Origin of the sequence: Streptomyces sp. NPDC048255 (assembly GCF_040652415.1) — a bacterium.
Taxonomy (GTDB): Bacteria; Actinomycetota; Actinomycetes; order Streptomycetales; family Streptomycetaceae; genus Streptomyces.
On sequence record NZ_JBEZMA010000026.1, the window covers coordinates 56571 to 99732 of the forward strand.

A 43162-nucleotide genomic window follows, 5' to 3' on the forward strand; every position below is an offset into this window, starting at 1 on the left:
GGGAAGGCGGTCCTGTTCCCGCGGTGCCGTAGGGAACCAGGTGATGACGCATGTGCCGATGGCTCGCGTATTCGGGTACGCCCATGCTGCTCGACACCATCCTGTACAAACCGGCCCACTCGCTGATCGACCAGAGCCTGCACTCCAAGCTCGGGGTGGAGACCACGAACGGCGACGGGTTCGGTATCGGCTGGTACACGGGCGACAACGACACTCCGGCGCTCCTCAGGGACGTCGGTCCCGCCTGGAACAACCGCAACCTGCGGGAGATGGCGGACCACGTCCGCTCCCCGCTGTTCTTCGCGCACATCCGGGCGTCGACCGGCACGGCGGTGCAGCAGTCGAACTGCCACCCGTTCCGGCACGGCCGCTGGATGTTCATGCACAACGGCGCCATCGCCGGTTTCCACCTGATGCGCCGTGACCTCACCCTGCTCGTGGACCCCGCGCTGTACGCCGACATCGAAGGGACGACGGACTCCGAGGTGATGTTCTACCTGGCCCTCACCTTCGGCCTGGACCAGGACCCGCCCGCCGCCGTCGCGAGGATGGCGGGAGTGGTGGAGCGCGCCGGCCGTGAGCACGGTGTGGAGTTCCCCCTCCAGATGACGCTGGCCATCACCGACGGCGGACACGTCTGGGCCTTCCGCTACTCCAGCCAGCGCGCGTCCCGGTCGCTGTTCTACAGCAGCCGGGTGGACGCGCTGCGGCGCCTGCACCCCGATGTGGCCTTCCTGCGGGACCTCTCCGAGGAGACCCGCCTCATCGTCTCCGAACCCCTCGGCGACCTGCCCGGCGCCTGGAACGAGGTGCCGGAGGGCACCTACGGCGTCGTACGGCCCGGGGCGGACGAGATGCATCCCTTCGCCCCGGTGCCGGCGTGACGTACGTGTGACCGCAGGCGCCGGTCGGCGAGTGGCGGGGCCTTCCCGCATCCGGCTACCGGTCGACCAGCGCGTACAGGCCGGATACCGTGGCGCCGCGCCGCCGCTTGGCCTCGATCGTGGTCATGCCCGCGTGCAGGGCGGTCGAGCCGTGGGCGTAGGCGTCTTCGGCCGGCAGGTAGTACATGAGGTTGAAGTACAGGTGGGGTGCCGGATGCTGCCGGTCGACGGCGACCGCCCGGATCCACGTCGTGGCCCCGTAGTGGTAGTACAGGCAGAACCCGGTCATCCGCCGCCGGTCGTACGCGGCCACCACACGCGCTGCGCTGCCCATCGCCGCCGCCTGCCGCTTCAGCAGCCCGGTCATCGCGTCGATGCCGTCCCGGTCGTGCCCGTGATCCTGCTGGTGGCCGGCGAGCAGCACACCGGCTTCCTCGAAACAGTCCGCGAGCGCCTGGTGGCGTACGTCGAGTCCGGCGGCGGCGAAGGCACGGCGTTCGCGGCGTATGCCGACGCGGCGCTGCGAGGGCAGGGAAGCGATGTAGTCGTCGATGTCCGCGCCGGGCAGCGGGATGAGGGCGTCGTCCTCCAAGTGGAGGGGGTGTCCGGGGTAGAAGCGGGCGAGCTGGGTGGCGGCCGGGGTGGTGAGGTAGGGCCACCAGTGCGTCGTGCCGTTCCGGTCGGCGAAGTGGCGTGCGGCGTCCCGCAGGAGGACGAGGCAGGCGTCCCGCCGTACGGCGTCCAGGCCGGGGGCGGTGAGCGGGGTGTTGTGGTAGCCGCGCCGCGCCCCGGCGATCACGCGGGGCCGCAGGTGCGAGGGCAGCACGGTGCCCGGCTCGTAGGAGTCGTTCGGTTCGTCCCGCACCAGGTAGAGGGGCGCGGCGGCGAGCAGGTCGCCCGTGCGGTCCCGCACGAGCGCGTACGCGCACGTGGCGGTGGGATCCTGCTCCTCGCCGGCGAGCCACTGGTGGGAGAGGTAGAGGCCGGCCGGCCGGGCGAGCCGCTCCCACTCGGCGGCGGGTACGGCGTGGAGGGAGTCGACGACGCTCGTGATCAACGGGTTTTCCTTCGGCATCAGCGGGGTTTCCTCCGGCGGTGGCGGTTGGGGGTCTTCAGGGCGGGCGCGGCGACCATGGCGATCAGGCAGGCGGCGCCTTCGACACCCCAGGGCACGAGGGGCCCGGCTTCCAGCAGCAGGGTGAACAGGGCGGGAGCGGCGACCATGCCGATGGCCCAGGAGAACTGGTAGAGGCCCTGGGTGAAGCCCCCGGCCGCCTCGGGGGTGAGGCTCACGGACAGTTCGCTCAACGCCGGGCCGAGGAGGATCTCCGCCACGCTGAACAGCACGATCGCGACGACGAGGGCCGCCCAGACGGTGAAGGCGAGCTGGGACGGCGCGGGCAGGGCGGGCAGGGCGGGCAGGGCGAACGCCCCCATCCCCACAGCCATGATCAGGTATCCGGCCGCGACGGCGCGGCGGGGCACCTTCGGCGCCAGGTGCGCGGTGACGGCTGTCGAACATGCGGAGACGATGACGGTGTTGATGACGAACAGCACGCTCGCCGCCGACGCGGGAAGTCCCAGGGCGCGGGTGGTGTAGAGGGCGACGAGCACGGCGAGGATGGCCTGGGCGAGGACGTAGGGGATGTTCACGGCCACGAGCAGCAGGTAGCGGCGCGCATGGTCCGCCCGGGTCACCAGCGCACCCGGCGGCGTGGCCTGCGCCGGCGGCGGAGTGGTGGTGAGGGCGGCGAAGCAGGCGGCGGCCAGCAGGTAGGTCGCGGCATCGACCGCGATCAGCCACCACAGCGAGCCCTTGCCGAACACCGTCAGGGCTCCTGCCGCGGCGGCGGACCCCGCGGCGAGCCCGATGTTGCGCAGGGAGCCGGTGAACGCGAACCACGTCCGGCGCTCCCCCGGTTCGGTGACGTGCGTGATCAGGGTGCGCTGCGCGGTGAAGTACATGTTGATCCCGGCCTGCACCAGCACGTGCACGCCGACGACGTGCCACAGCTCGCCCGCGAACAGGAACAGGGTGAACCCGGCGGCGGAGAGGATGTTCGCCCACACCACGACCGGTTTCGGCCCCACCCGGTCCATGAGGCGTCCGGCGAGGAAGGTGACCGGCAGCGCCATGGCCTGCCCCACCGTCATCGCCACGCCCACCTGCGTCAGCGGCAGACCCCGTACGTCGGTGAAGTACAGGAGCCCCAGCGGCAGGAGCATGCCGTTGCCGACGGAGTCGATCAGGTTGCCGGTGATGAAGAGGGCGTGCCCCCGCAGTACGGGCATGCCCAGGCGGTCCGCGGTGCGGGGGCGGCGCCCGGTGTCCGTGGCCACGCTCACGGGCTCAGCAGGGAACGGATCTTGCCCAGGACGTCGGCCGCGGGGAAGCCGGTCGCCCCGTGGAGTTCCGTCAGGGCCTTCACGGTCTTGTCCTCCTCGCCTTCCGCGAGGGTGACCACGACGATGTCACCGTAGGAGGCGCCGTCGATGACCAGCTCGTGCGCGGTGACCACCGCGACGCGGTTCCGGAGCTCGGCCACCGCCTGCGGCGGGATGCGCCCTCCGGCGAGGAACTCGATCGCCCACCCGGCCCGTTGTACCGCGCCGTCGGCCGGAGGAAGGCCGCGGGCCATGCGGGCGAGGGAGGTGAAGGTGTTCGTGCCCGACGCGGCGCACGACAGGGTGGTGGCGCCGCCGATGCGCGGGTTGATCTCCAGGATCACGAACTGGCCGCCGGAATGGACCATATCGACGTTGACCGACCCGCACACTCCCAGCTCCCCGCACAGGGTGACCAGGGTGCGGGCCACTTCGACGAACGCGGCGTCCGCCGTACTGCGGGGCCCGCACCAGCGCAGGTCGGCGAAGGTGAACACCGGCTCCGCCCCGGCGCGTCCCGTCCAGCACAACGGCAGGACCTGGTAGGAGCCGGGCCGTCCCACGATGTCCACGCTGCACAGGTCGCCTTCGACGACCTGTTCCACCACCGCCGACACCTCGGGCGGGGACGCGAGGTAGGCGTCCAGATCGGCGGGGGAACGCAGGGTTCGGATGCCCATGCTGGTCGAGTCCCACACGGGTTTCGACATCAGCGGGTAGCCGGTCTGTCCCGCCCGCACGCGCAGCGCGTCCCGGTAGCCGGGCGCCGGCAGGCCCCGCCCCGCCAGCAGGTCGGAGTCGGCACGGAACCCGTCGGGCACCTTCAGCCCGGCCTGCCTGCAGAGCTGTTTGGTCTCCCACTTGTCCACCAGCAGCATCGTCGCCGCGAGCGGCGTCATGATCGTCGGGATGCCCGCGGCGTCCAGGAAGGTCTTGGCCGCGGCATCGCGCAGCGCGTTCTCGCACGGCAGCGAGATCGACACCGCCGCATCCGCCCCCCAGCCGGCGACCGCGTCCGCGAGCTCCCGCGGCGTCACCCGCCGGTCGAGCCGTTGCCGGTACCCGGGGAAGTCGTCGTCACCAGGACTGCCGCTGGTGTGGAACAGCCCGGCCTCGATCCCCTCGGCCGCGAGGCCCCGTACGGCTTCCTGGATGTAGGGATCGGCGCGCTGGATGCCCACCGACCGCAAGAACGCCATCTTCCGCACCTGTTTCAGCTCACTTCCACTCGGGACCTGGCGGCCACCTGATCTGCCAGGTCGCGTGCTCGGTCAACCGTTTCCGCGCAGGCCACCACGTGCCCGATCCGGCAGGCCGAATCCGCCGGCTCCGGCACCGCGTCCCCGGGCCGCAGGTGCAACTCGCTGTGCGTGCCGGGTGTTTGCGGGATGAACACCTGCCGCAGCACCCCGCCGCGCCGGGGCAGCAGGAACCGGATCGCCGCGGCGCCCGTGGCGGAAGGGGCGGTGTCGGGGACCCGGCCGAGCACGGCCTGGAGATAGGCCACCGCTTCACTGACGCCCGTCGCGGCCTCGATGATCTCGCACAGGTTGTCCCCCGGCAGGCGGGCGCCGGTCTCGATCACGTACGGCGTCCGCGTGCCCGGGGGGATCTTCACCTCCGTGTGCGCGATCCCGTTGCGCACGCCGACGGCGAGCGCTGCCCGCGCCGCGGTGTGCTGCACCCGCCTGGCGAGCGGCGGAGCCAGACCCGAGGGGCAGGTGTGCCCGGTCTCGATCCGGTACCGGCCCTCGGTGGTGTCCTTCCTGACGACCGGCAGGGGGTAGGCCACCCCGTCCGCGACCACCGTTTCGCACGAGTACTCCTCCCCGGGGATGTACTCCTGCACCAGAGCCCGCGAGTCCAGCTTCAGGCCGTGCGGGTAGGCGTACGTGTACTGCTGGGCCGCGGCCACCGCGGAGGCGAGCCGGTCCGGGCCGTCCACCACGGACACGCCCCACGAGCCGCCCTGCTCCGCGGGCTTCACCACCAGCGGCCAGCCCAGCTCGTGCGACCGCGCCACCTGGTGCGCCCCGGCCACGTCGTGCACGACCGCCCAGCGGGGGGCGGGGATCCCGGCCGCCGCGAACGCCTCACCCATCAGGATCTTGTTCCTGGCCGCCCCCGCGAGCAGAGGATCGTTGCCGGGCAGGCCGAGCCGCTGGGCGAGCAGCGCGGCGAGCGGGGTGAAGAGCTCGAAGCAGGCGGCGACACCCGCGACTGCGTGATGCCGGCAGAAGGCGTCCATGTCCTCCAGGGCCCTGGAGGTGTCCGCGAGATCCGTCGCGCACACCCCCGCGAGCGCCGATCGCAACCAGCCCGGGTAGCCGTCGTGGACGTCCTCGTGAGTGGCCGCGTACAAGCGCAACCCCAGCCGGTCAGCGGCCTCCACGAGGAAACGCCCGGCGTTCCCCATCGGCTCGATCACCAGCACTCCCGGCCCGCGCGGGCCCGCACCGATTGTCATTCGACCAGCAAAGCCGCGGGGGGAGGGTAGCGGCTATGGGCCTGACAGACGAAAACAACTCGCCTCACAGCATGCCGATTTGGAGCAAAGCCCAGTCAACTGGTCAGTAACCCCTTGCCATTTGGTGCGCACAGCCCATGGAACCGGACAAGCCTCCCGTGGTCGGATCGCCACGCCAGGTAAACCGCACCGCGACCCGAACGGGGAACGAGCACACCGTGACCAGCCTGCGCCAGCAGCTCGCCGACCACATCGACCAGGGCGTCATCCCGCCCTACCAGTACTCCTACCCGCCCCGCTCCACCTACCGCCCCCTCCCGGAGGGCAAGTGGACCGTCCCCGAGGTGTGGGCCGCGGACCTCGCGAACTACCAGGTCCCCGAACTCAACCTCTACCTGCACGTCCCCTTCTGCGACCGCAAATGCGGCTTCTGCAACCTCTACACCGTCATCAGCACCGACGAGGACGTCTTCGACGCCTACACCGACGCCCTGTGTACCCAGATCCAGGATCAGGCCGAGATCATCCAGGCCCGGCGCCTGCGCACCGTCTACATCGGCGGCGGCACCCCCGCCCTCCTCAAGCCCCGCCACTTCGAGCAGATCTTCAGCACCATCGGCGCCGTCTACCCCAACTGGCGCTCCACCGTCGAAGAAGTCGCCGTCGAGGCCACCCCGTCCTCCATCGCCGACGAACCCGGGGAGTTCAAGGCCCTCATCGACATGGGCCTCACCCGCGCCAACGTCGGCATCCAGTCCCTGGTCCCCCGCGAGATCCGCGAAGCCGGCCGCGGCGGCGAGGACGAGGGCGTCATCCGCCGCGCGATCCGCACCGCACAGGAACTCGGCCTGCCGGACCTGTCCACCGACCTGATCATGGGCTTCGCCGGACAGACCCCCGAGACCTGGCGCCACAGCGTGAACGAACTGGCCGCGCTCCAGCCCACCACCATCAGCACCTACTTCCTCACCGTGCGGCCGGACGCCTGGTTCTCCAAGACCGGCTCCTACCAGTACATGTGGCAGCCGGAGCTGTACGACCGCTACGACTACGCCCGCCAGGTCTTCCTCGACCACGGCTACGTCCAGGAAGGCTCCGTCCGCTACAAGAAGCCCGGCCGCGGCGGCTACGTCCAGAAGGTCCTCACCTTCCACGGCGTCCCCCTGCTCGGCCTCGGCGTCGGCGCCCGCTCCTACACCAGCGTGCTCGACTACATGACCGGCAGCGTGAAGCCCTCGATCGCCGAGGTCGCCGACTACATCAAGAAGGCCAGGAACCACGAGATCGCCCCCGTCACCGGCATCGAACTGACCGGCGAGGAGATCGTCCGCAAGCGCCTCGTCCTCGACTCCTTCGACCTCGACCTCACGGAGCTCGACCGCTTCGGCTACCAGAAGCACGCCGCCGAGTTCGAACCCGTCCTCGACGCGGCCGAGGCCAACGGGCTGATCCACCGCATCGGCCGCCGCATCCAGCTCACCCCCAAGGGCTTCAAGTACCGGGACGTCCTGTCGTGGATGTTCTACTCCGAGCCCGTCAAGGGCCTCGACCGCGAGTACTACGAGAACCTCCACGCGGCGAACGCCCGCGCCCAGCGGAACATGGGAGCAACCCCCGTCCGCATCACCGGCATCGACCTGCGCGAGGGCGCCGCATGACCGACCTGTACGTCGCGGCGGGCGGCGGAGGGGACCCCATCGGCACCCTCGTCGCCGCCCGCACCATCACCCTCGACCCGGCGCCGCCGCTGATCGCCACCTACGCATGGGAACGCCCCGAGGTCGACCCCACCGCCAGACCCCTCGGGAAACGGGACTTCGCCGGGCTGGCCCGCGGAGCCGGCGGCGCCGCGGCGTTCACGCCCGCCACCCGCGCCCGCCTCCCGGCCGGATCCACCCTCCCCGGCCTCGCCAGGGACCTGCCCGCCCGGCTGCTGCTGCTCGACCCCGCCCAGGGGCTCTCCTCCCTGGCCCACCAGATCGCATCCATGGCCGAGGCCGCAGGCGGCCGGATCCGCATCGTCGACATCGGCGGCGACATCCTCACCCACGGCGACGAGCCCACCCTGCGCAGCCCGTTCGGGGATGCCTTCACCCTCGCCGCCTGCCACCTCACCGGCATTCCCACCACGGTCTACGTCGCAGGCCCCGGCCTCGACGGGGAGATCGGCGAACAGCCCCTCCTCGAACGCCTCACCGGACGCCACCCCCTCACCCCCGGCCGGGGTGCGGCCTCGGCGGCCGCCGCCGCGCTGGCCTGGCACCCCTCCGAGGCATCCGCGCTGTGGGCCGCCGCCGTCCACGGCGCCCGCGGCACCGTCCGCACCGTCAACGGCACCCTCCACCTCACCGAGGTCTCCCCCCAGCTGCACCACCTGCCGCTTCAGGAGGCCATCGGCCACAACCCGGTCGCACAGGCCCTCCTCGACGAGCGCCCGGCAACCCTGGACGCGGCGGCCGCCCTCTCCCACCGGATCACCGGCATCCACGGGCTGGAGCCCGAACGCGACCGGAGCCCCCGACAAGGCCCGACCGCCTGCGGGACCGCCTGCGGGACCGCCTTCCTCGGCCAGGACGAGGTCATGAAGACCCTCCGCGAAGCGGCCGACGGAGCCGACCACGTCACCCTCCGGTACGCCGCCCGCACCCTCGGCCTCACCTGGACGGACATCCCGGCCCTCCGGCACGTCCTCGACACCGACACCCCCCTGCTCCAGCTGACCTGACCCGCACGTCGAAGGGCCCGGCCCACGTCCGGTACGCCGGGCCCTCCCCTCGTACGCAGCATGGCCGCACCGAAATCGGAGTGCCGGGGCGCAACCGCCTTGCCATACTGCTCCGATGATCAACTTGCCTGCCGCCGCGCTGGACTCGCTGTCCGGGCTCGCCTTCGGTGATGCCTTCGGTGACTGCTGGTTCGGCATCCTGCGCCGCGAAGGCCCGACAGCGCTGGAGGCACGGACGCTGCCCCCGGAGCCGCTGTGGAGGTGGAGCGACGACACCGCCCAGGCGCTCGTCCTCGTCCGGGAACTCGCCGAGGGCGGCGGCACCGTCGACCAGGACCGCCTCGCCCTGCGCCTCGCCGAGGCCTACGCCGACGACACTCACCGCGGCTACGGAGCCTCGATGCACGACGTGCTCCGCCGGATCGGCGCGGGCGAGCCCTGGCGTGAAGTGGTCAGTGAACAGTTCGGCGGGCAGGGCTCCTGGGGCAACGGCGCGGCCATGCGCGTCGCCCCGCTCGGCGCCTGGCACGCCGCCGACCTCGACGTGGTCGCCTCGCAGGCCGCCGGGCAGAGCGCGGTCTCGCACCACCACCCGGAGGCGGCCACCGCGGCGGTGGCGGTCGCCGTGGCCGCAGCGCTGGCCACGCGCAGCCGGGGCGGGCCCGCCCCGGCGCGGCCGGACTTCCTCCGGGCCGTCGCCGAACGGCTACCCGTCGGCGACGTCCGGTCCGGGGTGCGGATCGCGGCCCGGATGCCGGAGCACACCTCGGTCCGGCACGCCGCGGAGGTCCTGGGCTCCGGCTACCGCATGTCCGGGCCCGACACCGTCCCCTACGCCCTCTGGTGCGCGGCGGGACACCTGGACGACCTGCACGAGGGTTTGTGGTCCACCGTCGCCGGGCGCGGCGACATCGACACCACGTGCGCCATCGTGGGCGGGGTCATCGCCGCCCGCACGGGCGTCGCCGCCCTTCCGCCCGCCTGGCACGCGGCCCGTGAACCGCTTCCGCCGTCCATGTCGGAGTAGGTGAAGAACCTTCGCGTTCGCCTTCCTCGGACGGGCGTCCGAGTCCGGCGGCTCACAACGGGCTAGCGGCGGACTCGCGGCATGCCCAGGCCGATCCAGGAGATGATCTCGCGCTGGACCTCGTTGTTGCCGCCGCCGAAGGTGAAGATCACGGCGCTGCGGTAGCCGCGTTCCAGTTCGCCGTGCAGGACCGCACCGGCGGAGCCGTCCTTGAGGGAGCCGGCCGCGCCGACGACCTCCATCAGCCAGGCGTACGCGTCCCTGCGGGCCTCGGAGCCGTAGACCTTGACGGCGGAGGCGTCCTGCGGGGTGAGGGTGCCGTCCTGGACCGCGTTGACCATCTGCCAGTTGAGCAGCTTCATCGCGTCGAGCCGGGCGTGGGTGCGGGCGAGGCGCCCGCGGACCCAGGAGAGGTCGATGACCCGGCGGCCGTCGGCGAGCTTGGTCCCGGCGGCCCAGCGCTGGACGTCGTGCAGGGCGCGGATGGCCATCGTGCCGTGGGCGGCGAGGGTGACGCGCTCGTGGTTGAGCTGGTTGGTGATCAGGCGCCAGCCCTTGTTCTCCTGGCCGACGCGGTGGCTCGCGGGGACGCGGATGTTCTCGTAGTAGCTGGCGGTGGTGTCGTGCGAGGCGAGGGTGTTGATGAGGGTGCAGGAGTAGCCGGGGTCGGAGGTCGGCACGAGGAGCATGGTGATGCCCTTGTGCGCGGGCGCGTCCGGGTCCGTGCGCACGGCGAGCCAGACCCAGTCGGCGGTGTCGCCGTTGGTGGTCCAGATCTTCTGGCCGTTGACGACGTAGGTGCCGCTCTCCTCGTCGCCCTCGCGGACGGCCTTGCACTTGAGCGCGGCGAGGTCGGTGCCCGCGTCGGGCTCGCTGTAGCCGATCGCGAAGTCGATCTCGCCCGAGAGGATCTTCGGCAGGAAGTACGCCTTCTGCTCGTCGCTGCCGAACTGCATGATGGTCGGACCGACGGTGTTGAGGGCCATCAGGGGCAGTGGTACGACGGCCTGCGCGGCCTCGTCGAAGAAGATGAACTGGTCCATCGGGGACATGCCGCGGCCCCCGTACTCCTTGGGCCAGCCGACGCCGAGCCAGCCGTCGGCGCCGAGCCGGCGGATGGTCTCCCGGTAGAAGCGCTTCTGGGCGGCCGGGTCCTCGTAGCGGGCGTAGACGTCCTCGGGCACCAACTCGGCGAAGTAGGCGCGCAGTTCGGCGCGCAACTGCTGCTGCTCTGGCGTGTATTCGAGGTGCACGGCCCCTCCGGGAGTCTCGCAGTCCAGCCGGTCGCTGTGGCGGCGGGGGCAGACTAGAACCTGTTCCAAGAATCCGGAAGGGGTGCACGGCGCCGAACTGACGGCGCGGCCTGTGGTGCGGCCGCGCGTCCTCAGATGCCCACGGCCCCGTCGATCCGTTCCCGGAGCAGGTCCGCGTGGCCGTTGTGGCGGGCGTACTCCTCGACCATGTGGACGAGGACCCAGCGCAGGGAGACCCTCCCGCGCCACGCGTCTTCGCCCTCGACGTCGAGGTCGGGAGCCTCGGCGACGAAGCGATCGGCGAAGGCCACTTCGGCCCGCCACGCGGCCCAGGCCTCCCTGACGGCGCCCGGGCCGGAGTGCGCGGTGTCGAAGGCCCCGTCGGGGTCCGCCGCCGAGGAGAAGCGCGGCACGGCGTCCTGCCCCGCCAGGACCGTCCTGAACCAGCGGCGTTCCACGTCGGCGAGGTGGCGCACCAGGCCGAGCAGGGAGAGCGTGGACGGTTCCACGGCCTGCCGGGACAACTCCTCCCCCATGCCCGAGCACTTGAGCTCCAGGGTCGCGCGCTGGTCGGCCAGGAAGGCGACCAGCACGCGTCGTTCGTCGCCGGTCGCCGGGCCGGTGAAGCGGTGGTCCGGTGCGGCGTCGACCGTGAATATCTCAGCTCTGCGGCTTCCGTTCGTCATACCGGCGATTATGCGCGGTGGGACGGGAGGCGGAACGAGCGGACGGGCGGGCGGAGTTGAGCGGAGCGCGGCGTGCGCGGACGCGGACGCGGACGCGGACGCGGACGCGCGGCGAAGGCACCCGCTGCGCGCCCGTGATCGTCCCCTGCGCCGGTCAGTCGAGGGCTCTGATCATGGCCTCGGCGGTCACCGCCATCGCCGCGCGGGCCGCCGTCAGGTAGGGCCGGGGGTCCGCCGGGGTCAGGTGGGTGCGGATGGCCTCGGTCATGGCCACGTTCAGCGCCGTACCGATGTTGACCTTGCGGATGCCTCCCGAGACGGCCGCCGCGAGCTCCGCGTCCGGCAGCCCCGAGGAACCGTGCAACACCAGCGGCACGTCCACCGACTTGGCCAGCCTGGCCAGCAGCGCGTGGTCCAGGGCGGCGGTGCGGCTGGTCATCGCGTGGCTGCTGCCGATGGCGACGGCCAGCGCGTCGACCCCCGAGTCGGCGACGAACCGCCGCGCCTCGTCGGGGTCCGTACGCGCCCCGGGCGCGTGCGGGTCCAGTGGGGCGGCCCCGTTCTTGCCGCCCACCTCCCCCAGCTCCGCTTCGATCCACAACCCGTTGGCGTGGGCCCAGTCGGCGGCGGAGCGGGTGGTTTCCAGGTTCTCGCCGTACGGCAGGTGCGCGGCGTCGTACATCACGGAGCTGAATCCGGCGTCGCAGGCCTGCCGCAGCAGGTCCGGGCTCTTGACGTGGTCCAGGTGCAGGCCGACCGGGACCGCGGCCGCGTCCGCGCAGGCGGCGGCCGCGCGGGAGATGGGCAGGAGCTGCCCGCCGCGGAACTTCACGGCGTTCTCGCTCAGTTGCAGGATGACGGGCAGCCCGGCCGCTTCGGCCCCGGCCACCACGGCCTCGGCGTGCTCCAGCGTGATGATGTTGAACGCGGCGACGGCGCGGCCCACGGCGGCCGCCTCCAGGACGAGCGGACCGGCGGGAACGAGGCTCATCGGACCGCCTCCTCGCCCGCGGTGAGGATCACCGAGCGGGTCAGGTTGCGCGGTGCGTCCGGGTCCAGCCCCTGATGGGCGGCCACGGCGAGCGCCAGCCGGTGCACCCGGACCAGCTCGGCCAGCGGGTCGAGCCGGCCGGCCACCCACTGGGAGCCGGTGTCGCGGACCTGCTCGGCGAGCCCGTCGGGGGCCTCGTCGAGCGACCAGGTGACGGTGCCGGGCCCCGAGATGCTGATCGGGCCGTGCCGGTACTCCATCGCCGGGTAGGACTCCGCCCAGGACAGCGAGGCCTCGCGCATCTTCAGCGCCGCCTCGTGCGCGAGGCCCACGCTCCAGCCGCGGCCGAGGAAGGTGAACTGCCCCCGGCCCTCCAGCTCCGCGGGCAGCGGCTCGGCCAGTGCCGTCCGGGCGTCGGCCACGACGCCCGCGCCGTGCAGGCCGAGGTGGGCGCGCAGCAGGGTCAGGGCCGTGGTCGCGAAGCGGGTCTGCACGACCGACCGTTCGTCGGCGAAGTCGAGGACGACCAGCTCGTCGGCGACCGTCATCACCGGGGTCGCCGGATCGCCGATGACCGCGGTCGTGGGGACGCCGGCGTCGCGCAGCCGGGCCAGCAGGTCCAGCACCTCGGTCGTGGTCCCCGACCGGGTGAGGGCGACGACGCGGTCGTAGCGCCGGTGGCGGGGGAACTCCGAGGCGGGGAAGGCGTCGGTCTCCCCCTCCCCCGCCTCCTCGCGCAACGCCGCGGCAGCCTGGGCCATGTAATACGAGGTCCCGCAGCCGACGATCGCGGTACGCTCCCCCCGCTGCGGCAGCACCGCCCGCCGGGCCGGGGCCAGTTCGGCGGCCCGCTCCCAGCATTCGGGCTGCGTGCCCAACTCGTACGCGACGTGACTCATGCAGGCTCCCTGATACGGCGAATGGGTCTGGATGGTGCTTTGTCCGGACGGCACCCAGGCGCGGATGCGTTTTCCTGCAAGGTAGCTGCCATTTTCGCGCAACTTCAAGCATCTACGGGGTGATCGCCCTGAGTTAATGTCGGCGGTAGGCCAATGGAGCCGATGGAGAACACCGAAGGGGGCGGCCGATGACCCGCAAGGAGCGCTGGCAGGCACTGCTGGACCTGCTGGTGGACCGGGGTGAGCTGGAGGTGGAGCCGGCGGCGGAGACCCTCGGCGTGTCCGCCGCGACCATCCGCCGCGACCTCGACCAGCTCGCCGAACAGCAGCTCCTGGTCCGCACGCGCGGCGGGGCGGTGCTGCACGGGGTCTCGTACGAACTCCCCCTGCGCTACCGCACCTCGCGCCGCGCCGCCGAGAAGCGCCGGATCAGCGAGGCGGTGGCAGCCCTGATCACCCCGGGCGAGGTGATCGGGCTGACGGGCGGCACCACGACCACCGAGGTGGCCCGCGCGCTGGCCGGACGCCCGGACCTGGCCACGGGCACGCCGGCGCTCACCGTGGTCACCAACGCCCTCAACATCGCCGGCGAGCTGGTGATCCGCCCGCAGTTCAAGATCGTGCTGACCGGGGGCGTCGCCCGCCCCCAGTCGTACGAACTCACGGGCCCCCTCGCCGAGGCGGTCCTCGGGCAGCTCAGCGTGGACACGGCCGTCCTCGGTGTGGACGGCTTCGACCCGGCGGAGGGCGCGGCGACCCGGCACGAGGACGAGGCGTCGATCAACCGCCTGCTGTGCGAACGGGCCCACCGGGTGGTGATCGCGGCGGACTCCAGCAAACTCGGCGCGCGCGCCTTCGCCCGCATCTGCGCGACCTCGTCGGTGGACGTCCTGGTGACGGACACGGGCCTGACCCCCGGTGACACGGCGGCGTTCGAGGCGGCGGGGGTGGAGGTGCTGAGGGTATGAACCAGGTCCCGCACCCCACCCGGCCCCCGGGCCCGATCGGCGATCCCCTCCGGCCCGAACCCCTCCGCCCCGATCCGCTCCGCCTCGACCCCCTCCGCCTGACCGTCCTCGGCAGTGCCACGCCGTATCCGACTGCGGGCAACCCCTGTTCCGGCTACCTGGTGTCCGGGGGCGGCACGCGCGTCTGGATGGACGCCGGCAGCGGCACTCTGGGCCCGCTCCAGCGGTACACCGGGCTGGGCGAGCTGGACGCGGTCTGGATCTCGCACCTGCACGCCGACCACAGCGCGGACCTGCTGACCGCGTACTACGGCCTGCTCTTCGCCGACGTCCGGCGGGCGGCGCCGCTGCCGCTGTACGGCCCGCCGGGCATCGCCGACCGGCTCGCCGGGTTCCTCACCAACGGCCCCGCGCGCAGCCCGGTCGAGTCCGCCTTCGCCGTCCACGAGCTGTCCGACGGACACCGGGCGCAGGTCGGGGCGCTCACCCTCACCAGCCGCGCCGTGACGCACGGAATGCCCGCCTTCGCCGTCCGCGTCGAGGCCGGCGGCCGGGCGCTGGTCTATTCCGGGGACACGGCTCCGTGCGCCGCTCTGACGGACCTCGCCGAGGGGTGCGATCTGCTGCTGTGCGAGGCCGAGAGCGCCCGGCGGCCGGCGCGGGACGAGGGCGAACACCTCCACCACACGCCCGAGGAGGCCGGTACGACGGCGGCCGCCGCGGGCGCCGCACAGCTGGTCGTCACACACGTGGGCCGGGACCTGACCCCCGACGAGGCGGTGGCCCGCGCCTCGGCGCACTACGCCCGGCCCGTCGCACACGCCGCGCCCGGAGCCGTCTTCACGCTCGGCTGAGTACCCGGAATCCGGAGGCAGTCGGGGGTCCGGTCCGACCGGCCCCGGTCAGTGCGCCGGGAGGCGTTCCGACTCGCGGACCAGAGCCGCCAGGACCGGGGCGATGAGCGGGTGGGTCTCGCCGCCGCGGCGGGTGGCCGCGAAGACCCGGCGGGTCGCGGACGCGCCGGTGACCGGGCGGACCTGGACCTCCTTGAGGTCCATGCCGCGGAGCGCCGAGCGCGGTACGAGGGCCACCCCGGCCCCCGCGCCCACCAGGGCCGTCACCGCGCGGAAGTCGTCGGAGGAGTGGCGGAACCGGGGCTGGAAGCCAGCGAGTTCGCAGGCCAGCAGCGTCACGTCGTGGCAGGGGTTGCCCGGGTACTGGCCCACCCAGTCCGAGTCGGAGAGGTCCGCCAGCGACACCGCGGGCAGCTGGGCCAGCGGGTGCCCGGCGGGCAGGACCGCGTCGAAGGGCTCCGCGTACAGCGGCAGGACCGAGAGCCGCGCGTCGTCCGCGCCCGGGCCGCCCCGGTACTCGACCGCCAGGGCGAGGTCCGCCTCGCCGTCCAGGAGCATCGGCAGGCTCTGGTCGCCCTCGGCGTCCCGGACCCGCAGCCGGATGCCCGGGTGCTCCCGCGCGAGGCGGGCGATCGCCGGGGCCAGGACCTCGGCGATGCCCGTGGCGAAGGCCGCCACCGTGACCTCGCCCGCCGAGCCGCCCGCGTACGCCGCGAGTTCGGCCTCCGCCCGCTCCAGCTGGGCCAGCACCTCGTTGGCGTGCCCGACCAGGATCTCCCCGGCCGCGGTGAGCCGTACGCCCCGGCCGCTGCGGGTGAGCAGCGCGTGGCCGGTCTCCTGCTCCAGCGCCGCGAGCTGCTGGGAGACGGCGGAGGGGGTGAGGTACAGGGCTGCGGCCGCGGCGGTCACCGTACGGTGGTCCGCCACGGCACGCAGGATGCGCAGCCGGCGGGGGTCGATCACCCCACCATTGTCTCAGGCCGCCTGGGCCGCCCAGGCCGCCCGGGCCCCGCGCGGAACGCGGGCCCCAGCCGCCCCACCAGCCCTGCCGGCCCGTCAGGCCTTCGTGGCCGCCAGTGCCGCTCGGGCGTCGACGAAGGCCGCCACCGCACGCTCCACGTCCGCCGTGGAGTGGGCGGCCGAGAGCTGCACGCGGATGCGGGCCGCGCCGAGCGGGACCACCGGGTAGGAGAAGCCGATCACGTAGACCCCGCGCTCCAGCAGCAGCTCCGCCATCTTGGCCGCCTCCGCCGCGTCGCCGATCATCACCGGGGCGATGGCGTGGTCGCCGGGCAGGATCTCGAAGCCGGCCTCGGTCATCTTCGTGCGGAAGAGCGCGGTGTTGGCGGCGAGGTGCTCGCGCAGGTCGCCGGCCGACTCCAGCAGGTCGAGGACCTTGAGGGAGGCCGCCGCGATGACCGGGGCGAGGGAGTTGGAGAAGAGGTACGGGCGCGAGCGCTGGCGCAGCAGCTCGACGATCTCGGCGCGGGCCGCGACGTAGCCGCCGGAGGCTCCGCCGAGGGCCTTGCCGAGGGTGCCGGTGATGATGTCGACGCGGTCCATGACCCCGTGCAGTTCCGGGGTGCCGCGGCCGCCGGGGCCGACGAAGCCGACGGCGTGGGAGTCGTCGACCATGACCATGGCGTCGTAGCGCTCCGCCAGGTCGCAGATCTCCGCGAGCGGGGCGACGTACCCGTCCATCGAGAACACGCCGTCGGTGACGATCAGCTTGCGGCGGGCGCCCGCTTCGGTGGCCTCCTTGAGCCGGGTCTCGAGCTCGGCGAGGTCACGGTTGGCGTACCGGTAGCGGCGGGCCTTCGACAGCCGGATGCCGTCGATGATCGAAGCGTGGTTGAGGGCGTCGGAGATGACCGCGTCCTCGGCGCCGAGGAGGGTTTCGAAGACGCCGCCGTTGGCGTCGAAGCAGGAGGAGTAGAGGATGGTGTCCTCCTGGCCGAGGAAGGCCGACAGCCGTGCCTCCAGCTCCTTGTGCACCTCCTGCGTGCCGCAGATGAAGCGGACCGAGGCCATGCCGTAGCCCCAGCGGTCCAGTGCGTCCTTCGCGGCGGCGACGACCTCGGGGTGGTCGGCCAGACCGAGGTAGTTGTTGGCGCAGAAGTTGAGGACCTCGCCGGGGGCGCCGCCCGAGGTGACGGCGACGGCCGCGTTCTGCGGGGTGCCGATGACGCGCTCGGGCTTGTGCAGGCCGGCGGCGCGGATCTCGTCGAGGGTGGAGCGCAGGTCCTCGCGGACGGACTCGAACATGTGCGGTTCTCCTAGGGGGTGTCCGGTGGATCAGGGTCGGAAAGCCCGGGTCGGCTGGTGCCGTGGATTGCAAGGCGGAGGAGGGAGTCACTGCGGAGCATTGACGACCGACGACAACGCGGCAAGCCGCGGTGCCGGGCGGGCCGGGCCCGGCCATGATCCACCGGGCACCCCCCTGGTACGGCGGAGTCAGAAGAGGGGGGGCCGGACCCCGCGGAGGGGGGAGGGTGTGCGGGGCCCGGCCGGAGGGAGATGGTCTACGGGGCGGTCGGCGCCTAGGGGATGTCTCGCCGGTCAGGCCGGATCAGCCCGGGGCGGCCGGCGCCGTGGATCGCGAGGCCGAGGAGGGAGTCGACGCGGAGCGTCGGCGACCGACGAGAACACGGCGGGGCGCGGTGCCGGCCGCCCCGGGCCCGGCCTGACCGGCGGGACACCCCCTACGCCGTCCAGTCCAGGATGATCTTGCCGCTGCGGGCGGTGGACGCCTCGTCGAAGGCGGCCTCGAAGTCGCGGTGCGAGTAGCGGCCGGTGATGACCGGGCTGAGGTCGAGCCCGCCTTCGAGCAGCACCGTCATCGCGTACCAGGTCTCGAACATCTCGCGGCCGTAGATGCCCTTGATGGTGATCATCGAGGTGACGACCTTCGCCCAGTCCACCGGGAACTCCTGCGCGGGCAGGCCCAGCATGGCGATGCGGCCGCCGTGCGTCATGTTGTCGATCATGTCGCGCATCGCCTCGGGGCGGCCGGACATCTCCAGGCCGATGTCGAAGCCCTCGCGCAGGCCGAGCGTCCGCTGGGCGTCGGCGATGGAGGACTCGGCGACGTTCACGGCGAGCGTGGCGCCCGCCTTGCGGGCGATCTCCAGGCGCTCGGGGCTGATGTCGGTGATGACCACGCTGCGGGCGCCGGCGTGCCGGGCGACGGCCGCCGCCATGATCCCGATCGGGCCGGCGCCGGTGATCAGTACGTCCTCTCCGACCAGCGGGAAGGACAGCGCGGTGTGCACGGCGTTGCCGAAGGGGTCGAAGATCGCGGCCACGTCCAGGTCGACCGCGGTGCGGTGCACCCACACGTTCTGGGCGGGCAGCACGACGTACTCGGCGAAGGCGCCGTCGCGGCCCACGCCGAGCCCGACGGTGCTGCGGCACAGGTGGCGGCGGCCGGCCAGGCAGTTGCGGCACTTGCCGCACACCAGGTGACCCTCGCCGCTGACGAGCGCGCCGGTCTCGATGTCGCGGACGTCCGCGCCGATCGCGGCGACCTCGCCGACGAACTCGTGGCCGAGGACGAGCGGGGTCTTGACCGCGCCCTGCGCCCAGCCGTCCCAGGCGCGGATGTGCAGGTCGGTTCCGCAGATGCCGGTGCGCAGCACCTTGATCAGCACGTCGCCGGGGCCGTACTCGGGCTCGGGGACGTCCATGAGCCACAGGCCGGGCTCGGCCTTGTGCTTGACGAGTGCCTTCATGGGGGTGGCTCCAGGCATGCGGAAGGGGGCGCCGCGGGGCGCGGGGCGCGGACGGCGTCGGTGACGGGCACCAATCTGCCGAGATGCGTGGTGATCAGTCCATCGAGACTTTCTTAAGCGGGTCGACAGCCCAGCTTCACACCTATGCTCCTCAGGTGACGGGGCAGGGCCCGGGCCGGTGACGGCCGGGGGAAAAGGGGAGGTGAGGGGCGTGCCGAGTCTGCGCAGCAGGGCGCTGTCGGCGGCGCTGATCGCGGCGGGACGGCGAAGACGGTTCGCGAGCGCCGAGGCGGTACGGACCCGGGTGGCGCAGTCCGCCCGCCGACCGGCGTCCCATCTGCCGCCGCGGTCGCTGGGGCGGGTGGCGGAGATATCGCGGACGTTCGTCGGGGCCTGGCCGGTGTACGACGTCTCCCCGCGGGAGGCGGAGCCGGCGGCGCAGGTGCTGTACGTGCACGGCGGCGGCTACGTCAACGAGCTGGTCCGCCCGCACTGGGCGTTGATCCGGACCCTGGTCACGCGGGCCCGGGCGCGGGTGGTCGTACCGGCGTACATCCTCGCGCCGCGCGGTACCGCCGACCGGACGGTCCCGGTGGCCGCCGATCTGCTCAGCGGCCTGATCGCGGCCGGCGGCGCGGGCGGGACGGTGCTCATCGGGGACTCCGCCGGTGCCGGGCTGGCGCTGGCCGCGGCGCAGCGGCTGCGTGACCGGACGGGGGCGCAGCCCTCCCGGATCGTGCTGATCTCGCCGTGGCTCGACCTCACCATGAGCCATCCGGACCAGGCGGCGATCGAGGCGGGCGATCCGATGCTGGCCCGCCCGGGGCTGCGGGAGGCGGGAAGGCTGTACGCGGGGACCCTGGACGCGGACGATCCCCGGGTGAGCCCGTTGCGCGGGTCCTTCGAGGGGCTGGCGCCGCTGACGGTGTTCACGGGGACGCGGGACCTGCTGACCACGGACAGCAGGGAGCTGGTGCGCCGTGCCCGCGCGGACGGGACGGACGTGGAGTTCCACGAGGAGGCCGGGCTGCCGCACGGGTACCCGCTGATGCCGGTGCCGGAGGGGCGGACGGCGCGCGACCGGATCGTGCAGCTGACCCGGTCGGCGGGCCAGGGGTGACCGGCCCGCCGACACCGCTCGCCGACACCGCTCGCCGACACCGCTCGCCGACACCGCTCGCCGACACCCCTCGCCGACACCCCTCGCCGACACCCACACCGTAGCTAAGCCGTGCAGGTCATCAGTGAGCTGATCGGCCAGGCGCGGTACGCCGTCCAGTAGGCCTCGTCGCGGACGTGGTCGGCGGGCGGGGTGCGGTTCGGCTGCCAGCCGATCGTGCTGAAGCCCGCCTCGACGGCCGCTTCGGCGAGGTCGGCGTGGGCCCACTCGTGGAACTCGAAGGGAACCGGCGGGTCGATCAGGAAGTGCGCCTTGAGCAGGGGCGCGTCTCCGGCGTGGATCCGGTCGAGGATGCGGACCCCGTACGGCGACCAGTCCACGCGGGGGAACGCCCCGGCGTTGGGCACGATGGCGAGGAGCCGTCCGCCCGGGCGCAGGCTGGCGCGGACGGACCGGAACATGGCGTGCAGCGAGCTGCGGTCTGGGGTGTGGTTGAAGGGGTAGACGGCGGTGGCGAGGTCGAAGGGCCCGAGGTCGGGGAGGCCTGCGGCGTCGGCGACGTGGTACTCGATGTCCGGCCGGTCCTCCGCCTCCTCGTGCTCGCGCGCCAGCTTGATCATCTCCTCGGAGACGTCCACGCCGACGGCCCGGCGGGCGCCGCCGCGGGCCAGCAGCCGGGTGTTGTAGCCGTATCCGCAGGCCAGGTCGAGGGTGTCCAGGCCGTGTACCCCGCCGAGCGCGTCGAGCGCACCGTGCAGCGTGTACGTGTCGGCGGCCGAGAAGGCGGCCGTGGCCGTGGTCTCCGCGTACCGCTCGCCGAGGATGTCGTACTGGAACCTCATGCTGTGCCTTCCGGGGCCGGCCGGGGGGTGGGGGGTGCGACGCGTCCGTATCGTGCCCCGTGCCGCGTCCGGATCACGGCCCGTACGGCTGCCCGTCCCCCGGACGAGGGAAGCGGTCGGCCTATCGCGGCTGCTCAGGGCCTACGGGGCGTACGGAGCTCAGCGCGACCAGGGGCGGGCAGCACCTTGGGGTGCTGCCCGGCCCCGGGGTGCGGGCAGCACCGCCGAGGGCGCATCCTGGCGGTGTGACGGCGAGACCGGACGGTGACGGCCCCGCCCCTGACACCACAGCCACAGTCACAGCCACGGCCGCGGCCCCGGCCACGGCTTCCGTGCTCACGCGGGCGGCCGTCGACGCGGTGGCGGCGGTCGGCGGGTACGCGGGCGGGGTCTACCTGCGCTCCCGCACCGACGGGCTGCTCCTGATGGCCGTGCTCGCGGGCCTCCCGGGGCTGCTGTTCCGGCCCTGGTGGCGGATGCACGTGAACCGCCCGTACCCGGTGGCCGAGGCGTACCGCTCGGGGCAGTCGGTGCACCTGCACGACGCGGAGGCGTCGATGCGCCGGTTCCCGCAGCTGATGGCCGGGCTGCCCTTCCCCTTCGCCTCGCTGTACGAACCGGTCACGGCCGGGACGCAGCGGTTCGGCGTGCTGCTGGTGCTGCGCGAGGTGACCCCCGGGGTCCCGGTGAGCGCCCTGGACCGGGAGCGGCTGCGCGAGGCCGCGGACCGGCTGGGCCAGGAGCTCGCCGCGCTGGCGGCCGAGGGCGTGCCGGTGGTGTGGGAGGGCGATCCGGTGCTGGTGGACCCGCTCTCGGGGGGCGACGGCGCCCGGGAGGCCGCGGACCGGCTCGCGCAGGCGCTGCTCTCCGTCGACCGGCACGGCCGGATCCGCTTCCTCAACGCCGCCGCCGCGGACCTCGTCGGCCTCGGCGCGGGCCGGCTGCTCGGCCGGGTGGTGTGGGAGGCGCTGCCCTGGCTCGGGCATCCCGCGTTCGAGGACCACTTCCGGGCCGTGTTCATGTCCACCGAGCCGGTGCACTTCTCGGCCCGGCGGGGCGGGGACCCGGCCGGGGACTGGCTGTCGGTGGGGCTCTACCCGGGGCACTCCGGAGTGACCCTGATGATCTCGTCGCAGGAGAGCCCCGCCTACGCCCCGGGGTCGGTGGCGCGGCCGGGCGCGGGTCTGGGCTCCCCCGCCGACCGGGCCTCCGCGCTCTACCGGCCGGTGGCCCTCGCCATCGCGCTGACCGAGGCGGTCACCGCCCGTCAGGTGTCGGTGGTGGTGACCGAGGAGCTGCTGCCGGCGTTCGGCGGCCGCCAGCTGGCGATCTACATGCTCGACGAGCGGCATCTGCACCTCGCGTGGGAGACCGGCTTCCCCAAGGGGTTCCTCGACGGGTTCGACGGGGTCGGGCTCGACGTACGGCTGCCGGGCGTGGAGTGCCTGACCTCGGGGCGGCCGCTGTTCTTCGAGTCGATGGAGCACCTGGCCGCCGCCTACCCGGGCATCCCGCTGGACGCCAGTGTCGGGGCCCGGGCCTTCCTGCCGCTGATCGCCTCGGGGCGGCCGGTCGGCTCGTGCATCCTCGGCTTCGACGTGCCGCGGGGTTTCAGCCCGGAGGAGCGTACGGTGCTGACCGCGCTGGCCGGGCTGATCGCTCAAGCCCTGGAGCGGGCACGGCGTTACGACAGCGAGGCGGCGCTCGCGCGCGGGCTCCAGGCGGCCCTGCTGCCGCGCCGCCTGCCGGTGCGCGAGCAGGTGGAGACGGTCGGCCGCTACCTCCCCGGCACGCAGGGGATGGACGTCGGCGGCGACTGGTACGACGTCGTGGGGACGGGCGCCGGGCTGCTGGCCCTGGTCATCGGCGACGTGCAGGGCCACGGGGTGGCGGCCGCGGCGACGATGGGCCAGCTCCGCAGCGCGGTACGGGCCTTCGCGCTCAGCGGCAGTACCCCGCAGCAGGTGATGAGCGGGACCAACCAGCTGCTCATCGACCTGGATCCGGGCCAGTTCGCGAGCTGCTGCTACGTGTTGCTGGACCCGGCCTCGGGCTCCGCCACGGCCGTCCGGGCCGGGCACCCCCAGCCGTTGCTGCGTCATCCCGGCGGCCGGACGGAGGTGCTGGACCTGCCGGGCGGGGTGGTGCTCGGCATCGACCCGGAGGCCACGTATCCGGTCGCCGAGCTGCGGCTGGCGCGGGGCGCGGTGCTGGCCCTGTTCACGGACGGGCTGGTGGAGAAACCGGGCGCGGACATCGACGTGGGGATCGAGCGGCTCCGGCTGGCCCTGGCCGCGGCGCCGCCGGCCCCTCTGACCGAGACCGCCGACCTGCTGATCGGCGGGACGGGCGGCGCGGACCGGCCGGACGACATCGCCCTGCTGCTGGCGTCCCGTACCAACGGGCCGGACGCGCCGGAGGCGTAGCGCACGGCCGGCTCGGAGCGGTGCGGAGCGGTTCGGCGTACGCGCGACACGCGCCTTAGCTCATGTCGGCCAAGTGCGGTGCGGTGGAGGCCGCGAGGGTGAAGGTGTGGCCGGCCGGGTCGCTGAAGAGGCGTGCGTCGCGCGGGCCTTGCTCCGGGTCGGCCGACACCGGCCGGGCGCCGAGGGAGACGGCTTCCCGCTCGGCCTCGTCCAGGTCGCCGGGGGCGACCAGGATCCTCAGGTGTGCCTGCTGGGAGTCCTCCGGGCGTGGCCAGCTCGGCGGCGCGTAGCCGTGGTCCCGGCGGACCGCGAGGTGTACGCCCGCCCCGCCGACGACTTCGACCATGTCGAGCCCTTCCCCGGCGCGTACGCCGGCGCCGAGCAGTTCGGCGTAGAAGAGGGCCAGCGACTCCGGCTCGGCGCAGTCCAGTACGAGAACGCTCGTCTTCGCGACAGTCATGACCCCGCGTCTACCCTGCGGCGCCGGGCCCAGACGGAACCGGCGGTGCGAAATCCGCGGACGCGTCTCAGCCGCCGGCGTCCTCGTCGGGCTTGGTCGGCGGCTCGCCGGTGGCCAGGGTGAGGGCGGTGTTCACCAGGCCGACGTGGCTGAACGCCTGGGGGAAGTTGCCGAGTTGGCGCCCGGCGATCGGGTCGTACTCCTCGGCGAGCAGTCCCACGTCGTTGCGTACGGCCAGCAGCCGCTCGAACAGGTCCCGCGCCTCCTTGCCGCGGCCCGTCAGGTGCAGGGCGTCCACCAGCCAGAACGAGCAGGCCAGGAAGGCCCCTTCGTCACCGGGCAGTCCGTCGATGGAGGGCCCTTCGGTGCTGTAACGGCGGACCAGGCCGCTGCGGCCGAGTTCCTCCCGTACCGCGTCGACCGTACCGATGACGCGGGGGTCCTCCGGCGGCAGGAAGCCGACCCGGGGGATCAGCAGGGTCGCGGCGTCCAGCTCGCGGGAGCCGTAGTACTGGGTGAAGGTCTTGCGCTCGGGGTCGTAGCCCTTCTCGCACACGTCCCGGTGCACCTCGTCCCGCATGACCCGCCAGCGCACCACGTCGCCGGGGATGGAGGGGTCGTTCTCCAGGGCCCGCACGGCCCGGTCCGCGGCGACCCAGGCCATCACCTTGGAGTGCACGAAGTGGCGGCGCGGGCCGCGCACCTCCCACAGGCCCTCGTCGGGGCGGCGCCAGTTCTGCTCCAGGAAGTCGAGGAGGGCGAGCTGGATCTTCCAGGCGTGGTGCTCGGCGGCGAGGCCTGCGGACCTCGCCAGGTGCAGGGAGTCCAGGACCTCTCCGTACACGTCCAGCTGGAGCTGGTCGACGGCGGCGTTGCCCACCCGTACGGGGGCGGAGGAGGCGTAGCCGCGCAGCCAGGGCAGCTCGGCCTCGGGGATCCGCCGCTCACCGGCGATCCCGTACATGATCTGGAGGTCGGCGGGGTCACCGGCGACGGCGCGCAGCAGCCAGGCGCGCCAGGCGCGGGCCTCGTCGAGGAAGCCGGTGGCGACGAGGGAGCCGAGGGTGAGGGTGGAGTCGCGCAGCCAGCAGTAGCGGTAGTCCCAGTTCCGGACGCCGCCGAGCTCCTCGGGGAGGGAGGTGGTGGCCGCGGCGACGATGCCGCCGGTCGGCGCGTAGGTGAGGGCTTTGAGGGTGATCAGGGAGCGGGTCACCGCCTCCCGGTAGGGGCCTTCGTAGCGGCACTGGGCGGTCCACTCCGCCCAGTCGGCGAGGCTCTGCTCCAGGGCTGCGAAGGGGTCGCAGGGCGCGGGGCGCGGATCGTGCGAGGGGTGCCAGGTGAGGACGAAGGCCACGCGCTGTCCGGCGGCGACGGGGAACTGGGAGCGGGTGCTGTTGGCCTCGCCCCAGGTGCGGACGGGGGGTTCGCTGCGGAACCAGACGGAGTCGGGTCCGGCGACGGCGACCCGGTCGCCGTCGCTGCGGCGCACCCAGGGGACTACGTGGCCGTAGTCGAACCGCAGTCGCAGGGTGCTGCGCATCCTGACCCTGCCGGAGACGCCTTCGACGATGCGGATGACGTCGGGGGCGACGTCGCGCTGCGGCATGAAGTCGATGACCTTGACGGTGCCGGTGTCGGTCTCCCAGAGGGATTCCAGGATCAACGAGCCGTCGACGTAGGTCCGGCGGGTGCACTGTTCGCCGTCGGCGGCGCCGAGGGGTGCGAGGCGCCAGTGGCCGTTCTCCTGGTCGCCGAGGAGCTTGGCGAAGCAGGCCCCCGAGTCGAAGCGCGGCAGGCACAGCCAGTCGATGGACCCGTCGCGGCCGACCAGCCCACTGGTCATCAGGTCGCCGATGAGTGCGTAGTCTTCGATGGGTTGTGTCATTTGTGCGCTCTTCCCCCGAATGCCCGGAGCCAATCAGCGCGGGCCCCGGGCACCCTCGTGCGCGCTAGGGAGTGTCGTCAAAGTGGCGTCAGCCAGACGGCACTTTGACGACACGACCTGGCGCTCGGCGCGGAGGCGCCGGCGAGACGCCGCTAGTTCTTGACGAGGAGGAGGGCTCCGCCGAGGGCCAGGCCGAGGACGACGGCGAGGGCGCCGTGGGCCAGGCGGTGGCCGCGCAGCACGGGCAGGAAGCGGTCGGCGGCGTACCGGCCGGGGCCGGTGAGGGCGAGGGCGGCGGCGCCGGCGGTCAGGAGCAGTTCGTACTCGATGCCCTTGGGGGCGAAGAAGGCTCCCGTGCCGTGGACGACGATCGCGTTGACGAGGGTGCCGACGAGGGCCGCGGCGGCGAGCGGGGTGAGCAGGCCGGCGGCGAGGGCGAGGCCGCCCAGGGTCTCGGTCAGTCCGGCGAGGACGGCCATGGCGTCGCCGGCGGGGTAGCCGCTGGCGGTGAAGAACTGGCCGGTGCCGCTGATGCCGCCGCCGCCGAACCAGCCGAAGAGCTTCTGGGAGCCGTGGGCCGCCATGGTCAGGCCGAGGACGATGCGCAGGAGCAGCAGGCCGGCGTCGTACCCGGCGGTGGAGGGGGCGGCCGGGCCGGACGGTGCGGAGGCCTGCGGCTTCGTCGTGGTGACGGAGGGGCTGGTCATGGGGGGATCCTTCCGGTCGGGCGGTCCGGGAAGCGGGGACGGGAGGTTGTTCAAATTCGAACCGCCGGACACCGACCATAACCATTGATTCAAATTGGAACAACCTGTGTAGGCTGGGGCCATGGCTGAAACGAGATGGCTGGACGACCGCGAGATGCGGGCCTGGAGCGGCTTCCTGGCCGCGTCGGCTCTGGTGAACCGCCGCCTCGACCAGCAGCTCAAGGACGACTCCGGGCTCTCGCACCCGCAGTACGAGATCCTCGTACGACTCGCCGCGGCGCCCGGGCGCGAACTGCGCATGACCGAGCTCGCGAACGGTCTGATCAACTCCAAGAGCGGGCTGACCTACCAGATCACGCAGATGGAGAAGGCCGGGCTGGTCCGCCGCCGCAGCTGCCCCTCCGACGTGCGCGGGGTCTTCGCCGTCCTCACCGACGCGGGCAGCGCCCGGCTGGACGAGGCCGCGCCCGGGCACGTGGCGACGGTCCGGGAGGTCCTCGTGGACGTACTGACCCCCGAGCAGCTCGACGCGATCGCCGCCGGGCTGGGCGAGGTCAGCCGCCGCCTACGCGAGCAGGACAGCTGAACGGCGGACCCACCGCACTGATATCGGGGCCGGGAATCGGGGTATACGGGCGGCATGGACGGAACGGTCTGGCTCACGGTCGCCGCGCTCGTCGCGGCCGCGCTTGCGGTCGCCGCCGCCGTGCTGCTCGTACGGGTCCTCAGGGCGCGGCGGCTGCTGCTCGACTCGGGCATCCCGCTGCGCGACAAGGCGCTCTTCTGGGCCGCGGTGATCTACACCGTCTCGCCCGTGGATCTGGTTCCGGACCCGGTGTACCTGGACGACATCGGCGTACTGCTGCTGACCCTGCGGTCACTGCACGCGGCCGCGGCGGCGGTCCGGCCCGTCAAGGAGCCCGGGACCCCGTAGCGCTCCCCCGGACGAGCCCGGGAGAGCCTCAGAGCACACCCCGGGGGCGGAACTGGATGCTGATGCGCGGGCCGACGGCCCGCGTCGACTTCGGTACGGCGTGCTCCATGGTCCGCTGGCAGGAGCCGCCCATGACGACGAGGTCGCCGTGCCCCAGCGGCAGCCGCAGCAGTGTGGGACCGCCCGCCCGGGGGCGGAAGGCGAGATCGCGCGGGTCCCCGACCGAGACGATCGCGACCATGGTGTCCTCGGTGGAGGAACGGCCCGTGCGGTCACCGTGCCAGGCGACGCTGTCGCGGCCGTCGCGGTAGAGGCACAGCCCGGCGGTGGTGAAAGGCTCGCCGAGTTCGGCGGCGTAGTGGCGGGTCAGCGCCTCGCGCGCCTCAACGAGGGAGGGGTGCGGCAGCTCCGCGCCCTCGCCGTAGAAGGCGAGGAGGCGGGGCACGTCCACCTCGCGCTCGTACATCTGCCGCCGCTCGGCACGCCAGGGCACCTCGGCGGCCAGCCGCTCGAACAGCGCGTCGGCCCCGAGGAGCCAGCCGGGCAGCCGGTCGACCCAGGCGCCGTCCCCGAGCTCGGTCCGCCGCACACCGGCGAGCGGACCGGGCCGGATCTCGTCGCCCTGGTCGAAGAGGGAGCCCTGGAGACCGTGGAGCCCATGGAGCGCGCGCATGGCCCCAGCGTAACCCCACGCTCGAACATCTGCGCGAATATCTCTCGCGGCCGGATCACCGTGCCGGAGACGGGGGCGCCTGCTGGGCCGGGGACGGGGACGTCGGCTGTGCAGGCGACGGGGACGTCGGCCCGGTCGTCGCCCCGGTCGTCGGCGTGACCTTCGGCTGGACCGGCTTGTGCCCGGGGTACACGTGCCCGGGGGTGACGATGCGGGTGATCGCCTCGCCGAAGAGGGTGCTGGGCTCCTGACCCTCGTGCAGCACGTCGGTGTTCAGCAGGACGACCATGGTCGCCTGCGCCTCGGGCAGGTAGACGGTCAGCGTCTCGTACCCGGGCAGCGAGCCGTTGTGGCCGATCCAGCCCTGGACGTCGAAGATGCCCAGCCCGTACCCGGCACCCGGAATGCCGATCGAGGTGGTCTTCAGGCGCTCCGCCTGGGTCTCGGGCGTCAGCAGCGCGCCCGTCGCGAGCGTCCGCGCCCAGCTGCGCAGGTCCATGAGGTCGGAGATCATCGCTCCCGCGGACCAGGCCCAGGACGGGTTCCAGTCCGTGGCCTCCACGATCTTGCCCGAGGTGAGCTGGTCGGTGTAGCCCTGCGGGTGGGGGTCGGGGAAGTACGCGTCGGTGGGGAAGAGCGTCTTGCGCAGCCCGGCCGGTTCCAGCACTTCCTGCCGGATGAACTCCGCGATCGGCCGGCCGCCCACCTTCTCCACCACGAGCCCGAGCAGGATCAGGTTGGTGTTGGAGTACTGGAACTCCGCGCCCGGCGCGAACTGCACCGGATGCTTGAACGAGTAGTCCAGCAACTGCTGGGGCGTCATGGGGCGTTCGGGGTCGTCGGCGAGCGCCTTGCCGAAGTCCTCGTCCTCGCTGTAGTTGAAGAGTCCGCTCCGCATTCCCGCCAGCTGGCGCAGGGTGATGCGGTCGCCGTTCGGAACGCCGGCGATGTACTTGCCGATGGGGTCGTCGAGGGCGAGCTTGCCCTGGTCGACCAGTTCGAGGAGGGCGGTGACCGTGAACGTCTTGGTCTCGCTGCCGATCCGGATGTGGAAACCGGTCTCCATGGGAGCGCCCGTGGCCTTGTCGGCGACACCGAAGGTCCTGACGTAACTCCCCTTGCCGGGGGCCCACAGCCCCACGATGACGCCCGGCACCCGGGCCTCGCGCAAGGTCTGCTGCACTGCGGCGTCCAGCTTCGCCGCGACGGCCGGGGTGAGTTGGAGGAACTCCGTCCCACCGTCCGGGGAGGGCGAGGGGGGTGCGGTGGCCGAGGGTTCAGGGGTGGGCGCACCGTACGCCGGGGCCGCGACTGCGGGGGCGACCAGCAGGCCCGCGGCGGCAGCGGCCGCCACACAGGTCCTGCGCAGCCGCGTGTGCGAACCACTCACAGCACGCCTCCTGTCCTGTCGTACGAGGAGCAAGGCGATGGCGGGACAACATCACCAGCCTAGGCACGCCCCTACCTCCGCCGCGCGGCGAAGGGCCCGCAGCCCACGCCGACCGGACGCGACTTCGACGACACGTCCTAGGGTGTGCCCATGGGAACGGGCGCGCACAGGGCAGGTGCACAGGCTGCGCAGGAGCGGGGCGAGCGGCTCGAGGCCGCCGCGTCCGTGCTGGCCCTGCTCGCGGACCGGACCCGGCTGGCACTGATGGAACGGCTCGGCCGGGGCGAGGCCGATGTCACCACGCTCACCGAGGCGTGCGGCGCGGCCCGGCCCTCCGTCAGCCAGCACCTGGCCAAGCTCCGCCTGGCGGGGCTGGTCACCACCCGCAAGGACGGGCGCCGCGTCGTCTACTCCCTGCGCCACGGGCACCTGAGGCGTCTGGTGGACGAGGCGCTGAACGTCGCGGACCACCAGCTCGGCTCGCTCCCGCCGCACGACTGAGCCCCTCCCGGTCAGCCGCCTCCCGGTTCATCCGGCGGCGCGATACGTGCTCACGTACGCACATGTTGTCTACGATGGTCCGGCTGGTCTCAGTGCTCCGCCGACCGGGACGGGTCCATGCTGTCCGTACTGCGCAACGGCACGTACCGCCGACTGTTCACGGCCCAGGTCGTCGCCCTGGTGGGTACCGGGCTGGCCACCGTCGCCCTGGGCCTGCTCGCCCACGACATCGCCGGCGGCGACGCCTCCGCGGTCCTCGGTACCGCGCTGGCCATCAAGATGGCCGCCTACGTCGCCCTCTCCCCCGTGATCGCCGCCGCCGCGGACCGCGTGCCGCGCCGCGCGCTGCTGGTGACCGCGGACCTCGTCCGGGCCGGGGTCGCGCTGATCCTGCCCTTCGTCGACCGGGTGGGGCAGGTCTACCTCCTGATCTTCCTGCTCCAGGCGGCGTCGGCCGCCTTCACGCCCGCCTTCCAGGCCGTCGTCCCCGAGGTCCTGCCCGACGAACGCGACTACACGCGCGCCCTGTCGATGAGCCGGCTCGCCTGTGACCTGGAGAGCCTGTGCAGCCCGGCCCTGGCCGCGGCCCTGCTGACCCTGGTCTCCCACCGCTGGCTGTTCCTCGGTACCGCCGTCGGCTTCGCGGCCTCCGCGGCGCTCGTCGTCTCCGCCGCCCTCCCGCGGCCCGCGCCGCCGGCGCGCGGCGGCCGGGCCCGGGCCCAGGCCGTCTCCGGCGCCCGGCTGTTCTGGGCCACCCCGCGACTGCGGGCCCTGCTGGCCCTGGACCTCTCGGTGGCCGCCGCCGGGGCACTCGTCCTCGTCGGCACGGTCGGCCTGGTCCGCGACCACTTCGGCCGGTCCGCCGGCGCCGTATCCCTCGCCCTCGGCGCGTACGGGGCCGGATCCGTGGTCGCCGCGCTGTGCCTTCCCCGTCTGCTGGGCCGCTTCAGCGACCGCGCGGTGATGCTCCCGGCCGCCCTCGCCCTGCCCGTGGTCCTGGCCGGAGTGGCCGCCGTCACGGCCACCGCCCCGGGGGCCGGGCCCGGGCCGTGGTCCTGGTACGCGGTCCTGGCGGCCTGGGCAGCGATCGGCGCCGCCTGCTCCGCCGTACTGACGCCCGTCGGCCGCGTCGTCCGCCGTTCGGCCGCCGACGCGGACCTGCCCGCCGCGTTCGCCGCGCGGTTCTCCCTCTCCCACGGCTGCTGGCTGCTCACCTACCCGCTCGCCGGGTGGCTCGCGGCGGGGGCGGGCATTCCGGTGACCGCCCTCGCCCTCGGCGCCATCGCGCTGGCCTCCGCCACGGCCGCGGCCGTCATCTGGCCCGCCCGCGACCCGGCCCACCTCGAACACGCCCACCCGGACCTGCCTCGGGGCCACCCCCACCTGACGGACGCCCACGCGGCCTCGTACGGCGGGCGGCACGGCCACCACTACGTCATCGACCGGCACCACCCGCGCTGGCCGGACTCCCTCACCCGACGCCGCGGCTGCGGGTGGCGGTCAGCGCGGTGTCGGCGGCGTCGAGGATGCCGCGGAAGGTGCGGGTGATGACCGGACGGGCGAAGCGCCGCGTGAGGAAGGCGCCGAGCACGGGGACGGAGACCTCGGCGCGGGTCGTCCAGCACACCCGGGTGCCGCCGTCGACCTCGGTGAACGTCATGCGGCCGAGTTCGTGCCGGGCCGGCGGCAGACTGCGCTCGACGACGTACTCGGTGGCGTACGGGGGTTCGTACCGGGTGATGCGTTCCCGGAACCAGCCGATCAGCCAGAGGTGGCTGCGCACCGCGCCGACTCCGTAGGGCGCGGACCGGCCGGACCGGGTCAGGCGGCAGCGCAGGATCAGGGGCGACCGGGTGTAGTTGGTGGTCGTGGTGAGCCAGGCGAACACGTCCTCGATCGGCGCGTCGATGACCCGTTCGACCGTCATGGTTTCCACAGCTGGTGGCCTCCTCCGTCGAGTGGGAGCACCGTCTCGGCAGCGCCGTGGGTGCAGCCGGACACGTCGTGCAGCACGAACACCGCGCCTTCGGTCGGGTTCGGCGTCTCCAGGACGAGCATCATGGCCATCGACACCGACTCGGCCGGGATCGGGCGGTGCTGCGTGAAGGCGTCCTCGGTCTTGGCCTCAGTCATGGCCCACCCCCACCACGGGCGGGCGCTGGTACACCGGCATCACGGGCGGCTCCTCTCTTCGGCTGCCCATCGAGACACCGCGCACCGGAGAACCGTGACAGTCCGCCGCTGTGATTCAGTTCACCACGCGCCTGCTACTTCAGGCCGATCTCCTCACACGCGGCCCTGACCTTGTCCGTGCAGATCTCGGCGACCGTGTAGACGCCGTCGTCGACCACGGTGGACTTGACGTTGGCCTTGGTCAGGGCGACGCCCGGGATGAGCACCGACGGCACGCCCTTGGTGGTCGGGCTGTCGACCATCTGGTTGATGATCCCGCTGATCTTCTCTCCCTGGGCGAGGGCGACGGCCATCTCCGCCGCGGCCGCGGCCTCGGGGGCGTACGGCTTGTAGACGCTCATGAACTGCTCGCCCGCGACGATCCGCTGCACACCGGCGAGTTCGGCGTCCTGGCCGGTGACGGGGGGCAGGGCGGAGACCCCGGCGGCCTTGAGGGCGGCGATGATGCCGCCCGCCATGCCGTCGTTGGCGGAGTAGACGCCCACGATCTTGCCCTTGCCGAGCGCCGAGAGGGCGGCCGCCATGTTCGCGTTGGCGTTCTCCGGCTTCCACTCGACGGTGTCGTACTCCTTGCCGACGTTCACCTTGCCGTCGAGGACGAAGTGCGCACCGGACTTGAAGAGCTTGGCGTTCGGGTCGGTGACCGAACCGTTCATCATGACGATCTGGCCGTCCTTGGCCTTGTCGCCCAGCGCCTCCAGCAGCGCCTTGCCCTGGACCTTGCCGACGTCCTCGTTGTCGAAGGAGGTGTAGGCGTCGATCGGACCCTCGGCCAGGCGGTCGTAGGCAACGACCGGAATGCCGGCCTCCTTCGCCTTCTTGACCGCGCCGGCGATGGCCTTGGCGTCGACCGCGTCGATGATGAGGACGTGCACCTTCTTGGTGATCATTTCGTCGACCTGGGAATTCTGCAGGGCGGCGTCCTGCTTGGCATTGGCGTAGACCACTTCGCCCCTGCCGCGCGTCAGTTTGCTGACTTCCTTCTCGATCAGCGGCTTGTCGAACTTCTCGTAGCGCGCGGTGCCGTTCTCCGGCAGGAGCAGGCCCACTCTGACCGCGTCACGCTCGGCGGCCCCTCTCCCGTCGTTGCCCTCCGCGCCGCCGCAGGCGGCCAGCGAGAGGGTGACCGCGGAAGCGGCGACAGCAACGGCCGCACGACCCAGATGTGCATTCACGATGTAAAAACCCCCCTGACGAGGCCGTTCTTTGCGGCCGAGATGGAGGGAGTCAACTCGGCTACCACGGCCATCGTCAAGAAGTGAAGTATTAACGAGATAGCAACGTTGTCATCATCCCTCCAGCCTTCCGGATTTCAGTCTCCAATGCGCCTTTTCTGCCAATTGACTCCATGGCGGCGCTTCAACTTGTGAAATGGAAACGACTCATAGACTGACGGCGCGTCACCGAACACGGCCAGAGGTCGGCACCAGTGCCGCCGGGACCTTCTCTCAGGCGCCTGACCTGCAAAGACATTACTCAGAGAGTCACCTGTCACTCACCAGGAGATACCCATGAGGATGCTGATCAACAGTCCGGAGACCGTCGTCGCCGACGCCTTGCGGGGGATGGCTGCCGCCCACCCCGAGCTGGAAGTGGACGTGGAGCGTCGGGTCGTCGTACGGCGCGACGCGCGGGCCGGCGGGCGGGTCGGGGTGGTTTCCGGGGGCGGGTCCGGGCACGAGCCGCTGCATGCCGGGTTCGTGGGGTACGGGATGCTGTCGGCCGCCTGCCCCGGGGAGGTGTTCACCTCGCCCGTGCCCGATCAGATGCTCCGGGCGGCCGGGGCCGTGGACTCCGGGCAGGGGGTGCTGTTCGTCGTCAAGAACTACACCGGGGACGTGCTCAACTTCGAGATGGCCGCCGAGCTCGCCGAGGAGGAGGGCCTGCGGATCGAACGGGTCCTGGTCGACGACGACGTCGCGGTGACCGACAGCCTGTACACGGCCGGGCGGCGCGGCACCGGGGCCACGCTGTTCGTGGAGAAGATCGCGGGGGCGGCCGCCGAGGAAGGTGCGCCCCTGGACCGGGTCGCGGCGATCGCCCGGCGGGTCGACGCGTCCTCGCGCAGCTTCGGCGTGGCGCTCAGCGCTTGCACCACGCCCGCGAAGGGCTCTCCCACCTTCGATCTGCCGGACGGCGAGCTGGAGTTGGGGATCGGTATCCACGGCGAGCCGGGCCGGGAGCGGCGTCCCATGATGCCGGCGCGGGGGATCGCGGAGGTCGCGGTGGGGGCCGTGCTGGAGGAACTGGCCGAGGTGGGACCGGCCGACGGTCCGGTGCTCGCGCTCGTCAACGGGATGGGGGCGACCCCGCTGCTGGAGCTGTACGGGTTCCACGCGGAGGTCGCGCACCTGCTGGGTGCCCGCGGCGTGCCGGTGGCGCGGACGCTGGTGGGGAACTACGTCACCTCCCTCGACATGGCGGGCTGCTCGGTGACGTTGTGCCGCGTGGACGAGGAGTTGCTGCGACTGTGGGACGCGCCCGTCCAGACGGCGGCGCTGCGCTGGGGACGCTGAGCAGATGCGGTGCAAGGGCAAGGCAAGAGCAAGGCAAGGAGAGGAGATCCGGTGCGTGACTCAGAGTTCTTCCGGCGCTGGATGACGGCCGCCGCGGCCGCGGTCGAGCGCGAGGCGGACCATCTGACCGAGCTCGACTCCCCCATCGGGGACGCCGACCACGGGAGCAACATGCTGCGCGGTTTCACGGCCGTACGGGCGGCCCTGGCCGCGGAGCCTCCGCAGTCACCGGGCGCGGTGCTGCAACTGGCCGGGCGGACCTTGATCTCGACGGTGGGCGGGGCGTCGGGCCCGCTGTACGGAACCCTGCTGCGGCGCACCGGCAAGCAGCTCGGTGACGCCGCCGAGGTGTCCGACGAGGAGCTGCGCGAGGCCCTGCATGCGGGGGTGGGGGCGGTGGCGCAGCTGGGCGGGGCGGCCCCGGGCGACAAGACGATGCTGGACGCGCTCGTACCGGGCGTGGGCGCGCTGAGCACCTCCTACCGGGCGGCCCAGGCGGCCGCTGAGCAGGGCGCGCGGGCGACGGTGCCCCTCCAGGCGCGCAAGGGCCGGGCCAGCTACCTGGGTGAGCGGAGCATCGGGCACCAGGACCCGGGGGCGACCTCATCGGCGCTGCTGATCGGGGCGCTCGCGGACACCGCGGCTGCGGCGGACGGTGCGGACCCCGCGGCCGGTGCCCTGTGACGGGCGCCGGCCTGGTCGGGATCGTCCTGGTGTCGCACAGCGCCGAGGTGGCGGAGTCGGTCGCGGCACTGGCGCGGGGCCTGGCGGCGGGCGGGCCCGTGGCCCCGGTGGCCGCGGCGGGCGGCACGGCCGACGGCGGCCTCGGCACGAACGCGGAACGGATCGTGGCGGCCGCGCGGGAAGTGGACCGGGGCGCCGGGGTCGCGCTGCTGGCGGACCTCGGGAGCTCGGTGCTGACGGTGAAGGCGCTGCTGCTGGAGGACGAACTGCCGCCGGGGTCCCGCCTGGTCGACGCGCCCTTCCTGGAGGGCGCGGTGGCGGCGCTGGTCGCCGCCTCGGCGGGAGCCCCGCTGGCCGGTGTGGAATCGGCCGCGGCCGAGGCGTACTCCTACCGCAAGGGCTGAGGCCGAGTACCGCAAGGGCTGAGGCCGAGTACCGCAAGGGCTGAGGCCGATCCCCCTCCCCGCCCGGCGCAGTGGGGGCGGGGAGGGGCTCGGGCTCAACGGCCGCGGAGGGATTCGATCTCGCGGCGTTCGCGCTTGGTCGGCCGGCCGGCGCCACGGTCGCGGATGCCGACGACGGCGGCCTCCACGGGGGTCGGCGGCGGCGGGCTCTTGTCGATCAGGCACTCCGCGGCGACCGGGGCGCCGACCCGCTTGGACACGGGCCGCCGCACCACCACGATCCGCTCGCGCCCCGCGTGGAAGAGCCGTACCTCGTCACCCGCGCGGACGGGCTGCGCCGGCTTGGCGCGCTCCCCGTTGACCTTCACATGGCCCGCCCGGCAGGCGGTCGCCGCGGTCGAGCGGGTCTTCGTCAGGCGCACGGACCAGATCCACGCGTCCACCCGGACCGTGCCCGCATCCGCTCCCGTTCCCGTTACCTCATCAGCCATGCTCCGACTTTAGCGAGGCGGACCGGTGAGAACGGAATGACTTTTGGCAGATGCGACAACGTCCATAGCACCTGCCATGCAGATCATCCCAAGAGAATTGCAAATGCAGGACAGGTACCCCTACCTTGTCGCACATGCAGTCCTACACCATCGGACAGGCGGCTCGCCTGCTGGGCGTCAGCCCGGACACCGCGCGCCGCTGGGCCGACGCCGGCCGGGTCGTGACCCATCGTGACGAAGCCGGCCGTCGCCTGATCAACGGCCGTGACCTGGCCGCGTTCTCCATCGAGGTGGGCCAGGGCGCCCACAGCGAGGACGGGGAGCCGTACACCTCGGCGCGCAACGCCTTCCCCGGCATCGTCACGGCCGTCACGCTCGGCGACGTGGCCGCTCAGGTCGAGATCCAGGCGGGTCCCCACCGACTGGTCTCCCTGCTCACCCGCGAGGCCGTCGAGGAGCTCGGGCTGGAGGTCGGCATGCAGGCCACCGCCCGCGTGAAGTCCACCAGCGTGCACATCGACCGCACCTGAAGCGGGACGGCCCGGCCCGACGCCCGCTTCGACGTCCGCACGTCCCTCGCGCCGTCCATCGTTCCGTCCCCCGCGCCATCCCCCGTTCCCTCCGCGCGCGGCCCGCACGCCATCCGCTCAGCACCACCGACCGTCCCCGCCCGCTCCGCCCGTCACGGCGCGGGTCACCACCGCGCGAACCGGCACCCGGCCGGCCGCCGACCCGACCGAGGAGCACTCCGCTCATGTCCGCGACGCTGAACCGCCGCCGTGCCGCTGCCGCCGTCCTGACCACCGCCCTGTTCCTGCCGCTGACCGCGTGCGGCGGAGGCGACGGCGACAAGAAGCCCGCCGCCGACTCCTCCGCGAGCGCCCCCGGCTCGGCCTCCGCCGGGCCCAAGGCCGCGAACCTGACCGTCCTCGCCGCGTCCTCCCTCACCGACGTCTTCAAGACCGGGGGCGCCGCGTACGAGAAGGCGCACCCGGGTACGAAGGTCACCTTCTCCTTCGCCGGCTCGCAGGAGCTCGCCGCGCAGGTCAAGCAGGGCGCACCGGCCGACGCGCTGGTCACCGCCGACACCAAGACGATGGACGGCCTCAGGGCCGAGACCGGCGAGGCCAGGGTCATCGCCAAGAACCGCCTGGTCATCGCGGCCGGCAGGGGCAACCCGTTCAAGATCGACGAGCTGAAGGACCTCGCCGACACCAAGATCAAGGTCGTGCTCGCCGCGCCCGAGGTCCCCGTCGGCCGGTACAGCAAGGAGATCCTGGACAGGCAGGGCGTCACCGTGAAGCCCGTCTCCCAGGAGCCGAACGTACGCGCCGTGCTGAGCAAGGTCGAGCTGGGCGAGGCCGACGCGGGCCTCGTCTACAAGACCGACTCCGCCAAGTCCGGCGACAAGGTCGTCGCCGTCGAGATCCCGGACGAGCAGAACGCGGTGGCCTCCTACCCGGCCGCCACGCTGAAGCAGTCCAAGAACGCCGACGCCGCCGCCGCGTTCGTGGCCTGGCTGAGCACCCCGGAGGCGCAGAAGATCCTCCAGGACGCGGGCTTCCAGCAGGCCTGAGGTTCCGCACTCCGAGGGGGCTGCCCGGTCCGGGGGGACGGGCAGCCCCCTCGGTCATTCGGGCCCCGTCCGTCCCGGCAGCGATCTCCACCGCCGTACGCTGCTCCCCGCCGCCGTAACCTCCCCGCCAGGAACCCCTCATGAGCAGACACCCCGCCCGCACCCGCACCCGGCTCCCCGTCACCCTCGCGCTCCCCGCGCTGCTCGCCGTCGCGTTCCTGCTGCTGCCCCTGATCGGCATCCTCGTCCGCACCCAGTGGAACGAGCTCGGCACCCACCTCACCAGCCCGGGGGTGGTCGAGGCCCTGCGGCTCTCGCTGGTCGTGTCGCTGTGGGCCCTCGGCCTCTCGCTGCTCCTCGGCGTGCCGCTCGCCTGGCTGCTGGCCCGCGTGGAGTTCAAGGGCAAGGCCCTGGTGCGCTCGCTCGTGCTGCTCCCGATGGTGCTGCCGCCGACGGTCGGCGGTGTGGCCCTGCTGCTCGGCTTCGGCCGGCGCGGGCTGCTCGGGCCGTGGCTGGAGGACACCTTCGGCATCACCCTGCCCTTCCACACGTCGGGCGCCGTCCTCGCTGCCACCTTCGTCGCGATGCCCTTCCTCGTCATCAGCCTGGAGGGCGCCCTCGGGGGCCTCAGGCAGAGCTACGAGGAGACCGCCGCCTCCCTCGGCGCCCCGCCGGTCCGGGTGTTCTTCACGGTGACCCTGCCGATGGTGGCGCCGGGGCTGATCGCCGGCGCCGCGCTCACCTGGGCCCGCGCGCTCGGTGAGTTCGGCGCGACGATCACCTTCGCCGGGAACCTGCCCGGCACCACCCAGACGCTGCCGCTCCAGGTGTACCTGCTGCTCCAGGACCAGCCCGAAGCCGCCACGTCCGTCTCCCTGTTGCTCCTCGCCATCGCCATGGGCGTACTGATCGCGCTGCGCGGCCGCTGGACGGGTACCCCCGTCGACCGCAGGGCCGCCGCGGCGCCTCAGGTGGCCGAGGAGCCGGCCGCGCACAGCCCCGCCACTGCCGCCGCCACCGCTCCGGCCGCGGACCTGCCCACGGGCCCGGCCCCGGCCACGGCCGCGCCCGGCAACGCACTGCCCGACGGCGGCCACTGGCCGCTGCACGCCACCGTCACCGGCTTCAACCAGCTCACCCTCGACGCCGAACCCGGCACCACCATCGCCGTCGTCGGCGAGAACGGCGCGGGCAAGACCACCCTGCTGCGCGCCCTGCTCGGCCTGACCCCGCGCGCCCACGCCGCACTCCGGCTCGGCGACACCGACGTCACCGCGCTGCCCCCGCACAAGCGCCAGGTGGCCTGGGTCCCGCAGGACGGGGCCCTGTTCCCGCACCTGACCGCCGAGGCCAACACCGCGTACGGGCTGCGCGCCCGCCGGGTGCCGCGCGCCGAGGCCCGCCGCGAGGCCCGCGCGTGGCTGGACCGGCTCGGCGTCGGCCACCTCGCCCACCGCAAGCCCGCCCAGCTCTCCGGCGGCCAGGCCCAGCGGGTGGCCCTGGCCCGCGCCCTGGCCGCCCGGCCCCGGCTGCTCCTGCTCGACGAACCCCTCGCCGCCCTCGACCAGACCACGCGGGCGCGCGTCCGGCACACCCTGCGCGTGCATCTGGCGGGCTTCGGCGGGGTCTGCCTCATCGTCACCCACGATCCGGTCGAGGCGGTGTCGCTGGCCGACCGGGTCCTCGTACTCGCCGACGGGCGCACCCTCCAGGACGCGCCGCCCTCCGAGGTGACCCGGCACCCCCGTTCCCCGTGGGTGGCCCGGATGCTGGGGCGCAACGCCTGGCCCGGCACCGCTTCGGCGGACGGCCTCGCCCTGGCCGGCGGGGGCCGGCTGGTGGTCGCCGAGGCCCTGCCCGAGGGGGCCGAGGCGCTCGCGATCATCGCCCCGGAGGCGGTGTCGGTGCACCGCAGGCGCCCGGACGGCAGCCCCCGTAACGTGTGGCCGGGGGCCGTACGGGAGATCACCGCGGTCGGCAGTCGGCTGCGCGTGCTGGTGGCGTCCGCCGAGGCACCCGATCTGGTCGCGGAGATCACCCCGGAGGCGGCGGCCGAACTGGGCATCGTCGACGGCGCCGAGGTGTGGACCAGCGTGAAGGCCACCGAAGTCACGCTGGTGCGCCTCTAGTGCTGTGGCCTTGCCGGTCACAGCACTAGGTCGTACATGGCCAGTCGCGGGGTCTGCTGTTCGGCCGCACGTGGAATCGCTTGGACCCGGCCGCGGGGCTGGCATATGTTCTCCGGTGCCTGCGTGTGCCAGCGGGCACCATTTCGCAGGTCACACGTTCCCGTGGGGGGTACACCGTCATGTCCTTCAGCGCGCCCGGCTCACCGCCGCCGCCCCAGGGCCCCGTCCCGGAGCCGTACGCCGCCCAGCCGGCGCCGCCCGGCCAGCCTCCGTACACCGGGGGGCCGTACGGCGGGGCTCCGTACGCCGCGCCCGCGTACGGCGCCGCGCCGTACCCCGCCGCCCCGTACCCGGCCGCGCCTTCGCCCGGACAGCCCGTGCTGCCGGGGCGGCCGGACTGGAGCGCTCAGCCGCAGCCCGTCCCGCCGCGGCCCGTCGAGGTACTGCGCTCGCCGCAGGGCCTGGCGACCGCCCTGACCGTGATGCTGTCCGTCTCGGCGGTCATCGACCTCTTCTCGGCCGGCGCCAGCGTGTTCGGCTTCTCGCTGATGAAGGACGTCATCGCGGCTCCCGACTCGGTCTCCGACGACTCGCTCGACCAGGCCGACCTCCTCAACGGCATCGCCGGAATCCTCCAGGTCCTGGCGCTGCTCGCCATCGCGACCGTCTTCATCGTCTGGTTCTACCGCGTGCGCTGCAACGCGGAGATCTTCCGCCGCGACGTCTTCACCCAGAGCCGCGGCTGGGCCATCGGCGGCTGGTTCATCCCCTTCGCCAACCTGGTCCTGCCCTTCCGGACGGCGAAGCAGATCTGGGCGGCCAGCACCCAGTTGGGGCCCGACGGCTCCTCCCGCCAGATCTCGACCGCTCCCCTCATGGCCTGGTGGCTGGTGTGGGTGCTCTCGCAGGTCGTCGGCCGCGTCTTCGGCAAGGTGTACATGGACGCCGAGACCCCCGAGGAGCTGCGGGACGCCTTCGCCCTCGGCATCGTCTCCGACCTGCTCACGGTCGTCGCGGCCGTGCTCGCCCTGCTCTTCGTGCGCAAGCTCACGGCCATGCAGAACACCCAGGCCGCGCAGGGTCCGTACGCCGCGGTCTGAGGCTCACCCGGCGGCCACGGCCGGCTCGGCCGCCACGGGGGCGGGGGCAGGGGCGGTGACGAACTCGCACCACACCCGTTTGCCACCGCCCCGGGGTTCCACGCCCCAGTCGTCCGCGAGCTCCTCCACCAGCAGCAGCCCGCGCCCGGACACCGCCCAGTCGCCCGCCTCGCGCCGCTGCGGGAGCGCGCTGCTGGAGTCCTCGACCTCGATGCGGATCCGCCCTTCCCCGGTGAACCGCATGCTGACCTCGCCGCCGCCGTCGGTGTGCACCAGGGCGTTGGTCATCAGCTCGTCCGCAGCCAGTTCGATCTCGTCGGCCCGGTCACCGGCGCCCCAGGCGGCCACGGCAGCCCGGATCAGGTGCCGGGCCATCGCGGGGGCCTCCGGATCGCCGGGGTCCAGCCGGTGGTGGAGCGGGCCGCCGCCGCGCGCGGTCGGCGTGCCCCGGCGGCGCAGCAGGAGCAGGGCCATGTCGTCCCCGCCGCCCGAGTCGCCGACCAGGTCGCACAGCACGTCGGCGAGTTCCTCGACGTCGACCGGGCCGTCGCGGACGGCTTCCATGAACTCCCGCATGCCCGTGTCGGAGTCGTCGCCGGGGCGTTCGATCAGGCCGTCCGTGCACAGCAGCAGGGTGTCGCCGGGGTGCAGTTCGATGCTGGTGACGGGGTAGCCGGAGCCGGTCCCCGGCTGTTCGCGCGGGGGCAGCCCCAGCGGCAGTCCGCCCGCCACCTGGATCCGGTGGCAGGTGCCGTCGCCGCGCCGGACGACGGGGTCGAGGTGGCCGGCGCGGACCATGCGGAGCATTCCGGTGGTGAGGTCCACCTCGGCGTACGTGCAGGTGGCGAAGCGTTCCGTGTCCAGCTCGCGCAGGAAGGCCGAGGCCCGCGCCATCGCCGTACCGGGCGTGTGCCCCTCGGCGACGTACGCGCGCAGGACGATCCGCAGCTGGCCCATGACGGCCGCCGCGTCCGTGTCGTGCCCCTCGACGTCGCCGATCATCACCCCGACCCGGCCCTCGCCGAGCGGGACCACGTCGTACCAGTCGCCGCCGATGTCCCGTCCCATCCGGGCGGCCCGGTACCGTACGGCGATCCGCGCGCCCGCCACCTCCGGGATCCGGCGCGGCAGCATGGCCCGCTGGAGCCCCTCGGCCAGGTCGTGCTCCTGCTCGAAGAGCATGGCGCGCTGGAGGCTCTGCGCGATGCCGCTGCCGAGGGCCATCAGCACGTTGCGCTCCTCGGCGGTGAAGTCCCCGTCGCGCTTGTAGAGCAGCCCGAGCGCGCCGATGGGCCTTCCCTGGGCGATCAGCGGCAGGTAGACCCCGCTGCGGACGGACAGCGGCTCGATGTACGGCCACAGCTGCGGGTAGCCGTGCTGGAACTCCTCCCGCGAGGCGAGGAAGACCGGCCGCATGGTCCGTACGGCCTCGCTCATCGGGAGCTGCGCGTCCATCCGCGTGTACTCGATCTCGGGGACGTACGAGCCCAGCTGCCCCTCCGCCACCAGGTGGATGCGGCCGCCGTCGACGACGCCCAGCATGACGCTCACCGCGCCGAGGTGCCCGAGGGCCTCCGGGTCCTTGAGGACGTCGGTCACGTCGTTGACGGTGCGGGCGTGGGCGAGGATGGCGGTGGTCCGCTCGACGACCCCGGTCATCCGGCGCCGGTCGTCCTCCTGGTCCCCGCCGGCTCCTGGTTCGCCGGGATCGTGGGCGGCGTCTCGGATGATCCCGATGACGCGGTACGGGCGCCCCCGCTGGTCCCGCAGGATGTGCCCCTGGACATGCAGCCAGGACCCGGCCACGGCCCGGCCCCGGGTGCGGACGTAGGCCCCGTAGTGGCTGTGGCCGTCCTTGAGCGCCTGTGCGACCCGGGCGTCGAGCCGGGCCGCCTCGGCGGGCCCGAGGCGGACCCGTAGGCCGGCGGGGCTCCCGTCGAACTCGTCCGGGCGCAAGTCGAGGACCTCGAGGGCGGTGGGATCCAGGTGCATCCGGCCGCTGTCGAGGTCCCAGTCGAAGGTGCCCATGCGGTTGAGCGCGAGGCTCGTGTCCGGGCGCGCGGGCCAGTCGACCTCGGGGTGAGATCCCCTCTGGGCCATGCAGCCAGGGTCTCACTCTCCCCCGCCGGTGTCCCCACGGGCCGCGGTCCGGCCGGCGCGAGGGGACGCGGGGGGGGGCCGGGAGCCGCGGGCCGGAGCCCGCGGCTAGTGCTGTGGCCGGAAAGGTTTGCCGGGTCGCGTCGCCCGAGAACGGAATAGCT

40 protein-coding genes and 1 pseudogene are annotated in these 43162 nt (G+C 73.1%); 19 read left to right on the forward strand and 22 right to left on the reverse strand.

All coding sequences use genetic code 11. The features are described from left to right. Positions 1–50: 50 nt before the first annotated feature. Positions 51–884, forward strand: a complete 834-nt coding sequence (locus tag AB0D94_RS21180; RefSeq protein WP_362054054.1) for a class II glutamine amidotransferase — start codon at positions 51–53, stop codon at positions 882–884. A gap of 55 nt (positions 885–939) precedes the next feature. On the opposite strand, the gene AB0D94_RS21185 is transcribed toward AB0D94_RS21180, so the two are convergent. The 4 genes from AB0D94_RS21185 to AB0D94_RS21200 are packed head-to-tail and all read right to left on the reverse strand — an operon-like array spanning position 940 to position 5736. After that, positions 940–1959, reverse strand: a complete 1020-nt coding sequence (locus AB0D94_RS21185; protein ID WP_362054057.1) for a peptidogalycan biosysnthesis protein — start codon at positions 1957–1959, stop codon at positions 940–942. After that, entirely contained in the window at positions 1959–3230 is a 1272-nt protein-coding gene (locus tag AB0D94_RS21190) for an MFS transporter (RefSeq protein WP_362054060.1), read from the reverse strand. The genes AB0D94_RS21185 and AB0D94_RS21190 overlap by 1 nt, the downstream gene beginning before the upstream one ends. After that, a complete protein-coding gene (locus tag AB0D94_RS21195) occupies positions 3227–4468 on the reverse strand; it encodes an ATP-grasp domain-containing protein (RefSeq protein ID WP_362054063.1) in 1242 nt (413 codons plus the stop codon). Before AB0D94_RS21195 ends, AB0D94_RS21190 begins: the two co-directional genes overlap by 4 nt. A gap of 14 nt (positions 4469–4482) precedes the next feature. Further along, positions 4483–5736 carry an ATP-grasp domain-containing protein gene (locus tag AB0D94_RS21200; RefSeq protein WP_362054066.1) on the reverse strand — a complete coding sequence of 418 codons (1254 nt, stop codon included), beginning with the start codon at positions 5734–5736 and terminating at the stop codon, positions 4483–4485. A 218-nt stretch (positions 5737–5954) separates the two neighbouring features. Here AB0D94_RS21200 and AB0D94_RS21205 point away from each other — a divergent pair, with 218 nt between their 5' ends. From AB0D94_RS21205 to AB0D94_RS21215, 3 genes are all read left to right on the forward strand, one after another. Continuing rightward, complete coding sequence (locus AB0D94_RS21205) at positions 5955–7394, forward strand: radical SAM protein (protein ID WP_362054069.1); 1440 nt, start codon at positions 5955–5957, stop codon at positions 7392–7394. After that, positions 7391–8461, forward strand: coding sequence for a DUF1152 domain-containing protein (locus AB0D94_RS21210; RefSeq protein WP_362054072.1), 1071 nt, complete (start codon positions 7391–7393; stop codon positions 8459–8461). The genes AB0D94_RS21205 and AB0D94_RS21210 overlap by 4 nt, the downstream gene beginning before the upstream one ends. A gap of 115 nt (positions 8462–8576) precedes the next feature. Further along, positions 8577–9488 (forward strand): ADP-ribosylglycohydrolase family protein, encoded by a 912-nt coding sequence (locus tag AB0D94_RS21215; RefSeq protein ID WP_362054075.1) that lies wholly within the window; start codon positions 8577–8579, stop codon positions 9486–9488. Between the two features lie 62 nt (positions 9489–9550). Here the strand turns inward: AB0D94_RS21215 and AB0D94_RS21220 are convergent, their stop codons facing one another. The 4 genes from AB0D94_RS21220 to AB0D94_RS21235 all read right to left on the reverse strand — a co-directional run bounded on the left by AB0D94_RS21220 (position 9551) and on the right by AB0D94_RS21235 (position 13317). Beyond that, a complete protein-coding gene (locus AB0D94_RS21220; protein WP_362054078.1) occupies positions 9551–10741 on the reverse strand; it encodes an acyl-CoA dehydrogenase family protein in 1191 nt (396 codons plus the stop codon). Positions 10742–10872: 131 nt separating this feature from the next. Then, a complete protein-coding gene (locus tag AB0D94_RS21225; RefSeq protein WP_362054081.1) occupies positions 10873–11427 on the reverse strand; it encodes a DinB family protein in 555 nt (184 codons plus the stop codon). Positions 11428–11581: 154 nt separating this feature from the next. Further along, the gene (locus AB0D94_RS21230; RefSeq protein ID WP_362054084.1) at positions 11582–12418 is read right to left on the reverse strand and encodes a class II fructose-bisphosphate aldolase; all 837 of its coding nucleotides are present in this window, start codon (positions 12416–12418) and stop codon (positions 11582–11584) included. Further along, positions 12415–13317 carry an SIS domain-containing protein gene (locus AB0D94_RS21235; protein WP_362054087.1) on the reverse strand — a complete coding sequence of 301 codons (903 nt, stop codon included), beginning with the start codon at positions 13315–13317 and terminating at the stop codon, positions 12415–12417. The genes AB0D94_RS21230 and AB0D94_RS21235 overlap by 4 nt, the downstream gene beginning before the upstream one ends. Before the next feature lie 188 nt (positions 13318–13505). Here AB0D94_RS21235 and AB0D94_RS21240 point away from each other — a divergent pair, with 188 nt between their 5' ends. Together AB0D94_RS21240 and AB0D94_RS21245 are read left to right on the forward strand one after the other, a co-directional pair. Then, the gene (locus AB0D94_RS21240) at positions 13506–14285 is read left to right on the forward strand and encodes a DeoR/GlpR family DNA-binding transcription regulator (RefSeq protein WP_362054090.1); all 780 of its coding nucleotides are present in this window, start codon (positions 13506–13508) and stop codon (positions 14283–14285) included. Then, on the forward strand, positions 14282–15139 hold the full coding sequence (locus AB0D94_RS21245) for an MBL fold metallo-hydrolase (protein WP_362054093.1): 858 nt from the start codon (positions 14282–14284) through the stop codon (positions 15137–15139). Before AB0D94_RS21240 ends, AB0D94_RS21245 begins: the two co-directional genes overlap by 4 nt. Before the next feature lie 48 nt (positions 15140–15187). Here AB0D94_RS21245 and AB0D94_RS21250 read toward each other — a convergent pair whose 3' ends face one another. The 3 genes from AB0D94_RS21250 to tdh all read right to left on the reverse strand — a co-directional run bounded on the left by AB0D94_RS21250 (position 15188) and on the right by tdh (position 18870). After that, positions 15188–16102, reverse strand: a complete 915-nt coding sequence (locus AB0D94_RS21250; protein ID WP_362054096.1) for a LysR substrate-binding domain-containing protein — start codon at positions 16100–16102, stop codon at positions 15188–15190. Positions 16103–16195: 93 nt separating this feature from the next. Continuing rightward, positions 16196–17404, reverse strand: coding sequence for a glycine C-acetyltransferase (locus tag AB0D94_RS21255; RefSeq protein ID WP_362054099.1), 1209 nt, complete (start codon positions 17402–17404; stop codon positions 16196–16198). A gap of 437 nt (positions 17405–17841) precedes the next feature. Further along, positions 17842–18870: an L-threonine 3-dehydrogenase gene (gene tdh / locus AB0D94_RS21260; RefSeq protein WP_362054102.1), complete on the reverse strand. Its 1029-nt coding sequence runs from the start codon at positions 18868–18870 to the stop codon at positions 17842–17844. Between the two features lie 211 nt (positions 18871–19081). Here tdh and AB0D94_RS21265 point away from each other — a divergent pair, with 211 nt between their 5' ends. After that, on the forward strand, positions 19082–19990 hold the full coding sequence (locus AB0D94_RS21265) for an alpha/beta hydrolase fold domain-containing protein (RefSeq protein ID WP_362054105.1): 909 nt from the start codon (positions 19082–19084) through the stop codon (positions 19988–19990). Positions 19991–20094: 104 nt separating this feature from the next. On the opposite strand, the gene AB0D94_RS21270 is transcribed toward AB0D94_RS21265, so the two are convergent. Further along, positions 20095–20832 (reverse strand): class I SAM-dependent methyltransferase, encoded by a 738-nt coding sequence (locus tag AB0D94_RS21270; protein ID WP_362054108.1) that lies wholly within the window; start codon positions 20830–20832, stop codon positions 20095–20097. A 332-nt stretch (positions 20833–21164) separates the two neighbouring features. Here AB0D94_RS21270 and AB0D94_RS21275 point away from each other — a divergent pair, with 332 nt between their 5' ends. Next, a complete protein-coding gene (locus tag AB0D94_RS21275) occupies positions 21165–23258 on the forward strand; it encodes a SpoIIE family protein phosphatase (protein ID WP_362054171.1) in 2094 nt (697 codons plus the stop codon). A 55-nt stretch (positions 23259–23313) separates the two neighbouring features. Here AB0D94_RS21275 and AB0D94_RS21280 read toward each other — a convergent pair whose 3' ends face one another. The 3 genes from AB0D94_RS21280 to AB0D94_RS21290 all read right to left on the reverse strand — a co-directional run bounded on the left by AB0D94_RS21280 (position 23314) and on the right by AB0D94_RS21290 (position 26310). Continuing rightward, the gene (locus tag AB0D94_RS21280; RefSeq protein ID WP_362054111.1) at positions 23314–23718 is read right to left on the reverse strand and encodes a VOC family protein; all 405 of its coding nucleotides are present in this window, start codon (positions 23716–23718) and stop codon (positions 23314–23316) included. A 67-nt stretch (positions 23719–23785) separates the two neighbouring features. Continuing rightward, positions 23786–25603 carry a glycoside hydrolase family 15 protein gene (locus AB0D94_RS21285; RefSeq protein WP_362054114.1) on the reverse strand — a complete coding sequence of 606 codons (1818 nt, stop codon included), beginning with the start codon at positions 25601–25603 and terminating at the stop codon, positions 23786–23788. Positions 25604–25755: 152 nt separating this feature from the next. Continuing rightward, a complete protein-coding gene (locus AB0D94_RS21290) occupies positions 25756–26310 on the reverse strand; it encodes a DoxX family membrane protein (RefSeq protein ID WP_362054117.1) in 555 nt (184 codons plus the stop codon). Between the two features lie 121 nt (positions 26311–26431). On the opposite strand from AB0D94_RS21290, the gene AB0D94_RS21295 reads away from it, so the two are divergent. Together AB0D94_RS21295 and AB0D94_RS21300 are read left to right on the forward strand one after the other, a co-directional pair. Continuing rightward, positions 26432–26896: a MarR family transcriptional regulator gene (locus AB0D94_RS21295; protein ID WP_362054120.1), complete on the forward strand. Its 465-nt coding sequence runs from the start codon at positions 26432–26434 to the stop codon at positions 26894–26896. A gap of 54 nt (positions 26897–26950) precedes the next feature. Continuing rightward, positions 26951–27244: a YkvA family protein gene (locus tag AB0D94_RS21300; RefSeq protein WP_362054123.1), complete on the forward strand. Its 294-nt coding sequence runs from the start codon at positions 26951–26953 to the stop codon at positions 27242–27244. 28 nt (positions 27245–27272) lie between these two features. Here AB0D94_RS21300 and AB0D94_RS21305 read toward each other — a convergent pair whose 3' ends face one another. Together AB0D94_RS21305 and AB0D94_RS21310 are read right to left on the reverse strand one after the other, a co-directional pair. After that, positions 27273–27917 carry an alpha-ketoglutarate-dependent dioxygenase AlkB gene (locus AB0D94_RS21305; RefSeq protein ID WP_362054126.1) on the reverse strand — a complete coding sequence of 215 codons (645 nt, stop codon included), beginning with the start codon at positions 27915–27917 and terminating at the stop codon, positions 27273–27275. 55 nt (positions 27918–27972) lie between these two features. Then, positions 27973–29307: a serine hydrolase domain-containing protein gene (locus tag AB0D94_RS21310; RefSeq protein ID WP_362054129.1), complete on the reverse strand. Its 1335-nt coding sequence runs from the start codon at positions 29305–29307 to the stop codon at positions 27973–27975. A gap of 150 nt (positions 29308–29457) precedes the next feature. Here AB0D94_RS21310 and AB0D94_RS21315 point away from each other — a divergent pair, with 150 nt between their 5' ends. Both AB0D94_RS21315 and AB0D94_RS21320 read left to right on the forward strand, forming a co-directional pair. Beyond that, positions 29458–29808, forward strand: coding sequence for a metalloregulator ArsR/SmtB family transcription factor (locus AB0D94_RS21315; protein WP_362054132.1), 351 nt, complete (start codon positions 29458–29460; stop codon positions 29806–29808). A 117-nt stretch (positions 29809–29925) separates the two neighbouring features. After that, positions 29926–31356, forward strand: a complete 1431-nt coding sequence (locus AB0D94_RS21320; RefSeq protein WP_362054135.1) for an MFS transporter — start codon at positions 29926–29928, stop codon at positions 31354–31356. Here the strand turns inward: AB0D94_RS21320 and AB0D94_RS21325 are convergent. The 3 genes and pseudogenes from AB0D94_RS21325 to AB0D94_RS21335 form a co-directional block, all read right to left on the reverse strand. Then, the gene (locus tag AB0D94_RS21325; RefSeq protein ID WP_362054138.1) at positions 31280–31744 is read right to left on the reverse strand and encodes an SRPBCC family protein; all 465 of its coding nucleotides are present in this window, start codon (positions 31742–31744) and stop codon (positions 31280–31282) included. The genes AB0D94_RS21320 and AB0D94_RS21325 overlap by 77 nt on opposite strands. A 44-nt stretch (positions 31745–31788) precedes the next feature. After that, positions 31789–31896 (reverse strand): annotated as a pseudogene (locus AB0D94_RS21330) (RNA polymerase subunit sigma-24); the annotation flags it as partial. A 179-nt stretch (positions 31897–32075) separates the two neighbouring features. After that, a complete protein-coding gene (locus AB0D94_RS21335; protein WP_362054141.1) occupies positions 32076–33176 on the reverse strand; it encodes a substrate-binding domain-containing protein in 1101 nt (366 codons plus the stop codon). A 336-nt stretch (positions 33177–33512) separates the two neighbouring features. On the opposite strand from AB0D94_RS21335, the gene dhaK reads away from it, so the two are divergent. The 3 genes from dhaK to AB0D94_RS21350 are packed head-to-tail and all read left to right on the forward strand — an operon-like array spanning position 33513 to position 35605. Further along, complete coding sequence (gene dhaK / locus AB0D94_RS21340; RefSeq protein WP_362054144.1) at positions 33513–34517, forward strand: dihydroxyacetone kinase subunit DhaK; 1005 nt, start codon at positions 33513–33515, stop codon at positions 34515–34517. Positions 34518–34568: 51 nt separating this feature from the next. Beyond that, on the forward strand, positions 34569–35201 hold the full coding sequence (dhaL, locus tag AB0D94_RS21345) for a dihydroxyacetone kinase subunit DhaL (RefSeq protein ID WP_362054147.1): 633 nt from the start codon (positions 34569–34571) through the stop codon (positions 35199–35201). Continuing rightward, on the forward strand, positions 35198–35605 hold the full coding sequence (locus AB0D94_RS21350; RefSeq protein ID WP_362054150.1) for a PTS fructose transporter subunit IIA: 408 nt from the start codon (positions 35198–35200) through the stop codon (positions 35603–35605). The genes dhaL and AB0D94_RS21350 overlap by 4 nt, the downstream gene beginning before the upstream one ends. Positions 35606–35700: 95 nt before the next feature. Here AB0D94_RS21350 and AB0D94_RS21355 read toward each other — a convergent pair whose 3' ends face one another. After that, positions 35701–36096 (reverse strand): RNA-binding S4 domain-containing protein, encoded by a 396-nt coding sequence (locus tag AB0D94_RS21355; RefSeq protein WP_362054153.1) that lies wholly within the window; start codon positions 36094–36096, stop codon positions 35701–35703. Positions 36097–36230: 134 nt separating this feature from the next. Between AB0D94_RS21355 and AB0D94_RS21360 the strand changes: the two genes are divergently transcribed. From AB0D94_RS21360 to AB0D94_RS21375, 4 genes are all read left to right on the forward strand, one after another. Then, positions 36231–36626 carry a helix-turn-helix transcriptional regulator gene (locus tag AB0D94_RS21360; RefSeq protein WP_362054156.1) on the forward strand — a complete coding sequence of 132 codons (396 nt, stop codon included), beginning with the start codon at positions 36231–36233 and terminating at the stop codon, positions 36624–36626. Between the two features lie 224 nt (positions 36627–36850). After that, positions 36851–37672: a molybdate ABC transporter substrate-binding protein gene (gene modA, locus AB0D94_RS21365; protein WP_362054159.1), complete on the forward strand. Its 822-nt coding sequence runs from the start codon at positions 36851–36853 to the stop codon at positions 37670–37672. Positions 37673–37812: 140 nt separating this feature from the next. Continuing rightward, positions 37813–39801 carry an ABC transporter permease gene (locus tag AB0D94_RS21370; protein ID WP_362054162.1) on the forward strand — a complete coding sequence of 663 codons (1989 nt, stop codon included), beginning with the start codon at positions 37813–37815 and terminating at the stop codon, positions 39799–39801. A 179-nt stretch (positions 39802–39980) separates the two neighbouring features. Beyond that, entirely contained in the window at positions 39981–40901 is a 921-nt protein-coding gene (locus AB0D94_RS21375; RefSeq protein WP_362054165.1) for a DUF4328 domain-containing protein, read from the forward strand. A 3-nt stretch (positions 40902–40904) separates the two neighbouring features. Here the strand turns inward: AB0D94_RS21375 and AB0D94_RS21380 are convergent, their stop codons facing one another. Then, positions 40905–43001 (reverse strand): SpoIIE family protein phosphatase, encoded by a 2097-nt coding sequence (locus AB0D94_RS21380; RefSeq protein WP_362054168.1) that lies wholly within the window; start codon positions 42999–43001, stop codon positions 40905–40907. Positions 43002–43162 lie beyond the last annotated feature (161 nt).

Coding starts and splice junctions, on each gene's coding strand:
- AB0D94_RS21315 (WP_362054132.1), top strand. CDS start 29,458: ATGGGAACGGGCGCGCACAGGGCAGGTGCACAGGCTGCGCAGGAGCGG.
- AB0D94_RS21195 (WP_362054063.1), bottom strand. CDS start 4,468: ATGGCGTTCTTGCGGTCGGTGGGCATCCAGCGCGCCGATCCCTACATC.
- AB0D94_RS21285 (WP_362054114.1), bottom strand. CDS start 25,603: ATGACACAACCCATCGAAGACTACGCACTCATCGGCGACCTGATGACC.
- AB0D94_RS21230 (WP_362054084.1), bottom strand. CDS start 12,418: ATGAGCCTCGTTCCCGCCGGTCCGCTCGTCCTGGAGGCGGCCGCCGTG.
- AB0D94_RS21270 (WP_362054108.1), bottom strand. CDS start 20,832: ATGAGGTTCCAGTACGACATCCTCGGCGAGCGGTACGCGGAGACCACG.
- AB0D94_RS21305 (WP_362054126.1), bottom strand. CDS start 27,917: ATGCGCGCGCTCCATGGGCTCCACGGTCTCCAGGGCTCCCTCTTCGAC.
- AB0D94_RS21370 (WP_362054162.1), top strand. CDS start 37,813: ATGAGCAGACACCCCGCCCGCACCCGCACCCGGCTCCCCGTCACCCTC.
- AB0D94_RS21255 (WP_362054099.1), bottom strand. CDS start 17,404: ATGTTCGAGTCCGTCCGCGAGGACCTGCGCTCCACCCTCGACGAGATC.
- modA (WP_362054159.1), top strand. CDS start 36,851: ATGTCCGCGACGCTGAACCGCCGCCGTGCCGCTGCCGCCGTCCTGACC.
- AB0D94_RS21225 (WP_362054081.1), bottom strand. CDS start 11,427: ATGACGAACGGAAGCCGCAGAGCTGAGATATTCACGGTCGACGCCGCA.
- AB0D94_RS21180 (WP_362054054.1), top strand. CDS start 51: ATGTGCCGATGGCTCGCGTATTCGGGTACGCCCATGCTGCTCGACACC.
- AB0D94_RS21185 (WP_362054057.1), bottom strand. CDS start 1,959: ATGCCGAAGGAAAACCCGTTGATCACGAGCGTCGTCGACTCCCTCCAC.
- AB0D94_RS21360 (WP_362054156.1), top strand. CDS start 36,231: ATGCAGTCCTACACCATCGGACAGGCGGCTCGCCTGCTGGGCGTCAGC.
- AB0D94_RS21235 (WP_362054087.1), bottom strand. CDS start 13,317: ATGAGTCACGTCGCGTACGAGTTGGGCACGCAGCCCGAATGCTGGGAG.
- dhaK (WP_362054144.1), top strand. CDS start 33,513: ATGAGGATGCTGATCAACAGTCCGGAGACCGTCGTCGCCGACGCCTTG.
- AB0D94_RS21215 (WP_362054075.1), top strand. CDS start 8,577: ATGATCAACTTGCCTGCCGCCGCGCTGGACTCGCTGTCCGGGCTCGCC.
- AB0D94_RS21320 (WP_362054135.1), top strand. CDS start 29,926: ATGCTGTCCGTACTGCGCAACGGCACGTACCGCCGACTGTTCACGGCC.
- AB0D94_RS21355 (WP_362054153.1), bottom strand. CDS start 36,096: ATGGCTGATGAGGTAACGGGAACGGGAGCGGATGCGGGCACGGTCCGG.
- AB0D94_RS21245 (WP_362054093.1), top strand. CDS start 14,282: ATGAACCAGGTCCCGCACCCCACCCGGCCCCCGGGCCCGATCGGCGAT.
- AB0D94_RS21210 (WP_362054072.1), top strand. CDS start 7,391: ATGACCGACCTGTACGTCGCGGCGGGCGGCGGAGGGGACCCCATCGGC.
- AB0D94_RS21200 (WP_362054066.1), bottom strand. CDS start 5,736: ATGACAATCGGTGCGGGCCCGCGCGGGCCGGGAGTGCTGGTGATCGAG.
- tdh (WP_362054102.1), bottom strand. CDS start 18,870: ATGAAGGCACTCGTCAAGCACAAGGCCGAGCCCGGCCTGTGGCTCATG.
- AB0D94_RS21380 (WP_362054168.1), bottom strand. CDS start 43,001: ATGGCCCAGAGGGGATCTCACCCCGAGGTCGACTGGCCCGCGCGCCCG.
- AB0D94_RS21375 (WP_362054165.1), top strand. CDS start 39,981: ATGTCCTTCAGCGCGCCCGGCTCACCGCCGCCGCCCCAGGGCCCCGTC.
- AB0D94_RS21300 (WP_362054123.1), top strand. CDS start 26,951: ATGGACGGAACGGTCTGGCTCACGGTCGCCGCGCTCGTCGCGGCCGCG.
- AB0D94_RS21240 (WP_362054090.1), top strand. CDS start 13,506: ATGACCCGCAAGGAGCGCTGGCAGGCACTGCTGGACCTGCTGGTGGAC.
- AB0D94_RS21295 (WP_362054120.1), top strand. CDS start 26,432: ATGGCTGAAACGAGATGGCTGGACGACCGCGAGATGCGGGCCTGGAGC.
- AB0D94_RS21290 (WP_362054117.1), bottom strand. CDS start 26,310: ATGACCAGCCCCTCCGTCACCACGACGAAGCCGCAGGCCTCCGCACCG.
- AB0D94_RS21280 (WP_362054111.1), bottom strand. CDS start 23,718: ATGACTGTCGCGAAGACGAGCGTTCTCGTACTGGACTGCGCCGAGCCG.